The following is a 57,671-nucleotide window of genomic DNA, read 5'->3' as shown; positions in this document are numbered from 1 at the left end:
TGAATTTGTAATCAATGCGCGAGACGAGGCGAATGCTGCTGCAGACGCTCATCATGATGCTTGGGATGAATTGCAGGCCATTGCTGAGCCGTCCTACGAGGATGTAGAGAAATGGATAGCAGTGCGGGAGAAGTTCTACTTTGCGCAAGAAAGGTTCGAAAAGTTATTATGGCAGGCGTTGGGTCGTTAAGCCGCTTTCGGCCAAAAGCAGCCATTCAACTCTCTGATTCTCTGTGTTTAAGACACTTGCGAAATTTATATGACTACCCTTTTAATCATTGACATGCAAGTAGGAATGACTTGGCCAAAGGCTGAGGTTAGGAATAATCATCAAGCAGAGGCGACGATTGCGAGACTTCTGAATGAATGGCGGCTTCGGAAAGCGCCAGTGGTTCACGTGCGCCACATCTCCAGGACGCCCGGTTCGTCGTTCTGGCCAGGCCAACCGGGTGTAGAGTTCCAGCCGGAGCTTTCTCCATTGGCAAACGAACATGTAGTCGAGAAAAATGTGCCTGACGCCTTCATCAACACCGCGCTTGACCGCTGGCTTCATGTGCGTGGACAATCAAGTGTCGTCATCGTTGGAGTTAGTACCAATAACTCCGTGGAGAGTACCGCGCGAACAGCCGGCAACTTGGGCTTCAAAACCTTCGTTGTACCAGACGGCACGTACGCATATGCGAAAACCGATTTCAACGGTGTAGAGCGTTCCGCCGAAGAGGTTCACGCTATGGCGCTTGCCAATCTGGATGGCGAATATGCGTCGATTATTAGCTCAGACGAAGCATTGAACGCAGCGCATACCTTGGGATAAAAAACAAGGGTGCGGTCAGCACTTTGTCAAAAGAGGCCTGTTGGTCGTTGGGCTCCGAACGAACGTTTGCCTTCAGTGATTCAACCCGCGAATAGTACGGAGACATCCATGTCAACGCAAACTTTATCCAAACCATTTCCATGATACGACTAGCTATACCTAGCGACGCCAACGTGATAGCTGCAATCTACAATCACTATGTCCTTAACACGACCATTACATTCGAAGAAGATGCTGTAACCCAAGAGGAGATGGCATCCCGTATCAAAAGTGTGAGCGCGCGATTGCCCTGGTATGTCTACGAGCGGGAAGGCAAAGTTATTGGCTATGCATATGCCACTCCCTGGCGTGCCCGGAGTGCGTACCGTTTTTCGGTAGAAACTACGGTTTATGTTGCGCCAGAATATGCGCGTCAAGGAATTGGCCGACAGCTCTATCTCACTTTGATTGATACGTTACGTAATAAAGATATCCAGGTGGCGCTTGGAGGCATCGCTCAACCCAACCTTCCGAGTGTGGCTCTACATGAAAAAATTGGATTCGAGAAAGTCGCGCACTTTAAACGTGTCGGGCGTAAGTTCGAACGGTGGATTGATGTTGGCTACTGGGAACTTCAACTGCGATAGCTGCGTAAAACCTAGTGTGCAGATTCACAATGCATTACTTGTGATGTGAAGGTCCGCTTTGGGGCGCAAGCTGCCAATGACTATAATTGCTTGCGGATTCAATCAGGTAGCCCTAAGCCGGCCTGGGCAGGCCAAGCAGCCACAGAGCAAACTATAAGAGTTCCAAAAGCTAACCGTTTCAGGTCTGCGTCTTCCACACAGATATTTAAGGTGCCCGCTGGCTGGTGGAAGGTAGGCGGGCCACATGGATTAGTCTTCGTCCTCGTGGTGGTGGCGATGCTCATCTCGGTCATGGCGCCGCTCATGCCAACCGTCGTGGTCCCAGTGCTCCCGATGTTCGCGTTCGCCAGGCCGAACGTAGTAGTACTCCGCACGCGGCACGTACACCGGTTGCTCCTCCACCCATACCTGGAGTGGTTCGCGATAGACTGGCACTTGAACGCGGTCGATGACGGTACGGCAGCGTTGCACACTCTGGGTGGAGTAGCTTGGCTGGGACGACATACGCTCACCGACCATTGCGCCTGTTATCGCGCCAACGGCGGTGGCGGCGGTGCGGCCATTCCCATGGCCGACCTGGTTGCCGAGCAAACCTCCGGCAATGCCTCCAATGATTGCGCCGCCGGCGTCGTAGCCACGCTGCTGCACTTGAACTTGTTCGTTCCAGCACTCTTGGCGAGGGCGTTCAATTGTCTGATATTCGGTTGCAAAGGCTGCTGCTGGGAGGGCGAGGGCTAAAAGTGCCAAGCTGATTTTGCTTTTTTTATGATGGTTCCTTACGTTCTTTCTGACGCCGGTCCGACATTATTGCTGGCCGGCGAACTGGTTACGCTTGGCGATTTCGTTGCCCGCGTAGCCGCCACCAACGGCGCCCGCGATTGCTGCCAAGGTGCGGCCGTTGCCGCCACCAACGTGACTACCTATTAAGCCGCCGACTAAGGCGCCAATGCCTATGCCAAGTGGGCTGTTCTGGGCGACCGGAGCGGGCTGCTGATATGCCGGCGCCTGTCGATAATCCCGGGGTTGGTCAGCTTGAGCCAGTTGGACCCGGTCCTTGTCGTAGGCGGTCTCGTGACGACGGGGATATTCATGGTGCACGACGGTTTTGTATCGCACAATCTCTCGCACGACTGGGGCCGGTGCAGACTGCTGTGCCAGCGGGGCACTACCGCTGCTCGTCCTATCTACTGTCGAACTGCTTACGGCTGCACCATGAGAGTTTGGCAGAAGCCCAGCAATCGCGGCGGCGCCAACCAGGCTCACCAAGGTAAGTGAGACAGCGGCGGCGGCCATCAGTGGATGGATGGGATTCGATGCGGCGGTGGTTTCCATTTTCGTTCTCCGGTATGGCGCTGACGTCGCGCTGATAGACCATTAACGGATGAAGCCGCTAACGGGATGTATGGAAGATGTTTCCGGGGTAAGCATACGTAACAAAAACAACGTGAAGTTAAGGACAAAGTGCGCAGCGAACGCATGGGAGCTGAACGCTGAGACCCAGGTTCGCGGCATGTGCAGCACGTCTGGCCCATGTCGACGCTGCCGTCTACAATGCTGGCTTTTTCAATGAAGAGGCAAGCGATGGCGGAAGAAATCAAGGAACCCTGGCTCAACAAGATGGCGCTTGCGACGGTAATCCTTGCGGTGTGCGCGACCTTGTCTACCTTTAAAGGTGGCGGGTACTCTACCCAAAGCGTGATAAGCCAAGCTCTGGCCTCGGACCAGTGGTCGTTCTACCAGGCGAAAAGCACCAAGCAGCATCTGTATGAATTGCAAGCCGAGCAACTGAAATTGCAGGCCATGGCACTGTCAAAGGGAAATCCTGCGAGTGCCGCCTATGCGGAAAAAGAGCAGGAGTACCGCGCTGCCATCGGTCGCTATGCAAGTGAGAAACAGGGTATTCAAACGCGCGCCCACGAACTTGAACAACAACGCGATGCCGCCAAGCAACACGGCAAACCATTTGGTATTGCCGTAATTTTCCTTCAGGTATCGATTCTGCTTAACTCCATATCAGGGCTGATGAAAGCTCGGCGTATTTGGTGGGCTTCCATCCCGATAGGTATTGCGGGCGTAGCGTGTTTTGCTGACGGTTTCCTGATGTTTGTATAGCGTAAGGGGCGGCCTAGATAGCCGCCTTTGTGTCTTGTTATCCCGCGCTCTTCCTGGAGACTGGCTGTGTCTTTCCAGTGCAGTGCGGTCGCCAGGGCCTTGCTGATTTCACCGTTTTTCACTGCGCTGCGGATGTGTTGTAATGCATGCTATGTGTCTGCTTGCAACCTGTGTTTAGCCGTATTTTTAGCCGTATTAATAGGCGCCCGCAGTATCATCCCGAGTGATGGTAACTGCCCTGTCATAAAAATATTCCATAATTGGAGGATTTTTCATATTTTTCGGCAGCGCTTTTTGCGCTGCGCACCTGTTCGGACTGCGTAGGAGCACGTTGCCGTCAGTCGTTCAGTTCAAGTTGAGGTGCCAATGTCAAAAAACGAAAACAAGGTCGGATGCGCTCTCATTGCAGTAGTGCTCCTAGGCTGGACCATTTCGGCGCGTGCCGAGGATACTATCGAGGAAGCATGGAACGCTCACTTTCAAGCCACATACATCTGGCAGAAAAAACCCTCGTTCTCGGCCGCCTATAACGGGACGAACAGTCTGAGCCCTTTCACGGAAAAATCGTATTCATTCAGCTCCACCGCGGCGCTTGGCTGGCGTCCTTGGGCTGGCGGCGAACTCTATGTTAACCCTGAGTTGGTCCAAGGCGTACCCCTGTCCGGACTGACCGGTCTGGGGGGCATGACCAACGGGGAGCAGCAGAAGACGGGAGGTCCCAATCCCACCTTCTACCGGGCTCGGCTATTCCTACGTCAAACGTGGGGACTGGGCGGCGAAAAGGAAGCCGTGGAGACGGATGTTAATCAGCTGGCTGGCATGGTGGAAAAACGGCGCGTCGTTATCACCGTCGGTAACCTTGCAGTCACTGATATATTCGACGCCAATGAGTTTGCGCACGATGCGCGTACCCAGTTTATGAATTGGGCGCTCCTCGCCCACGGTGCTTATGACTTTGCGGCGGATGCGCGTGGCTATACATGGGGGGCTTCTGTCGAGTATTTTTATGACGATTGGGTGCTGCGCGCCGGAAGGTTTATGCAACCGGCCGTATCAAACGGATTGCCGCTCGATAAGCATGTTTTTGAACACTATGGCGACCAAATCGAGTTGGAACATACTCACACAGTAGGCGAACAGGCCGGTAAGCTCCGTGTGTTGGCTTTTCGTAACAGGGCGAAGATGGGGAGCTTTCGAGATGCGTTAGCCGAGGCTCGTAGCCATGGCGGCATACCAGATGTGTCGCGCGTGCGCTCCGAACGTACGAAAATCGGCTTTGGCATCAGTGCCGAACAGAATTTGACATCCGATATCGGCGTCTTCGCCCGTGGAAGTTGGAACGACGGAGCGTCGGAAACCTACGCATTTACTGAAATAGAACGCTCGATTTCCACCGGGCTAGTTCTGAAAGGTGGCCTCTGGAGTCGCAGTGATGATTCCGTTGGCATCGCGCTGGTTCGCAATGGACTATCGAGTGCACACAGGGACTATTTGGCAGCCGGAGGGCATGGCGCTTTCATTGGAGACGGACAGTTAAACTACCGACCGGAATCAATAGTGGAAGCGTACTACAGCGCGAAAGTCGCGAAAGCCGCTTGGGTAACCCTGGACTATCAACGGATTGCTAATCCCGCCTATAACCGAGACCGTGGTCCGGTGACCGTCGGCTCCATCCGTCTGCACGCGCAATACTAATCGGGAGCGCATGATGTTCGAGTTGTTTAACCCGCGCCGCGGTGAACGTGCTCTACTTGCTGGTGCGCCCAACCGTTGGGACTGGATTTTGTTGCCCCTGGTGCTCGCCGTACTGGCGGCGGCAGCGTTTGGTGCTATGCAGATGACTAGGCCTTTCACGGTTGGCCAAGTGACGCCAATTTCACTAGACCCGGTCAATCTGCCGTATTACTTGTTGCGAACGATGTTGCGCATGTTTACAGCCCTGGCGTGTTCGTTACTGTTCAGTTTCGTCTTCGCCGCGATAGCATCGAAGTACCGCGCGGCCGAAAAGGTGATGATTCCCCTGCTCGATATCCTGCAGTCAGTGCCTATTCTTGGCTTCCAGGCCATAGCGATTGCGCCATTCATCGCATTGTTTCCCGGAAATTTATTGGGCGTCGAGTGTGCGGCCATCTTCGCGATTTTTACCTCGCAAGCGTGGAACATGGCATTTAGTCTGTTCCAGTCGATGCGCACCGTGCCACCGGAGCTCAATGAAGCGTCGCGGGTATTCTGCCAGTCGGGCTGGCAACGCTTTTGGCGGCTTGAACTGCCGTTCGCAATGCCCGGCCTACTGTGGAACATGATGATGTCGATGTCGGGTGGCTGGTTTTTTCTTGTCGCGGCCGAAGCGATTTCAGTGGCCGGGCAAGATATTAAGCTGCCCGGTATTGGCGCCTATATCGCTGTCGCCATTGAGGCGGAGAATGGCCGCGCCATTGCCTGGGCCATCTGTGCCATGCTGGCCGGAATTGTGTTGTATGACCAGCTGTTTTTCCGCCCGCTGCTGGCCTGGGCAGACAAATTTCGCTTCGAAGAATCGCAGGGCGATACCGCGCAGGGCTCTTGGCTGCTGGACTGGGGCAGGCGTAGCCGCTGGATAAGAGCGCTGACCGACCGATTCTGGCTGAAGCTGAGCGGCGCGCTGGGCTGGTTTAGCCAGCGCCATGAGCGCGACACAGACGAGACGCGTTCGCACCCGCTCGGCAAGTACGCGGCGCGTGTCTGGGACGTGCTGGTGCCGGCCGCTTCCCTGTTGGCCGTTTATCGTCTCGTGATGTTTGTGCACAGTGATGTCGGCTGGGCGGAGGCGGCGCATGTAGTCGTATTGGGTTTGATTACGCTCGGCCGTGTGATGCTGCTCATTGGTCTGGCATCTGTCGTGTGGGTACCGATTGCGGTCTGGATAGGATTGCGTCCCCAGTATTCGCAACGAGTGCAGGCGGTCGCACAATTTTTGGCGGCATTTCCTGTCAATCTGATGTTCCCGGTAGTTGTGTACATGTTGGTGACGCTAAAGCTCAATCCGAACATCTGGCTCAGTCCCCTGATGGTATTCGGCACCCAGTGGTACATCCTATTTAACGTCGTGGCCGGTGCATCGACCATTCCGAACGAGTTGCGTCTTGCGGCTGATAATCTTGGTTTGAAGGGGTGGCTCAAATGGAAGCGGGTATATCTTCCGGCCGTATTCCCAGCCTATATCACCGGCGCCATTACCGCCAGTGGCGGTTCGTGGAACGCCAGCATCGTTGCTGAGTATGTAACTTGGGGCAAGACTACTTTGGTCGCGGATGGGCTGGGCAGTTACATCAAGCAAATGACTGACGCTGGCGATTTCCACCGCATAGCGCTAGGCATAGGGGTAATGTGCGTCTTCGTGATGTTGTTGAACCGCTTCTTCTGGCGCAAACTGTATTTGCTGGCCGAAGACCGTAGCCTTTGAGGAAGAGTCATGACAGAAAATATACTGATGGAACTGAATGGCGTTGCCAAGTCCTTTCGCAGCGCTGACGGTGCACCACGTCTCATCCTAGATGATGTTAATTTTTCATTGGCAAAAGGTGAAATCGTCGCGCTGCTTGGAAAGTCGGGTTCCGGTAAATCAACCTTGCTGCGTATCATGGCTGGACTGATTCCAGCTGATGCAGGTAAAGCCAGATACCGGGGCAAAAATATCCGCGGCCCGGCAACTGGCATAGCGATGGTATTCCAATCGTTTGCGTTGTTTCCGTGGCTCACTGTGCAGCAGAACGTCGAGCTTGGATTGGAAGCACAAGGGATATCGCCCGCGGAGCGGGAAAAGCGCGCCGACGCCATGCTGGAGCTGATGGGCTTGGCCGGTTTTGGTGGCGCTTTACCCCGCGAACTATCGGGTGGCATGCGGCAGCGAGTTGGTATCGCGCGAGCGCTCGTGACCAATCCAGACGTATTGCTGATGGACGAGGCATTTTCTGCTCTCGACGTATTGACGGGTGAGACGCTACGCAACGACATTCTGGACCTGTGGGATAGCAACAGGATTCCAACCAGAGGTATTCTGATTGTGTCACACAACATCGAGGAAGCGGTCATGATGGCTGACCGGATTATTATTCTATCGAGCGGACCTGGAAGAATTCGCAATGAAGTCAAAATCGAACTACCGCGGCCTCGCACGGTCGATTCAACGCAGGTCAGAGCCCTCATCGACGAAGTGTACGGTCTGATGACAATGCGCCCGATTCATGAAGCCCCCCCCGGAGTTATTCTCGCGACACATTCCAACTATCGTTTGCCGGAAACCGATGTGAGCCGTATTGAAAGCATCCTTGACCTACTCGCCGATGCGCCATTTAACGGAAGAGCGGATTTGCCACACCTTTCAGAAGAAGCGGAACTATCTGATGAGGAGTTGTTCCCGACATACGAAGCGCTGGGCTTACTTGGTTTAGCCTATGTGGAAAAGGGGGACATCTCGCTTACTCCATTGGGCCAACGCTACGCAGAAGCCGATAGACCGCTACGACAAGAAATCTTTGGGCAACAGCTGTTGACCCATGTTCCTTTGGCGGCACGCATTCGCCAGCAACTCGAACAGGAGCCAACAGGTTCCTCACCAGAAGAGCCCTTCATTGAACTATTGGAGGAGTTCTTGAAGGAGGATGAAGCGAAGCGAGTGCTGGAAGTTGCCGTCGAATGGGGGCGATATGGGGAGGTCTACGAGTATGATTTCCACACTGGCAGGTTGAAGCTGCCTGACCAAGAAGGAATGTAATTTCGCCTGTTCTGACCACCACTGACGAAGAGGAATTGAACGACACCGAATGCCAGCAATATCTACACGATGGTGTTATCCAACTTAGATAACCTGTCGCTTTGATTTGGCTTGTCGCGGTATCCCGCAGAGCGTGGTGACACAAGTAATGTTTGTGCGCTACCGCGATGGACAGTTAGATGCCGTGCTAACAATGTTCAGGCCTCTTCAGCGCGGATATGAGGTATTCGCACCCAGTCCCGCTCCTTAACCCGTGATACGAAATTGCTCCCTGTCCTTGCCATCAAGCCAGCGCGGCGCGCGGCCTCGGCCAGTCCACGTCTCACCCGTTTCAGGGTTCTTGAATTGTGCTGGTACCGAGCCCTTGGCTTTTGCCGGCTTCGCACGGCCTCCGGCGGCGAGGTCCCCCGCGGTAATTCCATGCAACTGCATCAGTTCCTTGATTTTCTGAATCGCAGCACTGATTTCATCTTTGCGGGCAGCTTCGGCCAATGATTGCAATTTTGCGATTTGTTCAACATACTCTGCGTACGATGTCATAGTGTCTCCAAGGGGATAAGTGGCTAAAACGGTTGAATATACGCGCAATGTAACGTAAGCGCATGAAAAAAGTAAGCTTGGAACGAGTATTATCCCAGTTTATAGGTGGAGTGGTGAGTTTATTCAACTGGAGCCGGCATGCTCGTGCTGATGGGTGCAGTTTTTGTCGTTCATGCTCATAACCGTCGGCATTCGACCAGGTGCATCCATTTAGCAGACAACACTGTGTTGATTAATTTGAGTGGCGCATAGAATGAATTTTTCAAAAGGACTATCAGCTGATGCCTTGCTCATCGATTAAGTTCCACAACCGCTTAGTCCCCCGCGCCAAGAAAACGTTTAGCGTAGTGGCGGGCGTAGCCCTAGCCAGCCTATCGGTTCATTGCGCGGCAGCGACCGCAGACAGTTCTGCCAAGGGAGGTACACTCGATTTCAGTAGCTGCGCTAAGCCGGTGTGGCCCAAGGAAGCACTTGATGCAAAAAAAACCGGAACGGTTAGGCTTGCCTTGCTAATTGGGCGCGATGGAGCCGTTATACAATCTAAGGTTGTCAAATCTAGCGGTCACGTGGAACTAGATGAGGCGGCGCGTGTGGGCATCTCCAAATGCTCCTTCATCCCTGGCACGACGGACGGTGGTCCGGCCGAGGGATGGTTGCTGTTGCAATACGTTTGGACTCAAGACTGATAAGGAATTTTAAGGAAGCCAGAATTCTGTTAGCCGCGAATGTGGCCAATAGCCCATAGTTCCGGCATATAGGCCTGATTGGTGGTAGACAGCAACCGGCCAAGAGCGGTAGGACGTTGGTAAGACATCGGGAATGCAGATTAATAATGTGATGCAGAATACTAGATATTTAAAATGACCAGCTATTGCCTGAAATATTTCCCTCCGCTGCCGGAAGAAAGGCCGTCAGATGTCCACCCGAATCAGTGGTACTGAGGGCTACGCCGAAGAGGCCAGATTTCTGGTGGAACGGTGGAAAAACATATCTTTTGAGTCCCAACATCAGATTGTTCTCGACCTCATACCTACAGTCACAAGCAAAGTATTGGATATCGGCTCAGGTATTGGTACTGATGCGGCCGCATTTTTCGCAATGGGCCATCAAGTAGTTGCCGTCGAACCGACTGAGGAGTTACGTACTCCTGGTATCGAGTTGCACATGGAATATGGCATTGAGTGGCTCGACGATAGCCTTCCAGATTTGTCAATCCTTCGAGCGAGGAAGGAGGCGTTTGATGTCATTATGTTGACGGCGGTGTGGATGCACCTCGATGAAGTACAGCGTTGCCGAGCGATGCCCGTTATCGCTTCATTGCTCTCTGCAGCGGGTATCATAATTATGTCGTTGCGCCATGGCCCAGTTCCAAACGGTCGACGCATGTTTGAAGTCACGGCGGCGGAAACCATCGAACTGGCGGCGCTGCAAGGCTTACAGCTTGTTCTCAACATTCGCACGCAGTCTGTCTCGATAGAGAATCGTATTGCAGGTGTGAGTTGGACGCGCCTGGCATTTCGCAGGTAAATGACTGTAAGAGAAAGAAGAAGCTACGACTGCGGTGAAGAGCATACCGTTCGACGTAACTGTGGCTGATGGAATCAAACTTGCGATTACCAAACTGTAAGTGTGGGCAATGATGTTCCTAGAGGGCGCCCAGCGCCGCCTATCTACCTCCGAGTACGTGAGCTAACGCAGCGAATTCCGCTGACTTACGCAATGACCGATGACCATCGATGTCTGCTTTGGGGCGTTATCCGTCCGTCGCGATAAGCACAATCCGGTTCCCATGACTCAAGCCGTCACAGCGCGTAGGTCAGCTCGTACCAGCCCGTCATACTCGCCTCTGATTGCTAAAAACACCGGGCGTTGCCCTCTGAGTAAGGCGTTCGACTGCGGTTGCTGCGACATTGCACATTTTTGGTGTGGTAGCTTCGGTGCGACGACCTAGCGGTCCTTAAATTTCGGGCGTCTTCAGTAGTTACAACTGCTTACCAGTGATACAGCTCTACGGCTACCGAGTTGACGTGGCGCGTATTACTCTGTCCGTACACTACATCACATGTACATTCACAGGGGGCCCGGCAAGAAATGAATCAAATTGTTGCGGCCACCGGTAGATGGATATGTTGGCAGTGTCGCCAAATGGAATCCCTAAATTTAATCCCAACCAATGCTGCGCGCCCCAAACCAACGATTTTTTAGGATATCGATGCGATGGTGATGAGGTTGCCGAACCGTTTTAAATTCATATGATTACCCCCATGCAAAAAACTAAACTCGGCTGGATAGCTGTCCTCGGGCTGTCCTTGACGGGCTGCGCCACCCAATATCGGGCCGCGGAACAGCCCTGGCCCCGATATGGTACCGTTGGACAGCCGGAATACCAGACCTTCGAACAACCACGAACCGAATATCGGACCGTCGAGTCCCCTCGGCAGGATTGCTGGAATGAACAAGTTCCGGTCCAATCGGTAGACTCGGGCTACGGCGGTGCCATTCTCGGTGGTATTGCCGGGGGAATTCTGGGAAATCAGATTGGCCGCGGTAATGGCAAGACAGCCGCCACTGCGGTAGGTGCTATCGCCGGCGCAATGGCCGGTGACCGCATATCTTCGGATTCGGCCGGCTACAGGACGGTTCAGCGATGCCGCACGGTAATTGACCGGAAACAAATTCCTGTGGTAATCGAACAGGGGCGTGTCCTTCGCGAGGCTCCTGATGAGGAACGTTATTACAACGACCGCGACGACCGCCGCCGTCGCAATGAAGGGAACTATTGAATATTCTTTCGTCCCGTGACGGGGGCAGGCAGGTGACTCGCGATTCCGCCCCGAAGGAAGGCGGATGTTTCCACTTTTTGTTGTCGGCGAAATAGTAAAAGCGGTGGTTCTTCAGTTTCGCACTGTGCGGCTTCCTGACATTAAACAAACGGCTGTCAAATTCGCTACCCACATCCAAACCAGCCCGAAAAGCTTGCTGCGGGATACACCAGGGTGTCGGCATTGCTATAGCTTCTGGAATGCTCTCGCGACGGCACATCCATTCTTTTATTTGTAGAAGTTACATCCCTCGGGCCAAAGTGCCCCCTACCATTTGCACTTTGCAAACGTCGCACGTTGACCCGATGGTTTAGCGATATTTTCTGCCAAACCACACGAGCATTCTGGGTCACGCAACTGCGCCAGAACCGTAAGCCAGACTTTAAGCGGATGTTGCCCACTCCTACCTCACCTCTAGCTTCTGCCCAGTGTGCGCCCTTGGTATCCCGCTTGGCGCTCTTACTTCTGTCGGCCGCGGGGTGTTGAGCCCTCTCCTCCAACAAACTCGTATACGATTCACAGTTATATCCGTTGGCCTTCCCTCTAGGTGCATAACCCTTCTCAAACCCAAACGGCTTCCGATAGTGCAAGCAGCGAGCCAGTTCAAAGATTCGATTGAAAGAGCACTCTTCTCAGACGAGACGGGAATGAATCGTTTGTTTATCTCCCACGGAAATCCCTTACCTGGGACGAAGTTTGGCCTACAATTACGAACCGAACCAACGAGCTGACCAACATGCAAAAAGGTGTCACCTACGCGCTTCTTGCCGCCATCACCTTTGGCGCCAGTACTCCTTTTGCAAAGCTATTGGTAGGTCAAGTAGCACCACTCGAGCTTGCTGGACTCCTGTACCTCGGTAGTGGTATTGGGCTGTCAGTCTGGTTCGGGATTCGTGCCCTAGCCACCAACCACCAAAAGACCTCCGGCGACCGAATCAACTCTCGTGACGTACCATGGTTGGCAGGAGCGACCTTGTTCGGTGGGGTCGCAGGTCCCGCGCTCCTTATGCTTGGCCTCGCGCTCACTCCGGGCTCGTACGCATCCCTGCTTCTTAACATGGAAGGGGTATTGACCTCACTACTTGCCTGGTTCGTATTCAAAGAAAATTTTGACCATAGAATATTTATCGGCATGTTGCTGATAGTTGCTGGTGGCGTAGCATTGACCTGGGACCAGGTACCTGCAGAGGGGCTACCATGGGGCTCGTTTGCCATTATTGGCGCCTGCCTTTGCTGGGGCATCGATAACAACCTCACCCGCAAGGTCTCTGCCAGCGATGCGGTGCAAATAGCTGCGACAAAAGGATTGGTCGCCGGCGCGGTAAATCTTGCTATCGGCGCGTCGCTAGGTCTTACGCTGCCAGCGCTTACAACTGTGCTGATGACGGGCGTGGTCGGTTTCTGTGGATTCGGCCTTAGCCTGGTGCTCTTTGTCCTTGCCCTTCGTAACTTGGGGACCGCTCGCACCGGCGCGTATTTTTCGGCCGCGCCCTTTGTTGGTGCCGTGGTTTCACTCATACTGCTCGGTGAAACGCCAGCCGCCGGATTTTGGCTGGCTGCGGCGCTGATGGGGGCGGGCATTTGGTTGCACCTCACAGAAAGTCATGGCCACGAGCATACCCATGAGGAAATGGAGCACGCTCACCAGCATTCACACGACGAACACCATGGACATGAACATGACTTCCCGTGGGATGGCAAAGGCTCGCATACTCACTCCCATAGACATTTCCCGCAGACACACGTGCACGCACATTACCCGGACATCCATCACCGACATCGTCACTGAGCCTACCGTTCTCTTCTCCCATTGAGTCGCTCGAAGCTGAGAACATACCGCTGTCCAACGGTAAGTACGTGGAACACTTTACGGCGCATCGTTTCGATGCCGCCCAAGGATTCGTTTCGCATTCCCGAGCTGCCGAAGGCCCAGGCTTTGGCTGAGCGAGTGGAGAGGGCATCCCGCTGAGCTAGGGGGGAGATGTTGCGGACCTGGTCCACGTCGTTCAAGCGCTGGCTGATTGAAAATAAGAGCCGACTGCTCAAGGGCGTTAGCAGCGACCGCCGGCATGTCCGCGAAGGCGCCATCGCCTGTGAGCATCTGCCTCTCGACGTCCGGAGCTGGGGCAACCTGCGCGAACGCCATTTCAATGAGCTTGCACCGTCGATGTATCACTTTGAAGAAGCACCGATGGCGCGTGCTTTCAAAAAGGTATTCGAAAAGTGGCTGGGCGAATCGGCAATGTCGGTGACGATTGCACCCTAAGCCCCAGGCATAAATGACGAAGCCGCCTAGTTGCGGCTTTCGTTTAGTTCGCGGCGGCTGGGTACGGACGTGGTCGTACTCTCATCGCCATGTGCTCCTGTCATGAAGCAAGTCAGGGGGACGCGGATGGCGGCGCCTGCCATCCAACCAGTTCGGCGGTTCGGCGCATTACCCACCGGGCCTCTGGCTCGGATACCCAGCCCGTTGCAATCAGCCGCGGCAAATATTGGTCGAGAATCTCAGTCTCTGACAGGTGCGAGCGTTTCCCGGCTTTGGACTCAAGGGACTTTACGGCCAGTTGTTGCGCAATGTCTTCGCAGTTGTTCCAGCGCTCGAGTAGCTCCGGCGGTGAGCAGCCAGGGCTGTAGAAACGGCCTTGGTACCGATTCATGGAAAATTTAGGCTGGGCGCCTGAAACGGCGCTTAAGTTGCTTGGACGTGGGAAATCAAATGGCAGCGCGGCAAAGAGCACCGCTTCCGATTCATTTTGCTGCTCATCGTCGAGTTCAGTATTCATAGTGCCTTTTGCATCGATATTGGCCTCTCCCCATCATACTCCAGCGTCGAGTTCTCGGCCTAGAAGGCGGCGATGAATATCCTCGAATGGTCATGCTGGGTAATTTCCCGAGCCCGTACTGCGAAGCCGCGTTTAACCGGACTCGGCACACCCACGACGGTGGCCACGGGATAGCTCAATCTGGGGTCTAGGTACGACGCTATCAATTTATTTGTGCAACATAGCCATCTGAATCGGTCACAAAGCATATTTTGAAAAGAAACCCGACTAGGGGGGGGGCGAGTCTGCGAACCTCGGCACAGAATGCTATTTGTCGGCGGACGGCATCTCGCTGTGGTACTTCGACCATAGAGGTGACGTAAACGTCGAGCTTAACAACTATGCTAATATTGCCTAAATAATATTGAAAGGGCAAAACTCTTGAGCAATCCCGTCATCTTGCTGGGCGATAAGACGAGCCACGGCGGCACTGTCGTCACCTGCTCACCGCTATCGGATACTCATGGCAAAGGCTGGGCTCGTGTCGGTGACATGGCTTCTTGCCCGCGTTGTAAGGGGGTGTTTCCCATCAGCCAAGGCGACTCCAGCCTCATCGATGCTGGCAAGGCAGTGGCCTACCATGGCTGTAAAACCGCTTGTGGCGCCACGCTAATCTCAAGCCAGATGTACACCCTAACGACGCCATCGGGCGGCGCCGCGCCTGGCGCCACCAGCAGTCTCGCGCCAGGTGCTCTGATGCAGGGCTTTGGTATTATTCATACCGGGCTGGCCAGCGCATACCAAGATGAACCCCTTGCGGACGACTCCGAACGCTTCCGCGGTCGGTTTCAGGTCGTTGACGCTATAACAGGTGAACCCGTACGTAACTTGGACGTGCGTGTACGGTCGACTGATGGCAAATATATCACGGGTAGTACTGACGACGATGGCTTTACTCAGTGGGTAGAGCGGGACGACCTCGAGTCGCTTGCATTCGACCTGATTCAGGATGTTGACGCATGACGGGGCCAAATAGCACCCCACCGACAGGGCAAGCGCCGTTGGCCGTGGGAGGCATGAGCAAGGAAGGCGCTACGACCGTCGTGCCGATTAACAAGCCGCAGCTCGATTTCCCCGATAAGAAGGTCGTATGCTCGGCCGTGTGCAAATGCCAAAAAATGCCGGGAATTGGTGCAGACGGCCGGTCCCTGAAACAAGAATGTGTCTCGGCTCGATTGAAAGCTCTCGATGTGATTCTTGACCACCGAAGTCTATACAAGGCGGAGTTCACATACGATATGACGAAACGGCCCCCAGAGCCTTTTCTGGATAAGGTCGTGGATACGAAGAGCAGAATCCTATGGCCCGGCTGGACGAAGACACTTTGGCCGAAAGACTCAAGCCGCCCTGTGCCTTACAAGCCAGGTCAAGGCTACACACGGAGGCCGGATGTCATTATCGTCGAGGACCCGACGAAGCCTCCTACACAGGACAACATCAAACAGGTGGTGGAGATAAAATTTCCTGGGGACCCTTTCCGCCCCGGCCAGCAACAGGACTACATAGTCATAGCCGGGGATAGGAAGAAAATGGTGACGTTGGCTCCTGACCAATGCGACTGCGACCAAACCGAGCCTAAGCTACCAGAAATTCCGGTAGAGCAGCTCGGACAGGCCGCCGCTATTCTTGGGATAATCTACATGGCTGTTTTTAAAAGACCGCCGCCTGGCGGCGTGCCCGCATATTGAGGATTTGACATGACTGACTTGCCATTTGACCTGCAGACACTGATGCGCGAGCACCCCGAGGCCATGAATGTACCTGGGGGCTTGCTTACCAAGAAAGGGCCACAGGACTATGTCGGCGGCGTGCCGGCAATTGCCGGCACCCTTTTCTTTAGGGATGCACATCTGCCAGCCGTCCGCGATGCCATCAGCGCTTGTTTCGAAGAGTTCCAGGCGAAGGCAAAACCTGAGCTGACTTGGCTCTACCGGGAGGAACCGCCAGAGGGCCCGGAGAAAATGAGTTATGTGGAGGCAAAACCGCTGAAAAAAATGCTGGAACGTATGGACGTAAACGATGCTGTGAGTTTTCACTACACCAGTGGTGTGAAGGCGCAGGACGCCGGTCCATGGGAGTTTCAAGTCGTCGGTCTTCAGGCCTGGCGAGCGGCGATGGGAGGTTGGGGGTTATGCGGGCTGCGGTTTAGCCTTCCCATCTTGTTTAGCGAAGAAAATCCTGGGCTTTTCCAGGAGCTCTTCGTCAGCTTTGCACGGCGCCTGTGTGCCGTACACGGGTACGGCGGCTACAGTCTCATCCTGTCAGCCGCTCGCTATGACGAGAACCAGGCATTTGAGATATTTCTGACGTCCAAGTTCAAGGGGTTTGATGCAGGCCATCTTGTCGCCGGCGCAGCCACTGCGGACCTGGGCATTAAGACCGTAGGCTGGCTCACGGCCATAGACAATGATTACGTGGAAAAAGTCGGAGGCATATCAACCATTCGTTCGGAATTACCTATGGACTGGTTTGGCCTGTTTGACTATGGAACTGGACTCGTCATACAGGGCGGCCCCCAACCCGACGCCGCACCTGCTGACTTTCCGATGCCTGCGCGGTTGGTGCTTCCCAATATGCTCCTCAAACCTATTAGGACTACGGAAATTGGAATGCACTATGCATCCGCAGGGATTGAGCCTCGATTGATTGGCGTGGCTGCGGATGAGTGGCTGAAACGATTCGATGTCGAGGACAACGAGCTAATGGCGTACAAGGCTAAACTACTGGACGAGCCGAAATTTACTGAGCTACCAATCCTTCCGACTCTCCGCTGACTGTTTAAACAGCGGGCATTGGCCCTAGCCGACATGAAAAACCTCCACGGCGGTGTGCACGTGGAGGTGAGGTCTGGCGGTGTGCGCGCCGGCAACTTGCGTAAAGGCGTTCTATTGCGGTGCTGCGACATTGCACATTCTGGGCGTAGTAGTTTTGGTGCGACGATAGTAGCTCAGCGAACATTGCGCCTGTTATCGCGCCAATGCCGGTATTCGCGGTGGGGCTCTTCCCATGACCGACCTAGTTGCCCTGCAAACCGCCAGCAATGCCTCCAATGATTGCTGCACCATGATATAGCACTTGAATCTGCTCATTACGCCACTTTTGGCGAGAACCTTCAGCTTAAAAAAGTTCACGTTGCTTGACACCTGGAATCTTCGGTGCCGGCTCTCCGCACATCAGGTCGGCCGGATACGGCTGAAGATATGTCCTTGCGCGTTCTGGGTCTTTGCAACCAAGCCACTCGTCGTATTCGCTGGTTGGGACAATGACTAACGAACGCTTCTCCTCTCCAGGGCGATGGAAGCGACTCATGAAGGGATGGTCGTCGGCGTTAATGGTCAGCTGGGTGAACGAAAATGTTCTCTTCCCTTCCTCCTCGACCCATTCCCGGTAGAGGCCGGCGACGGCAAACGGTTCGCCGGTGGCCATTCCAATAGACCATCGCACATGCGTTGATTGTTCCCAGTTTGGCTCGAAGAAGCGGACCATTGGAACGAGGCAAAGTTGAGATTTGGCCCAAGCGGACTTGTACGTCCTCAGTTGGCCAACTGTCTCCGCACGGGCATTCATCGTCGTGAGGCGCTGGCCGGGTGGCATGTGCCGCTTGGGGACGAACCCGTATGTGCCAGTCAGACCTTTGCGATTGCCGGCCTGGTCATGAACGATGATTGGGCCAACGTAGTCCTGGTACAGCTCATCACGCCAATCGTCGCTGTCCTCCATGGAAGTGCGAAAGAAGTCGAAGGCCACTTGCCGTGAGACAGTTACGTAGTTGACGCACATGGCGTTCTCCGGGTTGAAAGCTGATGTCTGATTTTATCCGGCATTTTGGAATATGGGCGTCCATCGTTTTTTCATTGTCAATATAGAAAATTTGACTTCTGGACATTGCATGCGGAGCCGGATATTCTTTGCATACTATATCTTGCGCAGCATGTCAGAGGTGCATATGCTTCAGGTCTTAGCGGAGGTGGGGTGATGCACATTACCAATTGAGCCGGGCGTGTGCGAGTAGACCCCTCCACACCTCCGACTGAAAACAAAGGAGCTCGCATACGGCGTGCTTGATTACAACGTGTTGTTCACATCGCAGCTACCCCAGACAAATGACCTTTGAAGTCACTCCGCTCATACCCGTTATCGGCACTGTTGCCGCTGCCATTGTCGCAGGTGGAATCGCACGCGCAAACCTCATTGCATCCAAGGAGACAAAGGTCTCGGAGTTTCGCCAAGCCTGGATTAATGCATTGCGCGACGACCTAGCTGCGCTGTTTTCAAATACAAGGACATTGGCGCGTTCGGTACAGGAGTTTCGAGCGCCGCAGTGCGACGAAACTGAAAAATTCGGTATTGACAAAACTAAAATTACCGTCGTTCGCCATGACGCAGCTGAAACTTATCACCGCATTCGGCTGCGTCTAAATGCATCCCAAGATGACCACAAAGAGTTGCTGCGCCTGTTGAGTTCAATGATGGGCGCGCAGCAGAGTTATATAGTCAACAAAGATGGCGACGTGGCTGGGCCTATTGCTGCGGTGGAGAAGGCAGCGTCCTATGCCGAGGGAGTGCTGAAGAGCGAATGGGAAACGGTCAAGCTTGGTGAGCGCGCGTATAGAGACTCTCTTCTCGCTACCAAATGCACATTGGTAGGTTCGTTTGCGGTCCTGGCGATTCTTGTGGTCGGCCTACCAATCTATGTTTACTCGTCAGCTGGTGTACGAGAAGCTAAGGCGGCTGCTCCGGCGACGGCCGTTCAACCGACACCGGGTGCCGTCGCCAAGTCTCCAGGCCTTTCTCCCGCTGCCGCGCCAGCAAGATGAAAGCCCGCACGGTGGCGGCAGCTAGAGGCGTGTAGCATCACACAACAAGATGCAAGACGTTAAGCGAGCAAGATGCTACATTGTATGGCGACAGCCGGATACGGCCAAAAGCGGCCATTTGGCGCAGCGTGACAATGTGTGAGAATTTTTACTTGGCAATCCGCTATGCTCTTGTGCCGCTATCGGCCAATAGCAGACCTCCCTCCTTAGCCTCAAATTTCTCAAAATATGCATTTAATACCCTTAAAGTCGGACACGGGAATTTCTATCGTTCCGGTTGTTGTCGAACATGCGGAGGCGCTGGCATTGCTGGTGCAGCAAAATGCTGAGTACCTTTTTCAGTATCTACCTGCTTTATCAGCTTTGTCTTCCGCTGAAGTAGCCAGGACGCATCTCTTGACCGCCGTCGAACAAGCGTCCACCAGTGAAATATTTGAATGGCATATCTTCGTAGACGACACCCTATGCGGTGCCATTCGGCTCAGAGACATTGATGAAGGGGACAGAAAGGCAAAAATCGGCTACTTCATCGCGCGAACATTCTCAGGCAGAGGTATTGTTACTTCAGCTGTGCGTACCGTCCTCGCCCACTGCTTTGGAGAATTGAAATTAAACAGAATTGAGCTCCGTTTTGCTGCCGGGAATGAAGCTAGCAAAAGAGTTGCAGAGCGATTAGGTTTCGTGCGTGAAGGAGTCTTGCGGCAGGAGGAATTTCTGAATGGGGTATTTGTTGACCAACACGTGTATGGATTGTTATCTAGAGACTTTGCGGTGCCTGCACAGAGCTGAGTTTTAGGCCAATCCGAGCGTAGGCTGATGTCGTCAAAGTACCATGAAGGGCGGCTTTGGGGCGGTACCTGCCAACGACTGCAACCGGCCAGAAGCAGCCATTCGCGTTTTCGTGACAATGCGTGCCTTTTCTCGCTTGCTAATTCGATATGCTCATGGGTCGCTGGCGGCCAAAAGCAGCCCCGTCATTTTTATTCCTAAAAATTTAGATAAATGAAGAAATCAAAAGGTATTGCAATCGTTGCAGGTATTTTTGGTTTGAGCAGCGCTAGCCTCTGCCTTGGCCATCAATATGGCGTGTCAGCCGGAATGGCCGGAGTCGCTTTTTTGTATGCGGCCATTGCATACCGAATGAAAAAGACTGGACAGTAGCTTTGAGACTTTAACGCCAGATACTGAGTTTTCGGCTCACTTGTACTTCCGCTTTTGGGCGATAGCAGCCGCTTCGCGAAGGTCATTTATGTACGTGAACTTCGCCATTACCCCCTTGCTTTCAATGAAAATTCCGAGATTTGGTGTCCAGCTCCCCGAGCATGTGGCTCAGGTCCACAAGCCTCTTGGCAACCAGGTGTCGTACGTTGCGCTCAGACTGCCACACACCGTAGACGCCAAGTAGCTTGGCACCCATCAGCTCCCTGCGCTGCTGCTCGACAAGGTTGGGCCAGCAAATGACGTTCACGGTGCCGGACTCATCTTCAATGGTCACGAATACCACGCCCTTGGCGGTCTCCGGCCGCTGGCGCACCGTGACGATGCCGCAGCCACGTGCGAGCCTGCCATTGTCAAACTGGTTCAAAACTTCCGCAGGTAGGAACTTCATTGCAGCGAGTCGCGCGCGCAGGAGTGCAAGCGGGTGGCGCCCCAGTGTCAGTCCCAGGTGCCTGTAGTCGGCCACGATGTTTTCCGCTTCACTCGGCGCTTCCATCTCGACCGGCTCTTCAACGACCGTGGCGGACCGTAGCAGCCCTTTGTCAGGCACGCTTGCTACCGCTTCCCACAATGCTTGGCGGCGGTTGCCAGAGAGCGATTCAAGGGCGTTGGCGCTCGCCAGTGCGTTGAGGTGGCCTGCATTCAGATTCGCCCGTGATGCTAGGTCGGCCGTGGTTTCGAACTGCTGGATGGCGCGCGCCTCCTCAATGCGCCAGGCCGCCTCTTGCTCGAGGCCTTTGATGTTGTTGAGGCCCAGACGAACGGCCGGCTGCGAACCTTTTGCAATGAATTCAAGCTGTGCATCCCAGTTGCTAACGGACACATCGACAGGGCGCACCTCCACGCCGTGGCGGCAAGCATCCTGTACGAGGGAGGAACGCGAGTAGAACCCCATTGGCTGACTGTTCAGCAGCGCGGTCAGGAACGCTGCTGGCTCATGGCACTTCAGCCAACTCGAGGCATACGCCAGAAGTGCAAAAGAGGCAGCATGAGACTCGGGGAAACCGTACTCGGCGAACCCTCTAATTTGGCCGATAATTGATGTCGCGAACTCAGCGGTGTAGCCCCTTTCCGCCATGCCCTGCATTAGCTTGTCTTCAAACTGCTCGAGACCGCCTTTACGCTTCCATGCCGCCATCGCTCTGCGCAATGCATCAGCTTCACCAGGTGAAAATCCTGCTGCAACCATGGCGATTTGCATGACCTGTTCCTGGAAAATCGGAATGCCCAAGGTGCGTTCAAGGACTGACTCGATTTCAGGACTTGGATACGACACCGGGTCGATACCCTGGCGGCGGCGTAGAAATGGATGAATCATCCCGCCCTGAATGGGGCCCGGACGAATGATGGCAACCTCAATGACGAGGTCGTAAAACGTGCGGGGCTGAAGCCGCGGTAGCATCGACATCTGCGCGCGCGACTCGATTTGGAATACGCCTACCGTGTCGGCCTGGCAAATCATCTCGTATGTGGCTGGGTCTTCAGCCGGAACGTCGCCGAGCTCGAACCGCGCTCCACGCTGCTCCGATACAAGGTCAAGTGCACGCCGGATACACGACAGCATCCCAAGTGCGAGTACGTCGACCTTGAGGAGACCGACGGCATCGATGTCGTCCTTGTCCCACTGGATAATGCTACGTTCCGCCATCGCAGCGTTTTCGATAGGCACCAGCCTGGACAACTTGGTGTGGGAGATGACGAACCCGCCTGGATGCTGTGAAAGGTGGCGCGGGAAACGCATTAACCTGTCGGCCAACTCCGCCCACTTCTCAGCGATGGGTGAGTTTGGGTCGAAGCCGCACGAGACCAGGCGCTCTTGAAGGTCCGATTTCCCACCCCAACCGTGGGAGGCCTTCGCGACCTTATCTACGACCGAGAGGTCAACGCCCAGGGCCTTTCCGACATCGCGTAGCACGCTGCGCGGTCGATACGAAATGACTACGGCTGTAAGGGCGGCACGCATCCGACCGTATTTCTTGTAAATGTACTGAATGACCTCTTCGCGCCGCTGGTGCTCGAAATCGATATCGATATCAGGCGGCTCGTTTCTCTCCTTTGAGATGAACCGTTCAAACAATAACGTGCCGCGCGATGGGTCGACTTCCGTGACGCCCAGACAGTAGCATACAGCCGAATTTGCGGCCGAGCCACGGCCCTGACAGAGAATGTGCTGCGACCTGGCGAACCGCACGATATCGAAGACCGTTAGAAAATACGATTCGTACTGGAGTTCGGCGATGATGCCAAGCTCGCGTTCCAGTAGCGCCTGGACGTTCTCTGGGATACCTGCCGGGAAACGCCAGTGCGCGCCAATGTATGCCTCTCTGCGAAGGTACGACGTCGCCGTTTCGCCGTCAGGAACCAATTCTTGCGGATATTCATATCGCAGCTCATCGAGTGAGAATTCACAAAGCTGCGCGACCCGTACCGATTCGTCGAGCGCTTCCCGCGAGTAGAGGTTACCCAGGCGTACTCGGGAACGCAGATGTTGCTCAGCGTTTGGCGCCAGCCGGTACCCGCATTGTGCGACCGGTATGCCATGGCGGATTGCAGTCATCGTGTCTTGAAGGGGCTTGTATGAACGGACGTGCATGCAGACATCACCGGTTGCGACGACGGGCATCCCGAATTCCTCGGATATACCGGACACCAGTGCCCGATGCTTTTCGTCCTGGGCGCGGTGGTGCAAGGTGAGTGCGATGCGGGCGCGACCAGGTACACATTGAATCAGCCACGCAGCTTGGCGTTCCACCTCATCATAGCTGGCGTTGTATTTCGGCACGAGAATGAACTGACAATCTGGCAGGCTCCGCAAATGCACCAGGTCACCAACCGGCGAGGCGATATCGCGGGGCAGGACTAGGTAGGAACCTTTTTCAGTACGAGTCCGCGCGACGGTAATCAGTTCGCTGAGGTTCCCGTATCCATTTCTATTCGTCGCCAGGATGATGAGAGCGAAAGGAGAACTTCCATCCTCGGGAGTCACCGTCATTTGACTGCCGATGACCAGATGGATTCCGAACTCCTTGGCGGCGATGTGGGCCTTGACGACGCCGGCCAAAGTGCATTCATCCGTAATCGCGATGGAAGCGTATCCAAGTTTTGCGGCGCGTGCGACCAGTTGTTCAGGAGCCGAAGCGCCTCGCAGGAAAGTGTAGTGGCTGAATACCTGAAGCTCGGCATAGTCGGGTAGTACTGGGGCCGGCAAGGGGAGGGAAGTGGTGTTCATGGCTCAGGCGTATAGACCGTGCAGATACCAGCGGGCCTCCTTCGTCCGTTCGAGATAGACCCAGTAGCAGGACGCGTCGGTGCCCTGCGCAATGAAATAGTCGCGCGCCGCCGTTTGGTCGTTCCACCATCCGGCCTCGAGACGCTCCGGACCTTGAATAATTTTCAACGGGCTCCCGTAGAACGGCCGCTCGCCACGCATCAACAGTGGAATCGGTTTTGGCAGGAGCCAGAATGGGCGTCCTTCCAGGACTTCATCGTCATCCAATTTGCGATATTTTTCCGTAAGGGGTACCCATTCGTTGCAGACCTCGGGGCGGTAATCCTGCATTGCGGCCGGCGTCAGCACGTTCTCGGCCCCAAGGCGTGCAGTAAGCAGCTCCAGCAGCCTATGGAAGTCCTGTGGCGACCCACCTGGCTCTGGGAACAGGGACTCGTTAGGAGGAAGCATTGGTTCGATTTTTTTCGCGTCCAGCCGCAATGCGATAACGGGCGCGATGAGCTCAACCTTGCCAAGGCGCTCCTTGAGTAATCGCACCAAGTGGGCCTCGTGCCAGGCTGGCTCCGCAAGCGCGATTTCGAGTTCAGTCGGAGGCATCGCCGCACGCCCGCGCTCATGCTCCAAAACAATGGTGAAAACACGAACCGCCTGTTGGAGAGACGTCAGCCAACCCACGAGTTGGAGGATAAGTCGCGTCGCGCCATGCAGCAGAGCATCAGCATGTTCGATACGGTCGAAGGTCTCAACCCGTTCTGAGAACGTCAATGGGACTTTAATCCACTCGAACATCTCCGGCGCCTGGCCATACGCTCGGTCGAGGTCCGCAAGCAGGTCCTTGCTAGTGCGTCGAAGTAGGCCTGGGCGTGGCAGACGTTGCAATGCGCCGAGGTTCTTGGCTCCAATGCCGGCCAGCCATTCGTCGTATGCGGCGGCGGCGGGTAGCAATCCGCACGGCAGTCTGTCGAGCATGCGTTCCAGCGATTTCATAGTTAGCGCGCGCCGGCGGAACACGGCACCTTTGCGGCGAAAACTCCTGGCAAGCAGCCATGCTCCTCGCGCGGTAGGCGCTGCGCCAAGGCGCGCGGTGAAACCCAGCGCAGCAATACTGCGAGCTATGGCCCCGCAGATGGCGTGTGGCCCTTTGAATAAACGCAGGCTGGCGCTCACATCCATCAGGATAGAGAAGTCGTCTTGAAGCGTTACCTCTGGGGTGTACTGCAACAGAGCCATCGCGATGGCGTCCAGCGCCAAGGCCTCCTTCTCAAGGCTGCGCTCAAGTATCACCGTACCAGGTGCGATGGCCGACACGCCCCCAATGCGCATCCCCAAGCGCACGCCGCTGTGCGCGGCATCGGGCGATATTGCCGTGACCTGCTCCTGATGCATTACTGCATACGGACCTGGCTCAGACCAAGATGGCCGCAGCGTTTCTAATGGCAGTAGTGGAAGGTACACGCTTAACAGTAATTTCATGGTCTACATCCAGATGCTGACGACCAGCGGGCATGTCCGCAAGCGGTATAAAAAAGGGGTTGTCACAATGAGGCCCCCGACGTTTGATAATGTCGACCGACACACCGCCTAGAGCGGGCCGAAGCGCGATTCGAAGCGGTGATGGCGACGAGTCGGCGCTGCTTGAAAGCGGCCGCATCAGCCACAGCCATGTATCTGTGCTTTGGGCTGCCAGGTTCAACCGCCTCAAGGATTCTGAGCGGACGTTCGACTGCCAAAGCACGACGGCCCCGCACGAGCCGTTTTTCAATATTTGTTCCGCCGACCAGAGCGCATCGGCCGAACTGCCCGGCCGAAGCCAAAGCAGGTTGCGGTCGATAAGACCCCAGGACCTGCACGTCATGGCGTGCGGTAGATACGGCGGCTGAATCAAGGCAATGCGCTGTGTCGCCGCCAACTTGGCGAGAGCGGGTTTGAGTAACTGCATCTCGCCGATGCCGGCTTGTTGCAGCAACACTTCCACCAGGGCGGACCTGGGCCATCCACCGTTCGGCAGTTCCGCATCCAAAACCGCATGGCCCGTCGTGCAGGTCGTTGACCTGGATAGAGCGAGCTCGCTCGCACGCCACACATCCTGCAGAGGCAGTTGCAGAAGCGCGCGGGCTGAATCGCTTTGGATGAGGGGTGGGCACAGCATCGGTTTGGTTTACTTGGTTAGATTGGCAGGAGATGGTTTTTGGTAAAAAACTACTGTGTTTTTATACAGTATAATTCAACGTCAGGAAAAATACACATCTAAATTAATTTCCTATGGGATGCGTTGTACATTTCAAATGTAATGGCGAAGATGTGCATTGCAGACTTGCAGGAGCACGCGCCCGACGAAGAGTGTGGTGGGAGAGGTGATAATGATATAAACGACATGTCTACATCGTGCTATCCATTTGATACGTATAAATCGACTGACGGCACTGCGCCCTGGCCAAAAGCTCCTGAGGGTCCGCCCGAAAACGGTCAAGGAAAGAGCGAGGTTCCTTGAGGATAGTCAGTACCTGGACTGTCAAGAGACGTCGACCAGGTCCCTGCCGGAAATTTGAGCAGGCACAAGAAACCCGCACCTGTACTCGTTGTGCGGCGCGTATGATGGAGTTGTCCACAGTGCTGTCCACGCCATCTGTGGATAAATTCAGCTGTTATTTCCAACGCAATTGCTGGGTCGGCATTCGGAGATATTACTTCCCCCTTTGAAGGATTCAAACACGTCCATGCGGGCCGAGAGCGTCATTCTCAGCAGTGATACATCTCATTACAAATGATGATTGGCGAAATATGGCGCAGTGCAGCATAATTGGCCTGTCTCCTCCAACTCCTCCAAGAATTGGATTCAACCCGCCCTCCGTTGGCGGGTTTTTTTTCGTCAAAATTACGGCTTCGGAATGGATGCCGGAGGCTTGCAGCGTCAATGGGTGGGCAGATGAGCAATCGCTATGTGCCAGGCCTGCGTACTGAAGAGGCTGTGTGGTGGCCATTCACCGTACCGACTGGGTGGCCATTAGAGGAATGCATCTCGTGCGAGTGCTTTCGACGCGAATAGCCGGGTGGTGTGGGCGACTGAGAATTCAACAGGACCTGAGCCTCCTCGAATCCGGAGCCGCTCGCGCTGGCCAGTTACCTCCGTTACCACCGCGCCTACCGAAATTTTTGGGCGTAGAGACCGCGCTGAGGCGCGCCCGCTGCCGGACTCTGTGCCGGACCGCAGCCGTCATGGCGCCAGACTGCCGGCCGTAGCAGGTTGAGTCGGCCAGGGTCGCCAATATGGTCGGGTAAGTGACTAATCGAGCAATCCGGGCGGCACTGACGCATGACGTCGGGCAAGCAAACGAGTCTCGTCTACGAACCCGCGCGTCATTTGACCTTACGCTACTGCACGGACCTCGAGGTGCGAATTTGGGTACCTGATAGAATATCGCTGGTACAAATACAATTGTCATCAAGACGCCCGCCTTAGGCAGGCCGTCAGGGGCGTTGGTCCGCCTCGTGCATCCCTTAGGAAAAAGAGCTAACCTTACTGGAATTTTCTTGGAAACGGTCGTCGAAGTACTCGAGTCACTAAGCACAATCGCAGAAGGGGAGTGGGAGGCACTGACTGAGGGCAACCCGTTCGTAAGCTATCGTTTCCTTGATGCGCTACATACCTCTGGCTGCGCTTCCAACCGCACTGGATGGTCCCCACGATACCTTGTCCTGAGGCGCCAAGGCAAGCTCGCCGGCGCGATGCTGCTGTATGCCAAGTCACACTCACGAGGGGAGTATGTCTTCGACCATGCATGGGCACACGCCTATGAACGCCATGGACTCGAATATTACCCGAAGCTCGTTTCAGCCGTCCCGTTTACCGCTGTCACAGGCCCGCGGCTGCTGGCAACCAACGAAGCTGACAAGGAAATTCTTGCTCGCGCAGCGATTCAATTCGCTCAGGAAGTCGGCGTCTCATCACTACATATCTTGTTCCCCAGGGCAGAAGACCTCGAGGTGGTACGTCGTGCCGGCATGATGTTGCGGGAGGGGGTTCAATTTCACTGGCTGAACCGCGACTATGAGTCCTTTGACCAGTTCCTTGGTTCAATGGCGCGCGAAAAGCGAAAGAAGGTGAAGCAGGACCGAAGACGCGTCGCAGAGGCCGGCGTTAGCTTTCGGTTTGCCTCCGGGAAGGACATGACCAGCGAAGAACTCGATTTCTTCTACGTGTGCTATTCGGCAACCTACGAGAGCCACTACTCGACCCCTTATCTCACGAGGGAATTTTTTGCTCAGATACAAGCTTCAATAGGGAAAAATCTGCTTTTCATCTTCGCCGAACAAGCTGGCGAGCCGATAGCTGCGGCCCTCAATTTTGTCGGTCCTGACGCAATGTACGGCCGATACTGGGGCACTACCAAGTTTGTGTCGGGGCTGCATTTTGAGCTTTGTTATATGCAAGCAATCGCCTACTGTATCGATGCGTCGATTCGCGCATTTGAAGGAGGTGCCCAAGGTGAGCACAAGCTGGCTCGAGGCCTTGAGCCGACGCCCACATGGTCAGCACACTGGGTTGCAGACCGGAGGTTTGAGCATGCAATACAGGAGTTTCTCAATCAAGAGACAGGCCAGATGAGTGAATATATTGACGAGTTGGCCGATAGAGCGCCGTTCAAACGCGCTGCGAAGTAGGCCGCTTTGCGATAAGCCCCATCTTTTTTTTAACCCTTAACTCAACATCTTCGAGCATATTTCTAAGTCTAGAAATTTCTTCATCCTTGCAGGAAAGCAGCGAGTTTAACTGGATAACACGTACAGCCAACTCTCGGTTTTCCTCCGTCAATGTATCTAGTGTGGTTGTTCCATGGGACATCCTCGAAACGCGGCGATAGGCCTCCTGGCTTAGCTTGGAATCATGACCAAGCACTTTAGCCAAACCCGCCACAATGTCAGCGTAAGAAATCGGTTGACCCTTGTCGATACAGTTCTGAACTTCTTTTTCAAACCAATCTTCGGCAAATTTTCGACGGATGGCATGGACTCCAGCGCCTTTCGGTGCATCAATCGCATTAAACGCATCGGTGAAAATCGCGGTCCAGCTCTTGTCATCCATCGCCGCTCTAGTTTTTTCGGATACAAAAAGCGGAAGCATGTTAATGGATGCATTCTTTGCAGCGCGGACAAAGATATCGTCACCATAAATTGATTTGATGAACCTATTTATTTCCAGGGAAAGAGGAATTGGAATGTCAAAGAAGTTTCGTTCATCGTTTTTTTGTTTATAAGGCTGAATCGAATGAATCTTCAATGTACTTATTGATTTCTCGATATTTTTGTCGCTGAATTGACCGATGACTAAAGAGTTTGTGCTCTCGCGACGTAGCCCAGTCTGGTCGATTACTCGCATAAACAAAATATTTCTAGCGCCAGTTTTCACAAATTTAACGTTTCGAAAGTATTCTTCAATGTCGTTAATTTCTGCAACAGTTGCCCAATGTTGACCACTCATACTTGCTGAGCTTTCGGCGACGCCCGTAAAGCACTGCGGATACAGTTTGCGTGGTTGCCCGGTCCAATGAGTTGGGTTGAGCGAATGCAGTGGTAATGTCGATTTAATTGCTACATGAGTCTCAGTGCCAATACTCGGGGCAAGTTCGCTAATCGAGCTCGACGCCCACGAATAAAATTCGTATAAAACGTGCATTTTTATATTTACAGATTTCTTCGCAGTGAGATTGCCACGGGAAGATTTCGAATTTCTTACTTTAGCAAAGGCGTAATTACGATAATTTGCAAGGACGCCATCACTTCCGTCGAGCCATGTTAAACCCACCGACTCAAGATAAATTTCGTAGTCGAGTAACGCGTACGCTACCGAATTCATACGAGAGGCAAAAGCTTTAACTTCGGAGTTGGTATTGTCTGCAACCGAGAAGGCAAAGCTTTGAAAAGGTTTGTGCAGAGATAAGTCGCCGCAGCGAATGCTCGGCAATTTAAGGCCCGGTTTATACGTGCACCACGAAATGGCTGGCTTTTTTCGTTTCGCATTTAACGAGACAATGTTTTCACGGTTATTTATAGACATGAGGAACTTTCATCTTAAGAAATAGCCAAAATACGCTAGCACATCCGCTGTATTTGCGGTGCCTCGCTGATAATAGTAAAAAGCTTTCCAGTCCTCATGAATTGTGATGCCAAACACGTTGAAGGACAGCCGACCTGTTCCCGCGTGACGAAAATTCGATGGGAAACCGAGCCCCACCTGTCGAGGTCGGCAGAAACCGCATACCCAAAATCCAGTGACGAGCAGTCTTCAGAAGTTAAATCGACAAGTCCAACAGTATCAAATATAGCAGTCGCAACAATCATGTTGGGTTCAATAAACGCCGTGCCCTGACCGAGCGGTAACGGTTCTATGTGTCTTATTGTTCCAACTGCTCCAGTAAATATTGACTTACTATTTATGTCCATGCGTGCAACTATTTTTTCATCAATCGTCGCCATTAGACCGTTATATATTCTTACACCAGGAGTAGGACGGTCAAGGGCGAGCCTGAGTTCCAAATGCTCCTCGTGTAAAACGCGATTTAGACGGATTGCATCTTTTTTGAGCATCGTTAGGATTAATGCTGAGTCGCTGTCGGCGGCCTCGCGGAATGCTTCCAAAGTGAGGGCAATGACTTCACCCCAGCTCGCCGCGTCGATGCGGCGAACTCGCACCGCATTCCGGCATTTGGGTGACCCATTGTCAACTTGCCCCGCATCCGCTAAACGGGGAGCTAGTTGGTTTTCCGGGCTAGTGGACAAATTTGAATCCGCGCCAATCTCTTCACCTGTACAGCTGATGTAATGGTCAGCAGAATCATTTCGGGAACAGCATATTGAAGAGTGCAAAAAATTCCAAAATGAATCAACGCGGCGCTCGATATTGTTCGGAGAAATTATACACACGTCACAGCCCAACGGAAGGTCGTACACTAGCTTCGTGGCTTTTGTGAGGTCGAGCATATCCGCGCCGTAGATATAGAAAACCGGCAATAAATCCTTCTTGCCCCAATCCTTTTTATTGACGTCGACATAAAGCATTGTTTTGTCAGTGTAAGGACAGAATAGCTGACGCATTGACTCTGACGGAAATATATGTAGCGTTTCCTGTGACGCAAAACGTGCAAGCTTAAGAGAGTCAAAACAGCAAATATGCAGAATGCGATAGCCAGGACCTCGGCAAGTTAGTTCTCCACCAGTCGGTCTCGGAACGTCCCCTTGATTGGCGTCAGCTGTAAGTGGTGCCGTAATCGAATGTCGGACGGCGCGTAGGATTGCCCGCTCAAGAATGCCTTGACCAACAGTCTGAACAGTTTTGCGACCCGCAGCCTCATGAATCTGAAGCAGGCCTTGCGAAGTAGCTATCTCAACTGAGCACGAGGCTAACGACTCGCAGCCGAGGCGTATCTGAAGGTGAGTGCTCAACTGTTGCAGACCCATTTTTACGACCCTGCGTCGAGTCAAGTACTGGTCTACGCACGACACGCAAGCTGCCACCAGGCGCCGTGGGTCATCAGCACATATGGAAAGTTCAGTTGTGCAGACCTTGTCAATTTCGGCCCAGCTTGCAATCGCTACCAATATATAGGGGTTGACCGCGACAACAGCACCGGCTGCATCTCCCCAGAGTGACAGTGCCTTTTTCACAAATACAAGAGAAAGCCCGCGCGACGCAAATTCATTTGATACCTGAACGTTCAGTGCGTATTCTCGCCACTCGCGTATTAGGCGCATCGCGTCAGAAGGCTCCATCCCTGACGCCGCCGCAATCGCCATATAATCACCTGCCATGATTTTTTTGGCCAAGTCATTTCCAAGTCGGTTCAAAAGCTCCCGAGCAAACCGAGGCCCAACCCAAGCGAACCTAGGATGCGAGCGCAGGAAGCGAATGATGTTATCTCCGCTGGGGAGGACACGCGTCGCTGCGCTTACGTCAAACTGAATTCCATATGTTCGATGATTTACATAACGCCCGTAGAGTATCAATTCTTCACCCAAAATCGGAGATGTCGACATTACTCGCCTGCTTGCAATAACGCGAACGGATTTCGCGCTTCCTTTTAGCAGTAACCGAAAAATCGCTCCCCCGGTCGGGGAAACATGCACAATGCGAGCAACACACCCAGTCAAAATTTCTATCATGATTTCGGTATCCACTTTCCTGTATCACTGAGATGACTTAGGCGCGCAAGCTCCGCCTGTGCGTTCTGCAAGCTGTCGAGTAGACGAATAAATTCGGCTGGACTAGGTCCTGGTATAATGTCGACTGAAGCCTGTCGCGGACTGATAAAATCGGAGCCACTTATGCGAGAATCAAGGTATTCGAATATTTTGCATAACGTTACATTTGTTCCGATAGTAGATTTCGTTATACCAAGCATTTTGCATATGGCCCGCTTTGAGCTTTTTCCGTCAGAATTCCTTGGAACGTTTCTATTTAAAGTGACATTGACCCAGTCTTCGAGTTTTTTTGCATTTTCGATGCCAACAGCTTGAGTGGATTTCGAGGGCATCAATTTCCCTCTTTACGAAGTGGCAAAAGCTTATTTAATGTAGATGTTAGCTCAGCATTGCGCTTGTTAAGTTGACGCGTTTCGTCATTATAACGTTCCGTAAGATTTTTTAATGCTCGATTTGATTTACCCAAGTCGATTTGAAGGCGGCTTAGCTCAAGCCCTCCAGCAGTAATGTCGTTTTCTTGAACGGCGCAGAGCTTCTTATAATATTCGAGTTCTTGTTGAAGTCCGCCGATAGCAAAAAATTTATTCGACGCCTTCAATTGAGCAGCACCCTTTGCAGCCAATTTTGGAAAAATATTTTTTATAGCTACGAGTTTTTCTTTATTCGAAAGATAGAGAGTCGAGCGATTTGTATAAATAACTAATTCAATTTCCGTAGTAGTAAGCCCTGTGCTTTGACAGCTCGTCCAATTTCCAAACTGAACAACGTTTTTTGGAAAGAAATCGAGCTGAAGCTCGCCGTTGGTATCTCGCAGAAATGACCCGTCCCCTGAAGTTCTCCACGGAATACCTTCTGATATCCATTTCTCGAGAATTTCGAACTTTCCAAGAATTGCCGCCGCCACTTGCTCCTTTGTTACTGCAGAGATGTGCTTAGCCATGTGATATTATTTCTTAAAGAAAATTTTTGACCATTTTTCAGTCAGTTTGGAAATCATGCGTTGATTTTCCACGGCAACATATTTGTCCGCTTCAATAAATGCCTCCAAGTCGTCGGCATCGCGCTTAATCCTCAGTCGCTCGGCAGCCGGGAGCTTAAAATCGCGCTCTTTCCGCCTCATATCGAGTAACGGCTCCTCCAGACCGTCTCGGTAGGCTTCGGTTACCAGAAGATGCAAACATCCGTCACAGGTCTTGGGGCTCGCATTCTCAGGGTGAATTTTTCCGTTGACAACACAGTTTGAACGGCCGCTAGTTTTTGACGCATCGGTCGCGCAACACCCTCCATGCTCTTTCGGTGAAATCGAGTAGCCATCTCGTTGAAGTTCCGTAGTTATCGCATCCGCTTTTGACGCAAGCTCAAGCTCGTCAAATTTCACGTTCTTTGACAGGCGCTGCATAAGCTTGAAAGTCAGTTTGGGAAAGTTGCCGCCCATCGCCTCACCTTTCAGCATGCGAAGGACAAGGTCGCCAAAGTATTCACGTCGAACCTCTTCCATAACTTGTTCCAGAGCGATGATGTCCTTATCGTAACCACCGGCATAAACAGCTTGGACGCCATCAGCAGGAGAAATGCCCGGAGCGTCAGTGTAGTAGACTTCCGTAACTGCAGCGGAGTCCTGCCTAAGGGCTAATTGAAGTGCAGTCGGCTTTGGCATGTCGTATCGATACATATATAGACACGCGTAGGCGCGTCGAAATGGCTGTGTTTTTTCCCTAAAATAGTCGGTGTCCACCTCTGCAAGTTCAAAGAACCACGCTGCCCTGTTGCCGAATTCAAACCCCTCGGGTGGAGACGAAAATCCAATTTTCGTAAATGCGCGCGTGCAAAAAAGCTTGTCATATCGGCCGTCCGTCGGGTTGTCGTAATACACTTTTTGACTTGTATTCAAAGTTCGAAATATTTGCGAAATGCTTTCCAGAGTCAGGATTGCCTGCCTCACTAGGTCATTACACCAAAACGACACATAACTTCGACAAGATTTCTCTACATAAATGTCGACCCGCCAGTCCTCGTAAATCGTGGATATTTCGCGCAAGCAGCCAAAGTAGAGCCCATACGGCAAGTTGTGCCCTACGAGTTCGTTTTTTCTTCGTCCATGGTTAATTGCGATAAGGCAATAGGCCGCCACTTGAAGCGCGTCGATGCATTTTGATAGAATGGTGCGCGTCATCCGGGTTATTCCCGCGATGCCTTTACTCCTAACCTCTAATTGATATGCGTACGCGTTCTGCGCCGCCAATTTAACGTTTCGTTCGCTTACTGCGTTTGTATTAATATAAATTTCCAGCGCATCTCTAACCGCGGCCGCGACAAATAAGATAATAGGCTTATATTCTACAAGCCAGAGCAAGGCTTGGTTAGTAACCCTCGTTATATTTTCAATAGAAATATTTTTTGTTCTACCAGCTGGCGTCGAGAATGCTTTCTCGGCAATTTTTCCAGGCCGAAGGAATGGCTTGTAAGCGAGGGCGCCGAGTTCAGGGGGGAAGCTAGCGAAATGATTGAGCGTAGACATTAACCGCATATAGGTTGTCAACGTTACCTTCGTCTCTCTGGGAACGCGATTAACATCTAGATTTTCGGCTCCCAGCATTTTGGCTAGGCGAGAGGCATAGATTTCCGGCAGGTACGAGGCGCTCAGCGGCAGGCCAGTCATGAAGCTTAAAGCGTCAGTGTTCACGGTAAAAAATTTGCTATTATTACGTCCGCGTAGTTGCTCGCGCACTGAGGTATCAGAATTTGCAGCCGTCATCACCTTTTCTAAGGCGTTTTTATAATCAAGGGCTTGCCACCATCCACCTATTAACCAATCGCGGTTTAGCGAATCGACATCCTCTTTTGTAAGCTGCGTTAACTTAAATATATTGTTGTGTATCATCCAGCAGTATAGCCGAAGAGCGTTATTTATAAGTTGTACTACACAATCGTCAATCTTCTCGGTGCGTAAAAAAAGTAATGAATTTATGGCGGCTTTAAGTGTAATTAAAAGTTCGGGATGGTCTAAGAGGCGATAGTGGCCGCTTCCATCTGTGGAGACGTGACCCAAACGACCAATTTTCAGCTCCTCCAAGTTATAGGACTTTATGTCCGGCGCTTTACTAAGTGGATGTGCGACATCAATTTCGACTGTGTTTGAATCCCATCCGCTAACAAGCCGAACATGTTTTTGTACTAGGTCCCAGGGGTTGCCGACCTGTTCTTGCGAAACGGGGGCTTGAGCAAGCCCGGAGCTACGTTTTTGGTTTTTGCGCATTGATTCTTTCCTCAACTTGTTCTAAGTAATGCCGAAAGTCGCTATCTTTTATTAGCCCATAAAGGGCTATACAAACTAATATTCTGGGCAAGTCAGAATGAGCAAACCTTTCAGGGTTTGACCTTTGAAGTGACTGCATATTTGATAAGTAATATTTACGTTGCCGTACGCATTGGTCAACTTCGGGATATCCCACGGTGAATGAAAAGTCCCCAGGAGCGGCAAGCCACATATCAACCAGATAGTCATCGTTATTGCTTGAGAAACGTGTTGGTGGCAGAAGTAAATGTTGAATCGTGTTTTTTTGGTTCTCGGTGAATATTCCTGAAATGGGCGCGTTGTCAAACCGATATATGATTGCGCTTGCCAGCATTGCAGAATATCGAATTATTATTGCTTCGTTTATCCCGGTTGCTATTTCTCCTGCGACGTAATGCGCGCTTGTTGACGCCTTCTTATGGTAAAGAGTAACCTGAGTATCTTCGATATGCATCCCATTTTGCAGAAAGCGATGCCGCTCCGCGTTCGGGCGGATGTCTGAGGCCGTAAATCGTGGAAGATTCCAAGCAGATGTGAATTCGTGAAAATATTTTGCGCTCAAAAAGACGTTAAATGTAATCTTTCCATGGTAGCTATGTCCCATAGCTACGAACATCGAGGGATGCTCCCGGTTTGCATGCAGGTCGATGTTCTTGTTGTGCCAAAGCAGTAGTTCCAGCGCACGGACTGCCAATGTCTCTTCTATGATAGTGGAGTTGTCGTCGATTAATACGCTGGTATTCTGATTGCTACCTGTCTTGCCCTTGATACCGCTTATTTCAAAGCCGTGAGCAGTTCTCTTTACGTTAGAAGGTGTCACGGAAATGAGGGTATCCCCGTTCCAGCGTCCGTGGAATAGAAGAACAACGTAACACGCCATAACAACCTGCTTTGAAAGATAAAGCTGACTTAGCAATGTTGCGTATCGACTACGCGCGCTTCCTGCGCCGCTGAGCTTGTCTACAAGTGGAATCCCTTTCGGAGGTATTATCGAAGCGCGCGGGGAGTTTTTGGCAAGCTTGTCCCTCTTTATCACTGCGAGAGCGATGATAAGCTGGTTTGTCGGTGACTGTTTTTTTATCATTCTGTAGTCAATTGGTCCTCGCTTTCGTTTTAGGTTGGCAAGATTCGCTACCGTCAAGTTTTCGGGTAATGGCTCTTTGCCGATTTGTATAAGCAATTCCTTCAACTCATCGTGCGTGTCGAATATCATTGCGCAGGTTTGTAAGATGGGCTTTAGCGTCGCCTCATAGTGATTCTGCGCCAAGGCTTTGAACGCACCGATGTCTTGGACGACAATTGCTTCGCTCGGTTTTATTTTACCTAGGGTTTGGGTTTCATCTCCGTGCGATGCGATATCCTTTCGCGGTGAGCGTGACGGAACTTTTAGTGGTGATTTATATGTGCACTGACCTGCTAATAGATTTCCCGACAGCGTTGATTGGCACCGCAATATGAATGACCTAAATTTTTCTGCACTAGCCGGACTGGTCAGCAATTTCGTTTTTTTAAAATGCGCGTCTGATATGGCAAATAAATTTGATATGTCGATAAGCCTGAGGGTGCATGGTTCGGCGCTAAGGATTCGCCGAAACTCGATGCTTTCTGGTGCGATGCATTTCACTGTACTTAGAACTACGTGTGCGTGCGAGTTGTCTATTGGCGGTGACGAGTCGTGGATGCATTTTGCGAGTAATCCTTTTGGACTAATATTCAGTTTTTTAAAATTTAATTCTTTGTATGAAATGTGGGCGCGGCCAGAAATCGCCGCCTTGGTTTGAATCAGGACGGAATTTTTTCTCCATTTGTGTCCGACAACAAAAACATCTTCGCTTGCTGTGCTCATCTGTGCAGTCTGCAGTGGTTTCGCAGATAGCAGTGTGCATCCTAAAGCGGCTAAAAGTCTATAGGTTCTATGGGTACGGTATTCGTCGGATTCGTTTAAAGTCTAACCTAATTAAACGAACCTAAAAGTTTATCCATTCTGGAAGTAAGATAAACGATTCAGACTAAGATATATTTCGCCTCGCCATGTGGTCGACGAGCAGGTTCGAGGGCAGGTATTGATGCAGATTAAGCTTGGATATCGCTTACGTTGATTTGTTACGTTGGTCAGACAGTTGAATATTTGTCTGACCAATTTATTTAACGGGAAGAAAGAATTTTCGCCTATACGCGCTGGCTCGCTTTGCCGGTCGGTCAGTCAGACATTAGCGGGGATTGGTCATAGGAGCTCGTATTCGCCATACGAGTGCGTTTTGAGGTACAGGGGCAGGGCGGCGGCCAGCGTCTCGCCTTGCCACAGCGCCAGGTAATTCGGCTGCCAGCCCGTGTCCGCGCTGGCACAGCCGGACTCGTGCAGCGCATGCAAAAAGGCGTAGGACAGGAAGGGAGTGGCGTCCGCCTGGCGCGCCAGCAGTTCAGACCAGGCCGCTTCGCCAATTTCAGCCAGGGTAGTGACGATAGCCGTGCGATAATTCATTGTTGTAGTGTGCATTCATCACTCTCGGGGCGCCGCCGTCGGCCTGCGCGCCCCTGTCTTGTTTAATAGAACGAAAATATCCATCATCATCATGACAGTCAAAGTCGCAATTGCTCAAATGAATAGTACGGTCGGCGATCTGGCCGGCAACCGTGCCAAGATCTTCGACCTTTCCCGCCGCGCCTTTGAAGCGGGCGCCGATATCGTGCTCACGCCGGAACTGTCGCTGGTCGGCTATCCACCCGAGGACTTATTGCTGCGCAATGCATTCTACGCAAAAACGCAGCAGGCGTTTGCCGAGCTGGCCCGCGACCTGGCCCAGTTCAAGGATATGCACGTGGTGGTGGGCTTGCCGCTGCAAGACGAAAAGGGCGTGCGCCACAACGCCGCCTCCGTGCTGCTGAACGGCGAAGTGCTGGGCACCTATCGCAAGCATGACTTGCCGAATACCACCGTTTTCGATGAAAAACGTTACTTCACGTCGTCGGACCAGGCTTTCGTGTTTGGCGTGAAGGGCGTGCGTTTCGGCATCAATATCTGCGAAGACACGTGGTTCGAGCATGCACCGATGCGCGCCCGCGCGGCCGGCGCGCAAGTGCTGCTGGTGCCGAACGGCTCGCCTTACCACATGAACAAGCAGCATCTGCGCTATGAAACCATGCGCAAGAACGTCAGCGCGCAAGGCATGGCCCTCGTGTACGCCAACCTGGTCGGTGGCCAGGATGAGCTGATTTTTGACGGCGACTCGTTCGTCATGGATGCGGCCGGCACCATTTGCGCCCAGTTGCGCCACTTCGAGGAAGACTTGCAGCTGGTCGAGTTCGACGGCGCCACGCCCGTGCCGCAGGCCTTGGCCGCGCCGTTGACCACCGAGGCGCAGGTGTACCAGGCGCTGGTGCTGGGCGTGCGCGACTATATCGGCAAGAACGGTTTTCCTGGCGTGCTGATCGGCATGTCGGGCGGCGTCGATTCCGCGCTGACCCTGGCCATCGCCGTCGACGCGCTGGGCGCCGACAAGGTGCGCGCCGTGATGATGCCGTCGCAATTTACGGCCGATATCTCGTGGATCGATTCGCGCGACATGGTAAAACGCCTCAATGTGCGCTACGATGAAATTCCGATCAAGCAAACCTTCGATGCTTTCCGCGCCACCCTGGCGGACGAGTTCGCGGGACTGGCGGAAGACGCGACGGAAGAGAACATCCAGGCGCGCATCCGTGGCACCCTGCTGATGGCCCTGTCGAACAAGCATGGCAGCATCGTCTTGACGACGGGCAACAAGAGCGAGATGGCGGTCGGCTATTGCACGTTGTACGGCGACATGGCGGGCGGCTTTGCCGTGATCAAGGATATCGCCAAGACGCTCGTGTACCGCCTGTGCGCCTGGCGCAACAGCGTGTCGGACGTGATTCCCGAGCGCATCCTGACGCGCGGACCGTCGGCCGAGTTGCGCGCCGATCAGCTGGACCAGGACTCCTTGCCGCCGTATGAAATACTTGACGGCATCATGCAGCTGTACATGGAAGAAAACCGGCCGATCGCCGAGATTATCGAGGCTGGCTACCCGCCGGCCGATGTGGCCCGGGTCACGCGCCTGATCAAGATCAATGAATACAAGCGGCGCCAGTCGCCGGTGGGCATCCGCGTCACGCACCGTGGCTTCGGCCGCGACTGGCGTTACCCGATTACCTCGAAATTCTACGAATAAGCAGCCATCTGTCCACAATCCAACAATTTTAAGGAGTAGCCATGAAACAGATTACCGCCATCATCAAACCATTCAAGCTCGACGAAGTGCGCGAGGCCCTGGCCGATGTAAACGTGACGGGCTTGACCGTGACGGAAGTGAAGGGCTTTGGCCGCCAGAAGGGTCATACCGAGCTGTACCGTGGTGCCGAGTACGTGGTCGACTTCTTGCCGAAAGTCAAAGTCGAAGTGGTGGTGGACGACAGCGTGTCGGAACTGGTGGTCGACGCCATCATCAAGGCGGCCCGCACGGGCAAGATCGGCGATGGCAAGATCTTCGTGCGCAACGTGGAGCAGGTCATCCGCATCCGCACGGGTGAAACGGGTCCGGACGCGGTGTAAATCCAAGCCAACAATGTTGTCGGATTATTGCTCTTCGAGCCTATTCCGACCTACCGCCTGATATACGTCGATACGCGTAGGTCGGGTTAGCGCGCCAGCGCGTAAGCCGACGCTGCTGAGCCAGCAAAGCTGTTGGATTGAGTTCACCGCCCCAGCCGCATGTCGAATTTCCAGCATATCAGGCGCAGAATCGTGATGCCGCTGGCGCTGGTCCACAGCGCAAAGTCGTGCTGGGCGCCGAAGTGCATCTGTAATAAATAAGCCCAGCAGCCGAAAAAGGCGCAGATGGCGTACGGTTTGCCGTCGCGAAACACCATCGGCACTTCGTTGCAGACGATGTCGCGCATCACGCCGCCAAAGATTCCCGTAATCACTCCCATCATCGAGGCGATAAAGATCGGCATGCCGGCGCGCATCGCTTCAGCGACTCCGGCGATGGCGAACATGCCCAGGCCGATGGCGTCGGCGATGACGATCAGGCGTTCCGAGACGATCTGGCGCAAATGCTGGATCAAGGGCGCGGCCGTCAGGGCCAGCACGAAGATCAGAATCGCGTATTCCTGGTGCGAGACCCAGAACAAAGGCCGCTTGTCGAGCAGGATGTCGCGCAACGTCCCCCCGCCGAACGCCGTGATGAAGGCCACGACGAACACGCCGACCAGGTCCATGCGTTTGCGGCGCGCTTCGATGAAACCGGAAAACGCGCCCACCAGGATGGCGATGACCTCAATGATCTTGATCAGCGAGCCAGGCGGCAGTTGGGGAGGCATCATGGGTGGAGCGCGTGCATGAGACGCTAAGCAGGAAATAATTGTCACAGGTTAACATGACACGGCCCCGAATGGTGACAAACGGGGCCGTGTGCGAGGGCTAACTTGTTACTGAATTGTAATATCTTGCTGTCAAGGCTAACGAATGGGCTGCAGCGCCGCGGAAAGCAAGACCACCAGCGCGCCATCGCCCCCTTCGGAGCGGCGTGCCTGGCAAAAGGCGATGACTTCATCCTTTTGCACGAGCCAGCTGTGCACCATCGATTTCAAGACCGGTTCCTGGCCTTTCGAGCCAAAACCCTTGCCGTGGATCACGCGAACGCAGCGCAGCTTGCGCCGCGTCGCCTGGTTCAGGAAGGCGCCGATGCCGTCGCGCGCCTCGTCGCGGCGCAAGCCGTGCAAGTCCAGCTCATCCTGGATGGGCCAGTGGCCCTTGCGCATCTTTTTCACCACGTCCGGTCCCACGCCGGGGCGGGCGTAGTTCAGGGCCGGATCGTTTTCCAGGTAATGGTCGACCTCGAACAAGTCCGATAGCGACTCGCGCAGCACGGCCGCATGATCCTCTTCCTGCGTCAGCTTGCGCGCCGGCTGCTGGGCCGCCATGGCCCCCGCCTTGGGCACGCTGGGCACGTAGCGGTCCGACTCGGGCAGGCGCTTGACGCCGCCGATGCTGGCCTTGAACAGATTGCTCTCCACGGCCTGCACCTTGACCTGCTGGGCGCGTTCAGCCGCGGCTTGCGCGCGCGCATCGGCCTGCTCCTTGAGCTGCTTGCTGACCGCTTTCAGGTCGGCAAAGTCTTTCATCGACGCCATGCGACGCTTACTCCTGGCCTTCCAGGTAGCGCTGGGCGTCCAGTGCTGCCATGCAACCCGTACCGGCGCTGGTGATGGCCTGGCGGTAGATATGGTCTTGCACGTCGCCGGCGGCGAACACGCCCGGCGCGCTGGTGGCGGTGGCCATGCCTTCCAGGCCCGTCTTGGTCTTGATGTAGCCGTTGTGCATTTCCAGCTGGCCTTCGAAGATGCCCGTGTTCGGCTTGTGGCCGATGGCGATGAACACGCCATGCACGCTCAATGCTTCGACCTTGCCGTCGATGGTCGACTTGATGTTCAAGCCCGTCACACCGCCTTCGTTGCCCGTCACTTCGTCCAGGGTGTGGTTATATTTCAACACGATCTTGCCTTCGGCAACCTTGGCGTTCAGGCGGTCGATCAAAATCGCTTCGGCGCGGAATTTGTCGCGGCGGTGGATCAGCGTGACTTTATTGGCGATGTTCGACAGGTACAGCGCTTCTTCGACGGCCGTGTTGCCGCCGCCGACGACGGCCACTTCCTGGTTGCGGTAGAAGAAGCCATCGCAGGTGGCGCAGGCGGACACGCCCTTGCCCATAAAGTGCGCTTCGGATGGCAGGCCCAGGTATTGCGCGGACGCGCCCGTGGCGATGATCAGCGTGTCGCACGTGTATTCGTGGCTGTCGCCCTTCAGGCGGATCGGCTTTTCGTTGAGGAAAGTGGTGTGGATGTGGTCAAACACGATTTCCGTATTGAAACGCTCGGCGTGCTGCAGCAAACGCTGCATCAGGTCGGGGCCTTGCACGCCCATCGGGTCGCCGGGCCAGTTTTCCACGTCCGTGGTGGTCATCAACTGGCCGCCTTGTTCCACGCCGGTGACCAGCATCGGGTTCAGGTTGGCGCGGGCGGCGTAGACGGCGGCGCTGTAGCCGGCTGGGCCGGAGCCGAGGATCAAAACGCGGGCGTGTTTGGTAGTAGTCATGGGAGGCTTCTCTATGAGTGGGGTCTGTCCGAATTGGGGGCATACGCGCGAAGAACAAGGGCGTATTGCGCTTGCGCAAGCAATCCACGATTATAGACCAAGCCGCCTGTAGCGACGAATCGTGGGGCCGTCCGGGGCATATATGGCTTAGAATACTTCCTTATTATGGGAAATTCCCTTTCAGAAACATTTATCACCTTGCAGCGCTTCCCAGAATGACTAAACCAGCCCAGGCCAATCAAAATAGCTACACCCGTAAACCGGTCGAACGCCGGCCTCTGCCGAACCGGCTGGTGCGGCTGCTGTCCGAGGCGCGCTGGTTCGCGCTGGCCGCGTTTGCCCTGTATTTCGTGCTGATACTGGCCAGCTTCAACAAGCTCGACCCGGGCTGGTCGCACGCGACCTCCGTCGACAAGGTGGCCAACCTGGGCGGCAAGCTCGGTGCGACCTTCTCCGATTTGTTGCTGTATATCTTCGGCTTTTCCGCCTGGTGGTGGTGCGTCTGGCTGCTGCGCACGGTATGGAATGGCTATCGCCGCCTGAGTAAGCGCTTCCTGCTGGAAGAAGAGGACGTGGAGCGCGAGCATCATGTCGAGATGCTGATCCGCATCGTCGGCTTCTCCATCATGCTAATCGGTAGCATGGGCCTGGAATACCTGCGTATGGCCAAGAGCCTGCACGTGCAGCTGCCGCGCGAGCCGGGCGGCGTGCTGGGCCAGCTGGTGGGGCACTCGGCCCACGTGGCCTTCGGCTTCACGGGCGCTACTTTATTACTGTTGCTGCTGTTCGGCCTCGGTTTCAGCCTGTTCTTCCACGTTTCTTGGCTGCAAGTGGCCGAACGCATCGGTGGCGCCATCGAAGATGCGTTCAACTGGTTCGTGCTGCGCTACCAGGATCGTGAAGACCGCCGCCAGGGCGAAGTGGCTGCCGTGCGCCGTGACGAAGTGGTGGTCATCGAACGGGCCAAGCATGTGGAAAAGCATGTGGCCGCGCCGCCCGTGAAGATCGAGCCACAGGTTGTGACGGTGGTGAAATCGGAGCGCGTGGAAAAGGAGCGCCAGGCGCATCTGTTTGAAACCCCCGGCGATGGCAAGCTGCCGCCGCTATCGCTGCTCGACGAGGCGCCGCCCGTGGTGGAAACGGTTTCCGTGGAAACGCTGGAATTCACGAGCCGCCTGATCGAAAAGAAATTGTCCGACTTTGGCGTGGATGCCAAGGTAGTGGTCGCTTACCCCGGCCCTGTGGTGACGCGCTATGAAATCGAGCCGGCCACGGGCGTCAAGGGCAGCCAGATCGTGGGCCTGGCGCGCGACCTGGCCCGTTCGCTGTCCCTGACGTCGATCAGGGTGGTGGAAACCATTCCCGGCAAGAATTACATGGCGCTGGAATTGCCGAATAGTAAACGCCAGATCGTGCGCCTGACGGAAATCCTCGGCTCCAAGGTCTACAACGATGGCGTATCCAGCCTGACGATTGCGCTGGGCAAGGATATCGCCGGCAAGCCCGTCGTGGCCGATCTGGCCAAGATGCCCCACTTGCTGGTGGCCGGCACCACCGGTTCCGGTAAATCCGTGGGCATCAATGCGACGATTTTGTCGCTGCTGTACAAATCTGACCCGCTCGACGTACGGCTGATCCTGATCGATCCGAAGATGCTGGAAATGTCCGTCTATGAAGGCATCCCGCACTTGCTGGCGCCCGTCGTGACCGACATGCGCCAGGCCGGCCACGCGCTGAACTGGGCTGTGAACGAGATGGAGCGCCGCTACAAGCTGATGAGCAAGATGGGCGTGCGTAACCTGGCCGGCTACAACGCGAAGATTGCCGACGCGAAAAAGCGCGAAGAACACATCCCGAACCCGTTCAGCCTGACGCCGGATTCGCCCGAGCCGCTCGATAAACTGCCGACCATCGTCATCATCATCGACGAGCTGGCCGACCTGATGATGGTGGTGGGCAAAAAAGTCGAGGAATTGATCGCGCGTATCGCGCAAAAGGCGCGCGCCGCCGGTCTGCACTTGATTCTGGCCACGCAGCGCCCATCTGTAGACGTGATCACGGGGCTGATCAAAGCGAACATCCCCACGCGTATCGCCTTCCAGGTCTCGTCGAAGATCGACTCGCGCACGATTCTCGACCAGATGGGCGCGGAAGCGCTGCTGGGCATGGGCGACATGCTGTACATGCCGCCCGGCACCGGCTTGCCGATGCGCGTGCACGGCGCGTTTGTGTCGGATGAAGAAGTCCACCGCGTTGTCAGCTATTTGAAGCTGCAGGGCGAACCGAATTACATCGAGGGCATCCTCGAAGGCGGCACCCTGGAAGGCGATGGCGCCGAAGGCGCCGCGCCGGGCGAGGGCGGCGGCGAGGCCGATGCCCTGTACGACCAGGCGGTGGCGGTGGTGCTGAAAAACCGCCGCGCCTCGATTTCGCTGGTGCAGCGTCATTTGCGCATCGGCTACAACCGCGCCGCCCGTCTGCTCGAGCAGATGGAGCAGAGCGGGGTGGTATCAACCATGCAATCCAATGGCAACCGGGAAATCCTGGTGCCGGCGGCCAGTGCCGAACAAGGGTAAACAGAATGAAGAATACGACTTTCGCAGCAAAAATGATCATCGGCGCAAGCAGCGTCGCCTGCAGCCTGCTGTTCGCGGCCAGCGCCTCGGCCAGCGCGCTGGAACAGTTCAAGAGCTTTGCCGCCGGCACCAAGTCGGCCAAGGGCGAGTTCGTGCAGCGGCAAGTCAAGAAGGCGGACGCCAGCGGCAAGGCGAAAGTGTCGACGCCAGCCAGCGGCACGTTTGAATTCGCCCGTCCGGGCAAATTCATCTGGACCTATCTGAAACCGTACGAGCAATTGCTGCAGGCGGACGGCGACAAGCTGTATATCTACGACAAGGACTTGAGCCAGGTGACGGTCAAGAAACTGGGCGACGCGCTCGGTTCCTCGCCAGCTGCCATCTTGTTCGGCAGCAACGACCTGGAAAAGAATTTTACGTTGGCCGAAGCGGGCACGCGCGACGGTCTGGAGTGGCTGAAAGCCACGCCGAAGGCCAAGGACACGACGTTTGACGAAATCACCATCGGCCTGCGCAACGGCGTGCCGGAAGCGATGGAATTGCGCGACTCGTTCGGCCAGACCTCGGTGCTGGCGTTCAAGAATTTCCAGAAGAATCCGGCCTTGTCCGCCAATCACTTTAAATTTGTCATGCCCAAGGGCGCCGACGTCATTAATAATTAAGACTGTCGCGCCTTGCGTATGAGCCGGCCTCGCAGCAATGCGGGGCTTTTGCATTCTTATTAGGTACCTCATTATGGCGGATCTCTTTTCCACCGCACCGCGCCAGCCGCTGGCCGAAGCCTTGCGGCCTGCTACCCTCAACGAAGTCATTGGCCAGACGCATCTGCTGGGCGTGGGCAAGCCGCTGCGCCTGGCGTTTGAGGCGGGCAAGGCCCATTCGATGATCTTGTGGGGGCCGCCCGGCGTGGGCAAGACGACCCTGGCGCGCCTGATGGCGAACGCTTTCGACAGCGAATTCATCGCCTTGTCGGCCGTGTTTGCCGGCGTCAAAGATATCCGCGCAGCCATGGATCAAGCCCGTCACAGCCTGGACCAGTTCGGCAAGCACACTTTATTGTTCGTCGACGAGATCCATCGGTTTAATAAGTCGCAACAGGATGCCTTGCTGCCTTTTGTCGAATCGGGCCTGGTGACGTTCATTGGCGCCACGACGGAAAACCCCAGCTTCGAAGTCAATTCGGCGCTGCTGTCGCGCGCGCAAGTGTATGTATTGAAATCGCTCAACGAAGACGAGATGAAGCTGCTGCTGGCCAAGGCGCAGTCCTCGGCCCTGACGCATCTGACGTTTGACGAAGCGGCGGCCGATACCCTGATCGGCTATGCGGACGGCGATGCGCGGCGTTTCCTGAACTTGCTGGAACAGGCCGAGACGGCCGCCAGCTCGACGGGGACGACCAAGATCGATGCGGCCTTTGTCGACAATGCGCTGACCCTCAATTCGCGCCGCTTCGACAAGGGCGGCGACAATTTCTATGACCAGATTTCCGCCCTGCACAAGTCCGTGCGCGGCTCCAACCCCGACGCGGCCCTGTACTGGTTTTGCCGCATGATCGATGGCGGTGCCGACCCGCGCTACTTGTCGCGGCGCATCGTGCGCATGGCCTGGGAAGACATCGGCCTGGCTGACCCGCGCGCGCTGACCATGGCCAACGACGCGGCGGCAACCTATGAACGCCTGGGTTCGCCCGAAGGCGAGCTGGCGCTGGGCCAGGCCGTGATTTACCTGGCGATTGCCGCGAAAAGCAATGCCGGCTACAACGCCTTCAACACGGCCATGGCGTTCGTCAAGAAAGATAAATCCAAGGAAGTGCCCGTGCACTTGCGCAATGCGCCGACGAAATTGATGAAGGAACTCGGTTACGGCCACGCCTACCGCTACGCGCACGACGAACCCGATGCGTATGCGGCCGGTGAAACCTACTTCCCGGACGGCATGGCTGAGCCGGGCTGGTATCAGCCCGTGCCGCGTGGCCTGGAAAGCAAGATAGCCGACAAGCTGGCCTGGCTGCGCGAGCTTGACCGCAAGGCCGGGAAGGGCTGAGGCTACAGGCCCAGCAAGCTAAAACCGTCGTCCTGCGGCGCGTAACCGACCAGCCGGCGCGTCGCTTCGATGGATAGCCGCTTGTAGCGGTTGTCCGACACCCCATGCACGACGTGGTAGCCAGGCGGCACCTGTGCGCTCACGCAGCAGGCCAGCAGTTGCACCACGTCGCGCTCGCTGATGAAGGCGGCGATGTCGCGCGCGCTGTGCTGTTGACCTGGCGCAAAGTGGGCCACGTTGGCGATGCGCACGGCGATCGCCGTCATGCCATGTTGGTGCGCGAATGCGGAGGCCACGCCTTCGCCAAAGGCCTTGCTGGCGCCATACATGTTCGCCGGACGCACCGGCATGCTTTCGTGCACTTGCACGTCCAGCGGATAGCCTTCGATGGCTTGCGCGCTGCTGGCAAACACCACTCTGTTCACTCCCTGCGCCTGTGCCGCGCGGAAGATGTTGTGCGTGCCGATGATGTTCGGCTGCAGCAGTTGCGCATCGAAATCGGCGCTGGCGTGCGGCACGCCGGCCAGGTGCAGCACCACATCGATGTCCATGCAGGCGGCCAGGCAGGCGGCGTAGTCGCTCACGTCGAGTTGCATGGACGGGCAGGGCGCTTCAGCCAGCTTGCCTGTGTGCAGGTCGGCCAGGCGCAGGGAGAATTCCCCGTGCCGGCGCTTCCAGAAAGCGGTGCCGATGATGCCGGCGGCGCCCGTGACGAGGACGCGCAAAGGTGGTGACTGAATCATGTATTCCTTGTGATTAATATTTGGGGGCGGTGCCGATGCAGCCAGCGCAGCAGGGCGGGGCGCGGTGCGGCCGTCCCATGCACGCGGATGCGTCCGCTACCCACGGCTTCGACCAGCACCAGGCCGTCATTCGGTATCGTGTAGCGTTCGCCGCTGCGCAGCACGCAATCGTCGAACTGGGCGTAGGCCGTGATCCACGCCGTGCCGGACAGGCATTCGATGACCCTGGCGTGCGCTTTTTCCAGGCGCAAAGGCCGTTCGCTGCGTAATTCGTGGTCGGTATGCATGGCATCGCTCCTGTTGTGCTGACAGGAACAGCTTAGGCGCTTGGCTTGAACCATGACAGATGCAGGAAAACGAAATTGTGATGCATACAGTGTCCCTTGTCGTACACTGTGCTTGTCAAAAAAATGGGCAACTGTATCTGTGCGTGCCGCGCGCGGCGGCCGCATACTGAAGGGATGAACATGAGCGCGCATTTGAATTTGTACGAGCACCTGGCCAACGAACTGGGCGCCCTGATCGACGCGCGCGTGTTTGCGCCCGGCGACCGCCTGCCGTCGATCCGCCACCTGGCGCAGCAAAAGCGCATTTCCGTCAGCACGGTGATGCAAGCCTTGCGCCTGATGGAAGACCGGGGGCAGGTCGATGCGCGGCCCCAGTCCGGCTATTTCGTGCGCCACCGGGCGCCGCGCCGCGCGTGCAGTGCCGACGCCCAGCATTTGAAGGAGCCGGCCTTTGTCGGCATCAACAATCTGTTGATGCGCGTGCTGAAGGACAACGAAACATCCGATATCGTGCAGCTGGGCACAGCCTGGCCGCCCGATGAAATATTGCCCATCAAGCGCATGCAGCGCACCATCAGCGCGGTGGCGCGGCGCGAGCCCGCTCTGTTGAGCAAGGTCAGTTGCTACGACGTCAGCGAAGGCAATTTCCTGCGCCAGGTCACGCGCCGCGCGCTGGATTGGGGCAAGCTGGACCCGCACGAAATCGTCGTGACGAATTCCTGCACGGAAGCGATCAGCCTGTGCCTGCGCGCCGTCGCCAAGCCGGGCGACACCATCGCCATCGAATCGGCCACGTATTTCGTGCTGCTGCAGATGATCGAAAGCCTGGGCATGAAGGCGCTGGAAATCCCCACCGACCCGAAGACGGGGCCGTCGCTCGACGCGCTGGAGCTGGCCCTGCGCGCCGGCCTCGTGCAAGCGTGTCTGTTCGTGCCGAATGCGAACAATCCGCTCGGTTGCGTCATGCCGGAAGCAAACAAGAAGCGGCTGGCGGGCCTGCTGTCGGAATTCAATATTCCGCTGGTGGAAGACGATGTGTATGGCGACCTGTGCTTTGCGCCGCAGCGTCCCTGGCCCGTGAAGGCTTACGACACGAGCGGCAACGTTTTATTGTGTTCCTCGTTTTCCAAGGCCATCACGCCCGCGTCGCGCGTGGGCTACGTGCTGGCCGGGCGCTTCGCGCAGGAAGTGGCGTTGCTGAAAACCGTGTCGAGCGGCGCCACCAGCCATTTCTTCCAGGCCGTGCTGGCCGATTTTTTGGAAGGCAGCAGCTACGACCAGCAGCTGCGCAAGATGCGGCGCACCCTGGTGCAGCGCATCGCCCGCATGTCCGACGCCGTGGCGGCGAGCTTTCCGGCGGACTGCATGCTGTCCGAGCCGCAGGGCGGTTTTGTGCTGTGGGTGCAGATGCCGCCGCAAGTCGATGCGCTGGCCCTGCACGGCCAGGCCATCGCGGACGGCGTGGCGTATATGCCGGGCCAGCTGTTCTCGGCCTCGGGCAAGTTCGGCAACTATCTGCGCCTCAATTGCGGCAATGCGTGGACGCCGCGCATCGAGCAGGCGATTGGCCGCCTGGGCCGCCTGGTGCATGAGGCCTTGTAACTATTGTCTGCGTTTCAGTCCCTGTTTTTCACCGTTCGCTCCCTGTTTTTCGCCGCTGGTCGCAAGCCGGTGGCGTTGTTTGTCGCCGTTGGCTAAAGTACCACCATACCAGCAGCAGTCAACGACGCAAACTAACCAGGAGTCACATCACGCACGCACTGAAAAACATGGAAATCACCTTTGTCGCCGCCGCCATCATCGCCATCGGCGCCAGCTTCGCCAGCGCCGGCGCGAATACGGTGGAAGTGAGCGCCAGCAGCACCGTGGTCGCGCAGGCTGCCGACAGCACGATGCCCGTCGTCACCGTCAGCGCCCGCCGCCTGACCGCTGCTGAAAAAGCCGCCTTTATTTAAGCATCAGCCATAAAGAGGGCGCGAGTGCCCGGCCATGCCGCCATGACGATGGTGGAGCGTGCGCAAAACTCATCGAAGTGAACAGGGTCTTGGTACAATGAGTGCTTTCGATACATCGGCACCGCCATCCACCCATGATAGATATCCAACTTCTCCGTAAAGACATCGCCACCGTCGCAGAACGCCTGGCGACGCGCAAATTCCAGCTCGACGTGGCAGGTTTCAATGCCCTCGAAGCCGAACGCAAGGCGATCCAGACGCGCACCGAGGAACTGCAGGGCAAGCGCAACGCGCTGTCCAAGCAAATCGGCATGTTGAAAGGCAAGGGGGAAGACACCTCGGCCGTGATGGCGCAAGTGGCCGGCCTGGGCGATGAACTGAAAGCCGATGAAGCGGCCCTGACCCTGGTGCAAGCCAAGTTGAGCGAATTCATCATGGCCGTGCCGAATTTGCCGCACGAATCGTCGCCCGTGGGCACGGACGAGTCGGGCAACGTGGAAGTGCGCAAGGTCGGCACGCCGCGCACTTTTGACTTTGAAGTCAAGGATCACGTCGACGTGGGCGCCCCGCTGGGTCTCGATTTCGAAGTGGCCACCAAGCTGACCGGTTCGCGCTTCTCCGTCATGAAGGGCGGCATCGCCCGTCTGCACCGCGCGCTGGCGCAATTCATGCTGAACACGCACGTGGATGAGCACGGCTACACGGAATGCTATACGCCGTACATGGTCAACGCCGATTCGCTGCGCGGCACGGGCCAGTTGCCGAAATTCGAAGCCGATCTGTTCTCGGTGAAAAAAGGCGGCGTGGAAGGCGAGGGCGAGACCTTCTACCTGATCCCTACCTCGGAAGTGTCGCTGACCAACATCGCGCGCGATGAAATCCTGGCGCTGGACCAGTTGCCCCTGAAAATGACGGCCCATACGCCATGCTTCCGCTCGGAGGCGGGCAGCTATGGTCGCGACACGCGCGGCATGATCCGCCAGCACCAGTTCGACAAGGTGGAAATGGTGCAAGTGGTGCACCCGGATACCTCGTATCAGGTGCTGGAAGAAATGGTCGGCCACGCGGAAACGATTTTGCAACGCCTGGGCTTGCCGTACCGCGTGATGTCCCTGTGCACGGGCGACATGGGCTTTACGGCTACCAAGACCTTCGACCTGGAAGTGTGGCTACCGGCGCAAAACACCTACCGCGAGATTTCTTCGCTGTCGAACTGCGAAGCCTTCCAGGCCCGCCGCATGCAGGCGCGTTTCCGCAACGCCGCCGGCAAGCCTGAACTGGCGCACACCCTGAACGGCTCCGGCCTGGCAGTGGGCCGGACCCTGGTGGCCGTGCTGGAAAACTACCAGCAAGCGGACGGCAGCGTCGAAATCCCGCCAGTGCTGCGCCCGTACATGGGCGGCCTGACGCATTTGAAGGCGTAAAATAGTCCTTCCATTTTTTCAAGCGGCTGCTATAATCTTGCCTTCTCGCAGCAATGCGGGAAAAGACCGCAGCAAATGGAGAGGTGGCAGAGTGGTCGAATGTACTTGACTCGAAATCAAGCGTACGTTAAATCGTACCGTGGGTTCGAATCCCACCCTCTCCGCCAGAACAAATAAAAGAAGCTCCCGCAAGGGAGCTTTTTTTATTTGTGCCGGCGAAGAGGAGCAAGGCGCCTGCGCGCCTTGCGTGTGGGATTCGAAGACGAGCGCGTACTCGCGCGAGGCTCCCCGAATCGCCCAATTGGTTTTTCGGTTTGGTGGCCAGCATTGAGTTGCAAATCGCCAATAAAACCCCTACCCAACCCAACAACACCCATGCTAAAATAGCGCCTCGTTCAAACCGGCACGCCAGTTTGAATGAATAGACCGCAGTAAACGGAGAGGTGGCAGAGTGGTCGAATGTACTTGACTCGAAATCAAGCGTACGTTAAATCGTACCGTGGGTTCGAATCCCACCCTCTCCGCCAGAATATATAAAGGAAGCTCCCGCAAGGGAGCTTTTTTTATACCCGCAAGGTCAAAAAACCACCAGCGCATCAAGCCCAGGTAGAAAAAACCGCCCAAAGCGCGCAGCGCAAGGCGATTTTTCCTCCATTCAGGCCTTGAAAGCCAGCGCCGCCATTAACGCAAGCTAGTGCACCAGCCGTGCCACCGCAAACGCCACGACCGACATGGCAATTATCGTCCCCACGCACCATAAAATCATGGCCGATCTGGCCGCAGCCACGTCGCTTTTGGTCGCGTAATCTGCATGCTCCATTTTCATATCCGCCGTATCCCGCTCCTGTGTGTCGCCCCGTCCGCTCATGACCGCATCTCTTCGTTGCCCACTCCATGCTCCGCGCTTCTTTCAGCGCTGTCAAACCGTGTCCCGAGGGTATCGTGCACGGTCCGGCTATTGCGCTGTCGCATATCTGGCCTCAACAGCTGCACCCCTCCTTGACCCAGCTCAGCCTATGGTAATCTACCGTATCCCCATCCTGCCCCCATACCAAAGCAAAGCAATGAGCCGATTCTGGAGCAACATCGTCAGCGAGCTGACCCCCTACGTCCCCGGCGAGCAGCCGAAACTGCCCGACCTGGTCAAACTCAACACCAACGAAAATCCCTACGGCCCATCGCCGCAGGTGCTGGCCGCGCTGCACGAAGCAGCCAACGACAGCCTGCGCCTCTATCCCGATCCCACGGCCAGCGAACTCAAGCAAACCCTGGCCGACTACCACGGCTTGAATAGCGCGCAAGTGTTCGTCGGCAATGGTTCCGACGAAGTGCTGGCGCTGGCCTTCATGGCCTTGCTCAAGCACGATGCGCCGCTGCTGTTCCCGGACATCAGCTACAGCTTCTATCCCGTGTATTGCAAGCTGTACGGCATCGATTACCGCACGGTAGCGCTCGACGACGCCATGCGCATCCGCCCGGAAGACTATCAGGGGCCGTGCGGCGCCATCATCTTTCCGAATCCCAACGCGCCGACCGGAGTGGACTTGCCGCTGGCCGGCGTGGAAACCCTGCTGCGCGCCCATCCCGACGCCGTGGTCGTAGTCGATGAAGCGTATGTGGATTTCGGCGGCGAGAGCGCCGTGGCCCTGGTCGAGCGCTATCCGAACTTGCTGGTGGTGCAGACGTTCTCGAAATCGCGCTCCTTGGCCGGCTTGCGCGTCGGCTGTGCCTTCGGGCATGCGGACCTGGTCGAGGCGCTGGAAAGAGTGAAGAACAGTTTCAATTCGTATCCGCTGGATCGGCTGGCGCTGGCCGGCGCCGTCGCTTCGCTGCATGATGAAGCGTACTTCCAGCAGACGCGCCAGGCCGTCATCGCCAGCCGCGAACAGCTGACGGCAGACTTGACGGCGCTGGGCTTCGAGGTGCTGCCGTCGGTGGCCAACTTTGTCTTTGCCCGCCACCCGCAGCATGATGCGGCGCAACTGGCGGCCGGCTTGCGCGCCCGTTCCGTGATCGTGCGCCATTTCAATGCACCACGCATCAGCCAGTATCTGCGTATCAGCATCGGCAACGTGGCCGAGTGTGCAGCCTTGATGGCCGCATTGCGCGCCCTGCTGTAATTGCTTCCTCCGAGCGGCCACCGCCCAGGGCGGCGGTGGCGCTGTTTTTCCCGATCTTATCAAAAAGTGTAGGCATGCCGGATTGGCATGTTACTATAGCGCAAGTCGATATATCACCTAACGATATACCGATCTGCGCTATATCTACTATCGCCTTACTGGAGGAATATGGATGCATCGATAGACAAACTGCTGCCCTTGTCTGAAGCCACCTACTACATTTTACTGGCCTTGCGCGAGCCTGCGCATGGCTACGCCATCATGCAGCAGGTCGAGGCCATCAGCGAAGGTGCCGTCAAGATCGGGCCGGGCACCCTGTATGGGGCGTTTGCCAACCTGGAAAAACAGGGCTTGATCGTGATGGTGAGGGAAGCCGAGCGGCGCAAGGTCTACACCATGACGGACATGGGACGTCATGTGTTGCTGGCGCAATTGCGGCGCCTGCGGGTGATGGTGCGCGTGGGCGAGGCGAGTGCGCCCTTTTTATCAAAATACTGAGGTGAAACAGGATGAGTGAGCAACGGTCGCATGTCTATAAATGGTTCATCGAGCTCGATGACGGCGAGATCGAGCAATGGCTGCGTGCGCAGGCCCTGGCTGGATGGCACTTGCAGCGCTTTCTCGCGCCCTGCCGGTTTAGCTTTGTGCGGGGTGAGCCTGCCGATGACGTCTACCGCTTCGATTCCTTTCCGGCATGGAAGCGCAGCAGCGAATATGAGCAGCTTTGCCAGGATGCCGGCTGGGAGCTGGTGTTTTGCTGGTGGGGCAGCTATTGCTGGCGCAAGCCTGCGCCAGACGGCAAGCCGAATGACATCTATACGGATACGCCATCGAAGATCGCCAGGCAGCAACGCCTGCTGACGTATTTCGGCTTGACCGGTTTGTTGTTGATGTACAACCTTATGGGCAGCGGCGACCGCGAGATGGACACGCTGCGGATGGTGCTGACGGCGGTGCAGCTGGCCCTGGTCGTGCCCATGTCCTACCTGATCTGGCGCACCATCAGCCGCTTGCGCCGTCTGCGCCGACAGGCGCTCTAGGGGTTTCGGGCCGCTGCCTGCTGTCATGCCCGGCCATTTGTGCAACAATAATCGGATTCATACCTCGACAGGACGGACAATATGGCAAAAGTGGCATTCATCGGCTTGGGCGTCATGGGTTTCCCCATGGCAGGTCATCTGGCGGCGGGCGGGCATGACGTCACCGTGTACAACCGCAATCCGGCCCGCGCGGCCGCCTGGCTGGAGCAACACAAGGGCAGCAGCGCCGCCACGCCTGCCGCCGCGGCAGCGGGTGCCGAGTTCGTGTTTACCTGCATCGGCAACGACAATGATCTGTATCAAGTCATCCTGGAAGAGGGCGGCTTGCTGTCCGCCATGGCGCCGGGCAGCATCCTGATCGACCATACGACGGCGTCCGCCGAAGCGGCGCGCACGATCCACGCGGCGGCGCAAGAGCAGGGCGTGTTCTTTCTCGACGCGCCCGTGTCCGGCGGCCAGGCGGGTGCGGAAAACGGCAAGCTGACGGTGATGGTGGGCGGCGACGCCGAAGCGTATGCACGGGCCGAACCCGTCATCGCACTGTTCGCGCGCGCCGTCACCTACATGGGCGCCTCCGGTTCGGGGCAACTGACGAAGATGGTCAACCAGATCTGCATCGCGGGCCTGGTGCAAGCCTTGAGCGAAGGCATCGCCTTTGCGGAAAACGCGGGCCTCGATGCGGCGCTGGTGGTGGATGTCATTTCCAAGGGCGCGGCGCAGTCGTGGCAGCTGGAAAACCGGGGCAAGACCATGATCGAGCGCAAGTTTGACTTCGGTTTCGCCGTCGACCTGATGCGCAAGGACCTGGGCATCTGCCTCGCCGAAGCCAAGCGCAACGGCAGCGACTTGCCCGTGACAACCTTGACGGACCAGTTCTATGGCGAAGTGCAGCAGGCGGGCGGCAGCCGCTACGACACGTCCAGCCTGATCACCCGCCTGAACAAAAAGTAACTCTTTAACTCGCAAACAAACAGCGGCGCGTCCCTGCCCAGGGCCGCGCCGCTCGTCGTTTACGGGGGTGAAAAATAAAAAACCGTCAGTTTCCGGAACATCCGGTTTCGATTTTCATGGAAAAGCATGGACTTCGCTAGCTCATCGTGTATTATTAAAAAACGAGATGAATTGTCCCAATTTTTAAAACATTATGAGCGGACCCGCATGAAAACTAACTCCTCAGCGATAACGCGCGTTGTCGACAAGAACATTCCCTACCTGTCTTCCGCCGTTGCCATCTGGCGCCCCCGCGCCGTGCTGCGCAGCTGGCCCGGCGTGGCCATCGCGCTGGCGATCGCCCTGTCGGCGACCTTTATTTCCAGCAATTATGGCGGCCCCCAGCTGCTGTACGCGCTGTTCTTCGGCCTGGCTTTCCACTTCCTCGCTTCCGACCCCACCTGCAAGCCCGGCATCGAGTTTTGCAGCAAGGTGCTGCTGCGCACGGGCGTGGCCCTGCTGGGCGCGCGCATCACTTTCAACCAGATCGCTTCGGTGGGCGTGACGCCGTTATTGATCGTCGTGGGCGGCCTGGTGGCCACCCTGGGCTTCGGCTACCTGCTGGCCAAATGGCTGAAACGCCCGATCACGGAAGGCATTCTGTCGGGCGGCTCCGTCGCCATCTGCGGCGCCTCGGCCGCGCTGGCCATCTCGGCCGTGCTGCCGCAAACCAAGGAGAATGAAAAATTCACCTTGCTGACGGTGGTGGGCGTGACGTCGCTGTCCACCCTGGCCATGATCGTCTACCCGCTGCTGGTCAAGCTGCTGGGCTTTGACCCCACGGAAGCGGGCGTCTTCATCGGCGGCACCATCCACGACGTGGCGCAAGTGGTGGGCGCCGGCTATCTGGTGAGCAACCATACGGGCGACGTGGCCACCTTCGTGAAACTGACGCGCGTCGCTTGCCTCGTGCCAGTCGTGCTGGGGCTGTCGATCATGTTCAAGCGCAAGGATGGCAAGAGTGAAGTCGATGCGCCGCCGCTGGTGCCCTTCTTTCTGATCGGCTTTGTCTGGCTGGTGATTACCAACAGCCTGGGCCTGATCCCGCAGGAAGTGAATGGCTGGATCAACAATGCCTCGCGCGCCTGCCTCGTCATTGCGATTGCCGCCCTGGGCGTGAAGACGTCGTTCCAGTCGCTGGCCTCGCTGGGCTGGCGTCCCGTCATCATGCTGGTGATGGAAACGGTGTGGATCGCCGCCTTCGTCGCCATCGCCGTCCTGCTGACGCGCTGAGCGCTGGCCATTCGCCATGAAGATCCTTGTCCTCGGCGCCGGCGTGGTCGGCACGGCATCGGCCTGGTATTTGCGCCAGGCGGGCCACGACGTGCGCGTGCTCGAGCGCCAGGCGGGCGCCGCACAGGAAACCAGTTTCGGCAACGGCGGGCAGATTTCCGTCTCGCATGCGGAGCCGTGGGCCAATCCCGCCACCCTGCGCAAAGTCCTGACTTGGCTGGGCAAGGACGACGCGCCGCTGCTGTTCCGCCCCCGCCTCGATACGCTGCAATGGCAGTGGGTACTGCATTACCTGCGTGAATGCCTGCCGTCGCGGGTGTCGCGCAATATGCGCCAGATCGTCGCCCTGGCCGAGTACAGCCGCCAGAGCCTGCAAGCCTTGCGCCGCGAGACGGGCATCCAGTATGACCATCTGGAACGGGGTATTTTGCATTTCTATACGGACCAGCAGGAGTTCGATAAATCGCAAGCGGGCGCCGCGCTGTTGCGCGAACTGGGCTGCCCGCGCAATACCGTCAGCGCCGATGAAGTGATACGGCTGGAACCGGCCCTGCGCCACGCGCGCAGCCGCATCGTGGGCGGTGATTTCACGGCCAGCGACGAGTCGGGCGACGTGCATTTGTTTACCACGGCGCTGGCCGCGCGCGCCGCCAAGGCTGGCGTGGATTTTCAGTACGGCACGATGGTGACACGGCTGCTGGCGGAGGGCGAGCGCATCACGGGCGTGGAATGCATCGACGCGCAGGGCCGCCACCGCCTCGAGCACGCGGACGCCGTGGTGGTGGCCATGGGCAGCTTTTCCGCACCGCTGCTGCAGCCGCTGGGCATCCGCTTGATGTTGTATCCGGGCAAGGGATACTCAGCCACCTATCCGATCATCGACCCCGTCAGTGCACCCAGCG

At 55.8% G+C, this 57,671-nt stretch carries 50 protein-coding genes, 2 tRNA genes and 1 pseudogene (2 of these 53 cut by a window edge); 34 read left to right on the top strand and 19 right to left on the bottom strand.

The annotated features are described in order from the left end of the window. The 3 genes from KY494_RS08075 to KY494_RS08065 all read left to right on the top strand — a co-directional run. A protein-coding gene (locus tag KY494_RS08075; protein ID WP_219890550.1) for a hypothetical protein crosses the window boundary here: on the top strand, window positions 1-190 show its 3' portion. Its footprint begins 14 nt before the window's first position; the window shows 190 of its 204 coding nt (coding positions 15-204); its start codon lies beyond the left edge, outside the window; its stop codon occupies window positions 188-190. A gap of 69 nt (window positions 191-259) precedes the next feature. Beyond that, the gene (locus KY494_RS08070) at window positions 260-814 is read left to right on the top strand and encodes a cysteine hydrolase family protein (protein WP_219890549.1); all 555 of its coding nucleotides are present in this window, start codon (window positions 260-262) and stop codon (window positions 812-814) included. Between the two features lie 140 nt (window positions 815-954). Further along, window positions 955-1,440, top strand: coding sequence for an arsinothricin resistance N-acetyltransferase ArsN1 family B (locus KY494_RS08065; protein ID WP_219890548.1), 486 nt, complete (start codon window positions 955-957; stop codon window positions 1,438-1,440). Window positions 1,441-1,689: 249 nt separating this feature from the next. Here the strand turns inward: KY494_RS08065 and KY494_RS08060 are convergent, their stop codons facing one another. Beyond that, window positions 1,690-2,187, bottom strand: coding sequence for a glycine zipper 2TM domain-containing protein (locus KY494_RS08060; RefSeq protein WP_258194740.1), 498 nt, complete (start codon window positions 2,185-2,187; stop codon window positions 1,690-1,692). Window positions 2,188-2,244: 57 nt separating this feature from the next. Next, window positions 2,245-2,772 (bottom strand): glycine zipper 2TM domain-containing protein, encoded by a 528-nt coding sequence (locus KY494_RS08055; RefSeq protein ID WP_219890547.1) that lies wholly within the window; start codon window positions 2,770-2,772, stop codon window positions 2,245-2,247. Between the two features lie 198 nt (window positions 2,773-2,970). Here KY494_RS08055 and KY494_RS08050 point away from each other — a divergent pair, with 198 nt between their 5' ends. The 4 genes from KY494_RS08050 (at window position 2,971) to KY494_RS08035 (ending at window position 8,305) form a co-directional block, all read left to right on the top strand. Further along, window positions 2,971-3,552 (top strand): DUF4337 domain-containing protein, encoded by a 582-nt coding sequence (locus tag KY494_RS08050; RefSeq protein ID WP_258194738.1) that lies wholly within the window; start codon window positions 2,971-2,973, stop codon window positions 3,550-3,552. 366 nt (window positions 3,553-3,918) lie between these two features. Further along, window positions 3,919-5,247: a carbohydrate porin gene (locus tag KY494_RS08045; RefSeq protein ID WP_219890546.1), complete on the top strand. Its 1,329-nt coding sequence runs from the start codon at window positions 3,919-3,921 to the stop codon at window positions 5,245-5,247. A gap of 13 nt (window positions 5,248-5,260) precedes the next feature. Beyond that, entirely contained in the window at window positions 5,261-6,994 is a 1,734-nt protein-coding gene (locus KY494_RS08040; RefSeq protein WP_219891523.1) for an ABC transporter permease subunit, read from the top strand. A gap of 9 nt (window positions 6,995-7,003) precedes the next feature. After that, the gene (locus KY494_RS08035) at window positions 7,004-8,305 is read left to right on the top strand and encodes a nitrate/sulfonate/bicarbonate ABC transporter ATP-binding protein (RefSeq protein WP_219890545.1); all 1,302 of its coding nucleotides are present in this window, start codon (window positions 7,004-7,006) and stop codon (window positions 8,303-8,305) included. A 246-nt stretch (window positions 8,306-8,551) separates the two neighbouring features. Here KY494_RS08035 and KY494_RS08030 read toward each other — a convergent pair whose 3' ends face one another. After that, window positions 8,552-8,845: an H-NS family nucleoid-associated regulatory protein gene (locus tag KY494_RS08030; RefSeq protein ID WP_219890544.1), complete on the bottom strand. Its 294-nt coding sequence runs from the start codon at window positions 8,843-8,845 to the stop codon at window positions 8,552-8,554. A 281-nt stretch (window positions 8,846-9,126) separates the two neighbouring features. Here KY494_RS08030 and KY494_RS08025 point away from each other — a divergent pair, with 281 nt between their 5' ends. From KY494_RS08025 to KY494_RS08005, 5 genes are all read left to right on the top strand, one after another. Beyond that, window positions 9,127-9,531 (top strand): energy transducer TonB, encoded by a 405-nt coding sequence (locus KY494_RS08025; RefSeq protein ID WP_219890543.1) that lies wholly within the window; start codon window positions 9,127-9,129, stop codon window positions 9,529-9,531. A 229-nt stretch (window positions 9,532-9,760) separates the two neighbouring features. Continuing rightward, window positions 9,761-10,372, top strand: coding sequence for a bifunctional 2-polyprenyl-6-hydroxyphenol methylase/3-demethylubiquinol 3-O-methyltransferase UbiG (locus KY494_RS08020; protein ID WP_219890542.1), 612 nt, complete (start codon window positions 9,761-9,763; stop codon window positions 10,370-10,372). 737 nt (window positions 10,373-11,109) lie between these two features. Then, window positions 11,110-11,628 (top strand): glycine zipper 2TM domain-containing protein, encoded by a 519-nt coding sequence (locus KY494_RS08015; RefSeq protein WP_219890541.1) that lies wholly within the window; start codon window positions 11,110-11,112, stop codon window positions 11,626-11,628. 775 nt (window positions 11,629-12,403) lie between these two features. Then, complete coding sequence (locus KY494_RS08010; protein WP_219890540.1) at window positions 12,404-13,456, top strand: DMT family transporter; 1,053 nt, start codon at window positions 12,404-12,406, stop codon at window positions 13,454-13,456. 192 nt (window positions 13,457-13,648) lie between these two features. Beyond that, window positions 13,649-13,933, top strand: coding sequence for a hypothetical protein (locus tag KY494_RS08005; RefSeq protein WP_219890539.1), 285 nt, complete (start codon window positions 13,649-13,651; stop codon window positions 13,931-13,933). Window positions 13,934-14,045: 112 nt separating this feature from the next. On the opposite strand, the gene KY494_RS08000 is transcribed toward KY494_RS08005, so the two are convergent. After that, window positions 14,046-14,450: a hypothetical protein gene (locus KY494_RS08000; protein ID WP_219890538.1), complete on the bottom strand. Its 405-nt coding sequence runs from the start codon at window positions 14,448-14,450 to the stop codon at window positions 14,046-14,048. Between the two features lie 420 nt (window positions 14,451-14,870). Here KY494_RS08000 and KY494_RS07995 point away from each other — a divergent pair, with 420 nt between their 5' ends. From KY494_RS07995 to KY494_RS07985, 3 genes are read left to right on the top strand one after another with little or no spacing between them, the layout of a single operon-like run. Further along, window positions 14,871-15,452, top strand: a complete 582-nt coding sequence (locus KY494_RS07995; RefSeq protein WP_258194737.1) for a PAAR domain-containing protein — start codon at window positions 14,871-14,873, stop codon at window positions 15,450-15,452. Between the two features lie 53 nt (window positions 15,453-15,505). Beyond that, a complete protein-coding gene (locus KY494_RS07990) occupies window positions 15,506-16,177 on the top strand; it encodes a VRR-NUC domain-containing protein (RefSeq protein ID WP_219890537.1) in 672 nt (223 codons plus the stop codon). Between the two features lie 9 nt (window positions 16,178-16,186). After that, window positions 16,187-17,263 (top strand): type VI immunity family protein, encoded by a 1,077-nt coding sequence (locus tag KY494_RS07985; protein WP_219890536.1) that lies wholly within the window; start codon window positions 16,187-16,189, stop codon window positions 17,261-17,263. Window positions 17,264-17,606: 343 nt separating this feature from the next. Here KY494_RS07985 and KY494_RS07980 read toward each other — a convergent pair whose 3' ends face one another. Then, complete coding sequence (locus tag KY494_RS07980) at window positions 17,607-18,269, bottom strand: SOS response-associated peptidase (RefSeq protein WP_219890535.1); 663 nt, start codon at window positions 18,267-18,269, stop codon at window positions 17,607-17,609. Between the two features lie 323 nt (window positions 18,270-18,592). Here KY494_RS07980 and KY494_RS07975 point away from each other — a divergent pair, with 323 nt between their 5' ends. Next, window positions 18,593-19,306 carry a hypothetical protein gene (locus KY494_RS07975; protein WP_219890534.1) on the top strand — a complete coding sequence of 238 codons (714 nt, stop codon included), beginning with the start codon at window positions 18,593-18,595 and terminating at the stop codon, window positions 19,304-19,306. A 228-nt stretch (window positions 19,307-19,534) separates the two neighbouring features. Then, window positions 19,535-20,095, top strand: a complete 561-nt coding sequence (locus KY494_RS07970) for a GNAT family N-acetyltransferase (protein ID WP_219890533.1) — start codon at window positions 19,535-19,537, stop codon at window positions 20,093-20,095. 493 nt (window positions 20,096-20,588) lie between these two features. On the opposite strand, the gene KY494_RS07965 is transcribed toward KY494_RS07970, so the two are convergent. From KY494_RS07965 to imuA, 3 genes are read right to left on the bottom strand one after another with little or no spacing between them, the layout of a single operon-like run. Next, window positions 20,589-23,753 (bottom strand): error-prone DNA polymerase, encoded by a 3,165-nt coding sequence (locus KY494_RS07965; RefSeq protein ID WP_219890532.1) that lies wholly within the window; start codon window positions 23,751-23,753, stop codon window positions 20,589-20,591. A 3-nt stretch (window positions 23,754-23,756) separates the two neighbouring features. Continuing rightward, the gene (locus tag KY494_RS07960) at window positions 23,757-25,226 is read right to left on the bottom strand and encodes a DNA polymerase Y family protein (protein ID WP_219890531.1); all 1,470 of its coding nucleotides are present in this window, start codon (window positions 25,224-25,226) and stop codon (window positions 23,757-23,759) included. Further along, entirely contained in the window at window positions 25,159-25,836 is a 678-nt protein-coding gene (gene imuA / locus KY494_RS07955; RefSeq protein ID WP_375143479.1) for a translesion DNA synthesis-associated protein ImuA, read from the bottom strand. Before imuA ends, KY494_RS07960 begins: the two co-directional genes overlap by 68 nt. Window positions 25,837-27,284: 1,448 nt before the next feature. Here imuA and KY494_RS07950 point away from each other — a divergent pair. Next, window positions 27,285-28,415 (top strand): GNAT family N-acetyltransferase, encoded by a 1,131-nt coding sequence (locus KY494_RS07950; RefSeq protein WP_219890529.1) that lies wholly within the window; start codon window positions 27,285-27,287, stop codon window positions 28,413-28,415. On the opposite strand, the gene KY494_RS07945 is transcribed toward KY494_RS07950, so the two are convergent. The 6 genes and pseudogenes from KY494_RS07945 to KY494_RS07920 form a co-directional block, all read right to left on the bottom strand. Next, window positions 28,396-29,808, bottom strand: coding sequence for a hypothetical protein (locus tag KY494_RS07945; RefSeq protein ID WP_219890528.1), 1,413 nt, complete (start codon window positions 29,806-29,808; stop codon window positions 28,396-28,398). The genes KY494_RS07950 and KY494_RS07945 overlap by 20 nt on opposite strands. A 35-nt stretch (window positions 29,809-29,843) precedes the next feature. Continuing rightward, the gene (locus KY494_RS07940; protein WP_219890527.1) at window positions 29,844-31,574 is read right to left on the bottom strand and encodes a hypothetical protein; all 1,731 of its coding nucleotides are present in this window, start codon (window positions 31,572-31,574) and stop codon (window positions 29,844-29,846) included. Window positions 31,575-32,280: 706 nt separating this feature from the next. Beyond that, window positions 32,281-32,889, bottom strand: coding sequence for a hypothetical protein (locus KY494_RS07935; RefSeq protein WP_219890526.1), 609 nt, complete (start codon window positions 32,887-32,889; stop codon window positions 32,281-32,283). Window positions 32,890-32,895: 6 nt separating this feature from the next. After that, window positions 32,896-35,205 carry a hypothetical protein gene (locus tag KY494_RS07930; RefSeq protein WP_219890525.1) on the bottom strand — a complete coding sequence of 770 codons (2,310 nt, stop codon included), beginning with the start codon at window positions 35,203-35,205 and terminating at the stop codon, window positions 32,896-32,898. Next, window positions 35,183-37,090, bottom strand: a complete 1,908-nt coding sequence (locus tag KY494_RS07925; RefSeq protein ID WP_219890524.1) for a hypothetical protein — start codon at window positions 37,088-37,090, stop codon at window positions 35,183-35,185. Before KY494_RS07925 ends, KY494_RS07930 begins: the two co-directional genes overlap by 23 nt. 390 nt (window positions 37,091-37,480) lie before the next feature. Then, a pseudogene (locus KY494_RS07920) lies at window positions 37,481-37,726 on the bottom strand (peptidogalycan biosysnthesis protein); the annotation flags it as partial. Between the two features lie 91 nt (window positions 37,727-37,817). Between KY494_RS07920 and KY494_RS07915 the strand changes: the two are divergent. Next, window positions 37,818-39,434 carry an NAD+ synthase gene (locus KY494_RS07915; protein ID WP_219890523.1) on the top strand — a complete coding sequence of 539 codons (1,617 nt, stop codon included), beginning with the start codon at window positions 37,818-37,820 and terminating at the stop codon, window positions 39,432-39,434. Between the two features lie 41 nt (window positions 39,435-39,475). Continuing rightward, entirely contained in the window at window positions 39,476-39,814 is a 339-nt protein-coding gene (locus tag KY494_RS07910; RefSeq protein WP_077401797.1) for a P-II family nitrogen regulator, read from the top strand. A gap of 143 nt (window positions 39,815-39,957) precedes the next feature. Here KY494_RS07910 and KY494_RS07905 read toward each other — a convergent pair whose 3' ends face one another. The 3 genes from KY494_RS07905 to trxB all read right to left on the bottom strand — a co-directional run bounded on the left by KY494_RS07905 (window position 39,958) and on the right by trxB (window position 42,358). Then, entirely contained in the window at window positions 39,958-40,587 is a 630-nt protein-coding gene (locus KY494_RS07905; protein WP_071078511.1) for a trimeric intracellular cation channel family protein, read from the bottom strand. A gap of 135 nt (window positions 40,588-40,722) precedes the next feature. Continuing rightward, window positions 40,723-41,397, bottom strand: a complete 675-nt coding sequence (locus KY494_RS07900; protein WP_219135603.1) for a Smr/MutS family protein — start codon at window positions 41,395-41,397, stop codon at window positions 40,723-40,725. A gap of 7 nt (window positions 41,398-41,404) precedes the next feature. Then, window positions 41,405-42,358: a thioredoxin-disulfide reductase gene (gene trxB, locus KY494_RS07895; protein WP_219135602.1), complete on the bottom strand. Its 954-nt coding sequence runs from the start codon at window positions 42,356-42,358 to the stop codon at window positions 41,405-41,407. 215 nt (window positions 42,359-42,573) lie between these two features. Here trxB and KY494_RS07890 point away from each other — a divergent pair, with 215 nt between their 5' ends. From KY494_RS07890 to KY494_RS07880, 3 genes are all read left to right on the top strand, one after another. Further along, the gene (locus KY494_RS07890) at window positions 42,574-44,934 is read left to right on the top strand and encodes a DNA translocase FtsK (RefSeq protein ID WP_219890522.1); all 2,361 of its coding nucleotides are present in this window, start codon (window positions 42,574-42,576) and stop codon (window positions 44,932-44,934) included. 32 nt (window positions 44,935-44,966) lie between these two features. After that, window positions 44,967-45,596, top strand: a complete 630-nt coding sequence (gene lolA / locus KY494_RS07885; RefSeq protein WP_258194916.1) for an outer membrane lipoprotein chaperone LolA — start codon at window positions 44,967-44,969, stop codon at window positions 45,594-45,596. 73 nt (window positions 45,597-45,669) lie between these two features. Further along, the gene (locus KY494_RS07880) at window positions 45,670-46,977 is read left to right on the top strand and encodes a replication-associated recombination protein A (RefSeq protein WP_219890520.1); all 1,308 of its coding nucleotides are present in this window, start codon (window positions 45,670-45,672) and stop codon (window positions 46,975-46,977) included. Window positions 46,978-46,979: 2 nt separating this feature from the next. Here KY494_RS07880 and KY494_RS07875 read toward each other — a convergent pair whose 3' ends face one another. Both KY494_RS07875 and KY494_RS07870 read right to left on the bottom strand, forming a co-directional pair. After that, window positions 46,980-47,720 (bottom strand): NAD(P)-dependent oxidoreductase, encoded by a 741-nt coding sequence (locus KY494_RS07875; RefSeq protein WP_219890519.1) that lies wholly within the window; start codon window positions 47,718-47,720, stop codon window positions 46,980-46,982. Further along, entirely contained in the window at window positions 47,717-48,007 is a 291-nt protein-coding gene (locus tag KY494_RS07870; protein WP_219890518.1) for a DUF2917 domain-containing protein, read from the bottom strand. The genes KY494_RS07875 and KY494_RS07870 overlap by 4 nt, the downstream gene beginning before the upstream one ends. A 180-nt stretch (window positions 48,008-48,187) precedes the next feature. Between KY494_RS07870 and KY494_RS07865 the strand changes: the two genes are divergently transcribed. The 11 genes from KY494_RS07865 to KY494_RS07815 form a co-directional block, all read left to right on the top strand. Then, window positions 48,188-49,609, top strand: coding sequence for a PLP-dependent aminotransferase family protein (locus KY494_RS07865; protein WP_219890517.1), 1,422 nt, complete (start codon window positions 48,188-48,190; stop codon window positions 49,607-49,609). A gap of 167 nt (window positions 49,610-49,776) precedes the next feature. Then, window positions 49,777-49,962 (top strand): hypothetical protein, encoded by a 186-nt coding sequence (locus KY494_RS07860; RefSeq protein ID WP_219890516.1) that lies wholly within the window; start codon window positions 49,777-49,779, stop codon window positions 49,960-49,962. 134 nt (window positions 49,963-50,096) lie between these two features. After that, the gene (gene serS, locus KY494_RS07855; RefSeq protein WP_219890515.1) at window positions 50,097-51,386 is read left to right on the top strand and encodes a serine--tRNA ligase; all 1,290 of its coding nucleotides are present in this window, start codon (window positions 50,097-50,099) and stop codon (window positions 51,384-51,386) included. 77 nt (window positions 51,387-51,463) lie between these two features. Beyond that, a tRNA-Ser gene (locus KY494_RS07850) sits at window positions 51,464-51,553 on the top strand. 270 nt (window positions 51,554-51,823) lie between these two features. Beyond that, a tRNA-Ser gene (locus tag KY494_RS07845) sits at window positions 51,824-51,913 on the top strand. A 537-nt stretch (window positions 51,914-52,450) separates the two neighbouring features. Continuing rightward, window positions 52,451-53,506 (top strand): histidinol-phosphate transaminase, encoded by a 1,056-nt coding sequence (gene hisC / locus KY494_RS07840; RefSeq protein ID WP_219890514.1) that lies wholly within the window; start codon window positions 52,451-52,453, stop codon window positions 53,504-53,506. Between the two features lie 168 nt (window positions 53,507-53,674). Beyond that, the gene (locus KY494_RS07835) at window positions 53,675-54,004 is read left to right on the top strand and encodes a PadR family transcriptional regulator (protein ID WP_219890513.1); all 330 of its coding nucleotides are present in this window, start codon (window positions 53,675-53,677) and stop codon (window positions 54,002-54,004) included. 11 nt (window positions 54,005-54,015) lie between these two features. After that, window positions 54,016-54,546 carry a DUF2812 domain-containing protein gene (locus KY494_RS07830; protein ID WP_219890512.1) on the top strand — a complete coding sequence of 177 codons (531 nt, stop codon included), beginning with the start codon at window positions 54,016-54,018 and terminating at the stop codon, window positions 54,544-54,546. 81 nt (window positions 54,547-54,627) lie between these two features. Further along, a complete protein-coding gene (locus tag KY494_RS07825) occupies window positions 54,628-55,497 on the top strand; it encodes an NAD(P)-dependent oxidoreductase (RefSeq protein WP_219135592.1) in 870 nt (289 codons plus the stop codon). 207 nt (window positions 55,498-55,704) lie between these two features. Then, window positions 55,705-56,769 carry a YeiH family protein gene (locus KY494_RS07820; RefSeq protein WP_219890511.1) on the top strand — a complete coding sequence of 355 codons (1,065 nt, stop codon included), beginning with the start codon at window positions 55,705-55,707 and terminating at the stop codon, window positions 56,767-56,769. Window positions 56,770-56,785: 16 nt separating this feature from the next. Beyond that, window positions 56,786-57,671, top strand: the 5' portion of a protein-coding gene (locus KY494_RS07815; protein WP_219890510.1) for a D-amino acid dehydrogenase. 419 nt of this gene lie beyond the right edge of the window; the window shows 886 of its 1,305 coding nt (coding positions 1-886); the start codon lies at window positions 56,786-56,788; its stop codon lies off the right edge, out of view.

This window comes from Janthinobacterium sp. PAMC25594, assembly GCF_019443505.1.
Classification (GTDB): domain Bacteria; phylum Pseudomonadota; class Gammaproteobacteria; order Burkholderiales; family Burkholderiaceae_D; genus Janthinobacterium.
The sequence above is the reverse complement of the archived record's forward strand: the minus strand, read 5'-3'. Positions and strand labels throughout refer to the sequence as shown.

What these genes read in the sequence shown, in the direction of transcription:
- KY494_RS08070 (WP_219890549.1), top strand. Translation starts at nt 260, where the DNA reads ATGACTACCCTTTTAATCATTGACATGCAAGTAGGAATGACTTGGCCA.
- KY494_RS08065 (WP_219890548.1), top strand. Translation starts at nt 955, where the DNA reads ATGATACGACTAGCTATACCTAGCGACGCCAACGTGATAGCTGCAATC.
- KY494_RS08055 (WP_219890547.1), bottom strand. Translation starts at nt 2,772, where the DNA reads ATGGAAACCACCGCCGCATCGAATCCCATCCATCCACTGATGGCCGCC.
- KY494_RS08050 (WP_258194738.1), top strand. Translation starts at nt 2,971, where the DNA reads ATGTCGACGCTGCCGTCTACAATGCTGGCTTTTTCAATGAAGAGGCAA.
- KY494_RS08045 (WP_219890546.1), top strand. Translation starts at nt 3,919, where the DNA reads ATGTCAAAAAACGAAAACAAGGTCGGATGCGCTCTCATTGCAGTAGTG.
- KY494_RS08040 (WP_219891523.1), top strand. Translation starts at nt 5,261, where the DNA reads ATGTTCGAGTTGTTTAACCCGCGCCGCGGTGAACGTGCTCTACTTGCT.
- KY494_RS08035 (WP_219890545.1), top strand. Translation starts at nt 7,004, where the DNA reads ATGACAGAAAATATACTGATGGAACTGAATGGCGTTGCCAAGTCCTTT.
- KY494_RS08030 (WP_219890544.1), bottom strand. Translation starts at nt 8,845, where the DNA reads ATGACATCGTACGCAGAGTATGTTGAACAAATCGCAAAATTGCAATCA.
- KY494_RS08025 (WP_219890543.1), top strand. Translation starts at nt 9,127, where the DNA reads ATGCCTTGCTCATCGATTAAGTTCCACAACCGCTTAGTCCCCCGCGCC.
- KY494_RS08020 (WP_219890542.1), top strand. Translation starts at nt 9,761, where the DNA reads ATGTCCACCCGAATCAGTGGTACTGAGGGCTACGCCGAAGAGGCCAGA.
- KY494_RS08015 (WP_219890541.1), top strand. Translation starts at nt 11,110, where the DNA reads ATGCAAAAAACTAAACTCGGCTGGATAGCTGTCCTCGGGCTGTCCTTG.
- KY494_RS08010 (WP_219890540.1), top strand. Translation starts at nt 12,404, where the DNA reads ATGCAAAAAGGTGTCACCTACGCGCTTCTTGCCGCCATCACCTTTGGC.
- KY494_RS08005 (WP_219890539.1), top strand. Translation starts at nt 13,649, where the DNA reads ATGTTGCGGACCTGGTCCACGTCGTTCAAGCGCTGGCTGATTGAAAAT.
- KY494_RS08000 (WP_219890538.1), bottom strand. Translation starts at nt 14,450, where the DNA reads ATGAATACTGAACTCGACGATGAGCAGCAAAATGAATCGGAAGCGGTG.
- KY494_RS07990 (WP_219890537.1), top strand. Translation starts at nt 15,506, where the DNA reads ATGAGCAAGGAAGGCGCTACGACCGTCGTGCCGATTAACAAGCCGCAG.
- KY494_RS07985 (WP_219890536.1), top strand. Translation starts at nt 16,187, where the DNA reads ATGACTGACTTGCCATTTGACCTGCAGACACTGATGCGCGAGCACCCC.
- KY494_RS07980 (WP_219890535.1), bottom strand. Translation starts at nt 18,269, where the DNA reads ATGTGCGTCAACTACGTAACTGTCTCACGGCAAGTGGCCTTCGACTTC.
- KY494_RS07975 (WP_219890534.1), top strand. Translation starts at nt 18,593, where the DNA reads ATGACCTTTGAAGTCACTCCGCTCATACCCGTTATCGGCACTGTTGCC.
- KY494_RS07970 (WP_219890533.1), top strand. Translation starts at nt 19,535, where the DNA reads ATGCATTTAATACCCTTAAAGTCGGACACGGGAATTTCTATCGTTCCG.
- KY494_RS07965 (WP_219890532.1), bottom strand. Translation starts at nt 23,753, where the DNA reads ATGAACACCACTTCCCTCCCCTTGCCGGCCCCAGTACTACCCGACTAT.
- KY494_RS07960 (WP_219890531.1), bottom strand. Translation starts at nt 25,226, where the DNA reads ATGAAATTACTGTTAAGCGTGTACCTTCCACTACTGCCATTAGAAACG.
- KY494_RS07945 (WP_219890528.1), bottom strand. Translation starts at nt 29,808, where the DNA reads ATGTCTATAAATAACCGTGAAAACATTGTCTCGTTAAATGCGAAACGA.
- KY494_RS07935 (WP_219890526.1), bottom strand. Translation starts at nt 32,889, where the DNA reads ATGGCTAAGCACATCTCTGCAGTAACAAAGGAGCAAGTGGCGGCGGCA.
- KY494_RS07930 (WP_219890525.1), bottom strand. Translation starts at nt 35,205, where the DNA reads ATGCGCAAAAACCAAAAACGTAGCTCCGGGCTTGCTCAAGCCCCCGTT.
- KY494_RS07925 (WP_219890524.1), bottom strand. Translation starts at nt 37,090, where the DNA reads ATGAGCACAGCAAGCGAAGATGTTTTTGTTGTCGGACACAAATGGAGA.
- KY494_RS07915 (WP_219890523.1), top strand. Translation starts at nt 37,818, where the DNA reads ATGACAGTCAAAGTCGCAATTGCTCAAATGAATAGTACGGTCGGCGAT.
- KY494_RS07910 (WP_077401797.1), top strand. Translation starts at nt 39,476, where the DNA reads ATGAAACAGATTACCGCCATCATCAAACCATTCAAGCTCGACGAAGTG.
- KY494_RS07905 (WP_071078511.1), bottom strand. Translation starts at nt 40,587, where the DNA reads ATGATGCCTCCCCAACTGCCGCCTGGCTCGCTGATCAAGATCATTGAG.
- KY494_RS07900 (WP_219135603.1), bottom strand. Translation starts at nt 41,397, where the DNA reads ATGGCGTCGATGAAAGACTTTGCCGACCTGAAAGCGGTCAGCAAGCAG.
- trxB (WP_219135602.1), bottom strand. Translation starts at nt 42,358, where the DNA reads ATGACTACTACCAAACACGCCCGCGTTTTGATCCTCGGCTCCGGCCCA.
- KY494_RS07890 (WP_219890522.1), top strand. Translation starts at nt 42,574, where the DNA reads ATGACTAAACCAGCCCAGGCCAATCAAAATAGCTACACCCGTAAACCG.
- lolA (WP_258194916.1), top strand. Translation starts at nt 44,967, where the DNA reads ATGATCATCGGCGCAAGCAGCGTCGCCTGCAGCCTGCTGTTCGCGGCC.
- KY494_RS07880 (WP_219890520.1), top strand. Translation starts at nt 45,670, where the DNA reads ATGGCGGATCTCTTTTCCACCGCACCGCGCCAGCCGCTGGCCGAAGCC.
- KY494_RS07875 (WP_219890519.1), bottom strand. Translation starts at nt 47,720, where the DNA reads ATGATTCAGTCACCACCTTTGCGCGTCCTCGTCACGGGCGCCGCCGGC.
- KY494_RS07870 (WP_219890518.1), bottom strand. Translation starts at nt 48,007, where the DNA reads ATGCATACCGACCACGAATTACGCAGCGAACGGCCTTTGCGCCTGGAA.
- KY494_RS07865 (WP_219890517.1), top strand. Translation starts at nt 48,188, where the DNA reads ATGAGCGCGCATTTGAATTTGTACGAGCACCTGGCCAACGAACTGGGC.
- KY494_RS07860 (WP_219890516.1), top strand. Translation starts at nt 49,777, where the DNA reads ATGGAAATCACCTTTGTCGCCGCCGCCATCATCGCCATCGGCGCCAGC.
- serS (WP_219890515.1), top strand. Translation starts at nt 50,097, where the DNA reads ATGATAGATATCCAACTTCTCCGTAAAGACATCGCCACCGTCGCAGAA.
- hisC (WP_219890514.1), top strand. Translation starts at nt 52,451, where the DNA reads ATGAGCCGATTCTGGAGCAACATCGTCAGCGAGCTGACCCCCTACGTC.
- KY494_RS07835 (WP_219890513.1), top strand. Translation starts at nt 53,675, where the DNA reads ATGGATGCATCGATAGACAAACTGCTGCCCTTGTCTGAAGCCACCTAC.
- KY494_RS07830 (WP_219890512.1), top strand. Translation starts at nt 54,016, where the DNA reads ATGAGTGAGCAACGGTCGCATGTCTATAAATGGTTCATCGAGCTCGAT.
- KY494_RS07825 (WP_219135592.1), top strand. Translation starts at nt 54,628, where the DNA reads ATGGCAAAAGTGGCATTCATCGGCTTGGGCGTCATGGGTTTCCCCATG.
- KY494_RS07820 (WP_219890511.1), top strand. Translation starts at nt 55,705, where the DNA reads ATGAAAACTAACTCCTCAGCGATAACGCGCGTTGTCGACAAGAACATT.